At 57.0% G+C, this 56,511-nt stretch carries 58 protein-coding genes and 1 pseudogene (2 of these 59 running past the window's edge); 31 read left to right on the top strand and 28 right to left on the bottom strand.

The window, feature by feature from the left end:
• Positions 1 to 127, bottom strand: the 5' portion of a protein-coding gene (locus DHN10_RS16515) for a DUF1127 domain-containing protein (protein WP_199910703.1). 83 nt of this gene lie to the left of the window's left edge; the window shows 127 of its 210 coding nt (coding positions 1-127); its start codon is at positions 125 to 127; its stop codon lies beyond the left edge, outside the window.
• A complete protein-coding gene (locus tag DHN10_RS20110) occupies positions 114 to 245 on the bottom strand; it encodes a hypothetical protein (protein ID WP_267895723.1) in 132 nt (43 codons plus the stop codon). Before DHN10_RS20110 ends, DHN10_RS16515 begins: the two co-directional genes overlap by 14 nt.
• Before the next feature lie 193 nt (positions 246 to 438).
• On the opposite strand from DHN10_RS20110, the gene ruvC reads away from it, so the two are divergent.
• From ruvC to folD, 16 genes are all read left to right on the top strand, one after another.
• Positions 439 to 945 (top strand): crossover junction endodeoxyribonuclease RuvC, encoded by a 507-nt coding sequence (gene ruvC / locus DHN10_RS16510; protein WP_108816453.1) that lies wholly within the window; start codon positions 439 to 441, stop codon positions 943 to 945.
• Positions 942 to 1,601 carry a Holliday junction branch migration protein RuvA gene (gene ruvA, locus DHN10_RS16505; protein WP_108816452.1) on the top strand — a complete coding sequence of 220 codons (660 nt, stop codon included), beginning with the start codon at positions 942 to 944 and terminating at the stop codon, positions 1,599 to 1,601. Before ruvC ends, ruvA begins: the two co-directional genes overlap by 4 nt.
• Before the next feature lie 9 nt (positions 1,602 to 1,610).
• Entirely contained in the window at positions 1,611 to 2,630 is a 1,020-nt protein-coding gene (gene ruvB / locus DHN10_RS16500; protein WP_108816451.1) for a Holliday junction branch migration DNA helicase RuvB, read from the top strand.
• A gap of 29 nt (positions 2,631 to 2,659) precedes the next feature.
• On the top strand, positions 2,660 to 3,289 hold the full coding sequence (locus tag DHN10_RS16495; protein WP_108816537.1) for a hypothetical protein: 630 nt from the start codon (positions 2,660 to 2,662) through the stop codon (positions 3,287 to 3,289).
• Positions 3,286 to 3,672, top strand: coding sequence for a tol-pal system-associated acyl-CoA thioesterase (gene ybgC, locus DHN10_RS16490; RefSeq protein WP_108816450.1), 387 nt, complete (start codon positions 3,286 to 3,288; stop codon positions 3,670 to 3,672). The genes DHN10_RS16495 and ybgC overlap by 4 nt, the downstream gene beginning before the upstream one ends.
• Positions 3,673 to 3,785: 113 nt before the next feature.
• The gene (gene tolQ, locus DHN10_RS16485) at positions 3,786 to 4,460 is read left to right on the top strand and encodes a protein TolQ (RefSeq protein WP_199910702.1); all 675 of its coding nucleotides are present in this window, start codon (positions 3,786 to 3,788) and stop codon (positions 4,458 to 4,460) included.
• 2 nt (positions 4,461 to 4,462) lie between these two features.
• Positions 4,463 to 4,939 (top strand): ExbD/TolR family protein, encoded by a 477-nt coding sequence (locus tag DHN10_RS16480; protein WP_108816449.1) that lies wholly within the window; start codon positions 4,463 to 4,465, stop codon positions 4,937 to 4,939.
• A gap of 3 nt (positions 4,940 to 4,942) precedes the next feature.
• Positions 4,943 to 6,055, top strand: coding sequence for an energy transducer TonB (locus DHN10_RS16475; RefSeq protein WP_108816448.1), 1,113 nt, complete (start codon positions 4,943 to 4,945; stop codon positions 6,053 to 6,055).
• 103 nt (positions 6,056 to 6,158) lie between these two features.
• Positions 6,159 to 7,475 carry a Tol-Pal system beta propeller repeat protein TolB gene (gene tolB / locus DHN10_RS16470; RefSeq protein WP_108816447.1) on the top strand — a complete coding sequence of 439 codons (1,317 nt, stop codon included), beginning with the start codon at positions 6,159 to 6,161 and terminating at the stop codon, positions 7,473 to 7,475.
• A gap of 82 nt (positions 7,476 to 7,557) precedes the next feature.
• Positions 7,558 to 8,082 (top strand): peptidoglycan-associated lipoprotein Pal, encoded by a 525-nt coding sequence (gene pal, locus DHN10_RS16465; RefSeq protein WP_108816446.1) that lies wholly within the window; start codon positions 7,558 to 7,560, stop codon positions 8,080 to 8,082.
• 20 nt (positions 8,083 to 8,102) lie between these two features.
• Positions 8,103 to 8,915, top strand: coding sequence for a tol-pal system protein YbgF (gene ybgF, locus DHN10_RS16460; RefSeq protein WP_108816445.1), 813 nt, complete (start codon positions 8,103 to 8,105; stop codon positions 8,913 to 8,915).
• Complete coding sequence (gene tilS / locus DHN10_RS16455) at positions 8,906 to 10,186, top strand: tRNA lysidine(34) synthetase TilS (protein WP_108816444.1); 1,281 nt, start codon at positions 8,906 to 8,908, stop codon at positions 10,184 to 10,186. Before ybgF ends, tilS begins: the two co-directional genes overlap by 10 nt.
• Positions 10,187 to 10,264: 78 nt before the next feature.
• The gene (gene ftsH, locus DHN10_RS16450; RefSeq protein WP_108816443.1) at positions 10,265 to 12,184 is read left to right on the top strand and encodes an ATP-dependent zinc metalloprotease FtsH; all 1,920 of its coding nucleotides are present in this window, start codon (positions 10,265 to 10,267) and stop codon (positions 12,182 to 12,184) included.
• A 126-nt stretch (positions 12,185 to 12,310) separates the two neighbouring features.
• Complete coding sequence (locus DHN10_RS16445; protein ID WP_108816442.1) at positions 12,311 to 12,889, top strand: MOSC domain-containing protein; 579 nt, start codon at positions 12,311 to 12,313, stop codon at positions 12,887 to 12,889.
• Positions 12,890 to 13,031: 142 nt separating this feature from the next.
• Positions 13,032 to 14,708 (top strand): formate--tetrahydrofolate ligase, encoded by a 1,677-nt coding sequence (locus DHN10_RS16440; protein ID WP_108816441.1) that lies wholly within the window; start codon positions 13,032 to 13,034, stop codon positions 14,706 to 14,708.
• A gap of 97 nt (positions 14,709 to 14,805) precedes the next feature.
• A complete protein-coding gene (folD, locus tag DHN10_RS16435; RefSeq protein ID WP_108816440.1) occupies positions 14,806 to 15,699 on the top strand; it encodes a bifunctional methylenetetrahydrofolate dehydrogenase/methenyltetrahydrofolate cyclohydrolase FolD in 894 nt (297 codons plus the stop codon).
• Here the strand turns inward: folD and pdeM are convergent, their stop codons facing one another.
• From pdeM to DHN10_RS16360, 16 genes are all read right to left on the bottom strand, one after another.
• Positions 15,700 to 16,344 carry a ligase-associated DNA damage response endonuclease PdeM gene (pdeM, locus tag DHN10_RS16430; RefSeq protein WP_108816535.1) on the bottom strand — a complete coding sequence of 215 codons (645 nt, stop codon included), beginning with the start codon at positions 16,342 to 16,344 and terminating at the stop codon, positions 15,700 to 15,702.
• A gap of 38 nt (positions 16,345 to 16,382) precedes the next feature.
• Positions 16,383 to 18,788: a ligase-associated DNA damage response DEXH box helicase gene (locus tag DHN10_RS16425; protein WP_108816439.1), complete on the bottom strand. Its 2,406-nt coding sequence runs from the start codon at positions 18,786 to 18,788 to the stop codon at positions 16,383 to 16,385.
• Positions 18,789 to 18,830: 42 nt separating this feature from the next.
• A complete protein-coding gene (locus tag DHN10_RS16420; RefSeq protein WP_108816438.1) occupies positions 18,831 to 19,616 on the bottom strand; it encodes an NAD(P)-dependent oxidoreductase in 786 nt (261 codons plus the stop codon).
• 75 nt (positions 19,617 to 19,691) lie between these two features.
• Positions 19,692 to 21,002 (bottom strand): ATPase, encoded by a 1,311-nt coding sequence (locus DHN10_RS16415; protein ID WP_108816437.1) that lies wholly within the window; start codon positions 21,000 to 21,002, stop codon positions 19,692 to 19,694.
• A gap of 123 nt (positions 21,003 to 21,125) precedes the next feature.
• Positions 21,126 to 21,611: a prepilin peptidase gene (locus DHN10_RS16410; RefSeq protein WP_234417162.1), complete on the bottom strand. Its 486-nt coding sequence runs from the start codon at positions 21,609 to 21,611 to the stop codon at positions 21,126 to 21,128.
• Between the two features lie 11 nt (positions 21,612 to 21,622).
• Positions 21,623 to 22,477, bottom strand: a complete 855-nt coding sequence (locus tag DHN10_RS16405) for a tetratricopeptide repeat protein (RefSeq protein ID WP_108816435.1) — start codon at positions 22,475 to 22,477, stop codon at positions 21,623 to 21,625.
• 27 nt (positions 22,478 to 22,504) lie between these two features.
• Positions 22,505 to 23,065, bottom strand: a complete 561-nt coding sequence (locus tag DHN10_RS16400) for a tetratricopeptide repeat protein (protein WP_108816434.1) — start codon at positions 23,063 to 23,065, stop codon at positions 22,505 to 22,507.
• Between the two features lie 6 nt (positions 23,066 to 23,071).
• The gene (locus DHN10_RS16395) at positions 23,072 to 24,040 is read right to left on the bottom strand and encodes a type II secretion system F family protein (RefSeq protein ID WP_108816433.1); all 969 of its coding nucleotides are present in this window, start codon (positions 24,038 to 24,040) and stop codon (positions 23,072 to 23,074) included.
• A gap of 17 nt (positions 24,041 to 24,057) precedes the next feature.
• On the bottom strand, positions 24,058 to 25,023 hold the full coding sequence (locus DHN10_RS16390) for a type II secretion system F family protein (RefSeq protein ID WP_108816432.1): 966 nt from the start codon (positions 25,021 to 25,023) through the stop codon (positions 24,058 to 24,060).
• A 5-nt stretch (positions 25,024 to 25,028) separates the two neighbouring features.
• Positions 25,029 to 26,492 (bottom strand): CpaF family protein, encoded by a 1,464-nt coding sequence (locus DHN10_RS16385; RefSeq protein ID WP_108816431.1) that lies wholly within the window; start codon positions 26,490 to 26,492, stop codon positions 25,029 to 25,031.
• Between the two features lie 11 nt (positions 26,493 to 26,503).
• Positions 26,504 to 27,751, bottom strand: coding sequence for an AAA family ATPase (locus tag DHN10_RS16380; RefSeq protein ID WP_108816430.1), 1,248 nt, complete (start codon positions 27,749 to 27,751; stop codon positions 26,504 to 26,506).
• 244 nt (positions 27,752 to 27,995) lie between these two features.
• Positions 27,996 to 28,652, bottom strand: coding sequence for an OmpA family protein (locus DHN10_RS16375; RefSeq protein WP_108816429.1), 657 nt, complete (start codon positions 28,650 to 28,652; stop codon positions 27,996 to 27,998).
• Positions 28,653 to 28,667: 15 nt separating this feature from the next.
• Complete coding sequence (locus tag DHN10_RS16370) at positions 28,668 to 30,101, bottom strand: type II and III secretion system protein family protein (RefSeq protein ID WP_108816428.1); 1,434 nt, start codon at positions 30,099 to 30,101, stop codon at positions 28,668 to 28,670.
• 221 nt (positions 30,102 to 30,322) lie between these two features.
• A complete protein-coding gene (cpaB, locus tag DHN10_RS16365; protein WP_108816427.1) occupies positions 30,323 to 31,165 on the bottom strand; it encodes a Flp pilus assembly protein CpaB in 843 nt (280 codons plus the stop codon).
• A 324-nt stretch (positions 31,166 to 31,489) separates the two neighbouring features.
• Positions 31,490 to 31,666, bottom strand: a complete 177-nt coding sequence (locus DHN10_RS19915; protein WP_199910701.1) for a hypothetical protein — start codon at positions 31,664 to 31,666, stop codon at positions 31,490 to 31,492.
• 204 nt (positions 31,667 to 31,870) lie between these two features.
• Positions 31,871 to 32,050 carry a Flp family type IVb pilin gene (locus DHN10_RS16360; protein WP_108816426.1) on the bottom strand — a complete coding sequence of 60 codons (180 nt, stop codon included), beginning with the start codon at positions 32,048 to 32,050 and terminating at the stop codon, positions 31,871 to 31,873.
• A gap of 353 nt (positions 32,051 to 32,403) precedes the next feature.
• On the opposite strand from DHN10_RS16360, the gene DHN10_RS16355 reads away from it, so the two are divergent.
• The gene (locus DHN10_RS16355) at positions 32,404 to 33,240 is read left to right on the top strand and encodes a lytic transglycosylase domain-containing protein (protein ID WP_108816425.1); all 837 of its coding nucleotides are present in this window, start codon (positions 32,404 to 32,406) and stop codon (positions 33,238 to 33,240) included.
• Here the strand turns inward: DHN10_RS16355 and DHN10_RS16350 are convergent.
• The 6 genes and pseudogenes from DHN10_RS16350 to tldD form a co-directional block, all read right to left on the bottom strand.
• Positions 33,237 to 33,527: a GNAT family N-acetyltransferase gene (locus DHN10_RS16350; RefSeq protein WP_108816424.1), complete on the bottom strand. Its 291-nt coding sequence runs from the start codon at positions 33,525 to 33,527 to the stop codon at positions 33,237 to 33,239. The genes DHN10_RS16355 and DHN10_RS16350 overlap by 4 nt on opposite strands.
• Complete coding sequence (locus DHN10_RS16345) at positions 33,520 to 34,143, bottom strand: 3-oxoacid CoA-transferase subunit B (protein ID WP_108816534.1); 624 nt, start codon at positions 34,141 to 34,143, stop codon at positions 33,520 to 33,522. The genes DHN10_RS16350 and DHN10_RS16345 overlap by 8 nt, the downstream gene beginning before the upstream one ends.
• Entirely contained in the window at positions 34,143 to 34,847 is a 705-nt protein-coding gene (locus tag DHN10_RS16340; protein WP_108816423.1) for a CoA transferase subunit A, read from the bottom strand. Before DHN10_RS16340 ends, DHN10_RS16345 begins: the two co-directional genes overlap by 1 nt.
• A gap of 107 nt (positions 34,848 to 34,954) precedes the next feature.
• Positions 34,955 to 37,549, bottom strand: a complete 2,595-nt coding sequence (topA, locus tag DHN10_RS16335; RefSeq protein ID WP_108816422.1) for a type I DNA topoisomerase — start codon at positions 37,547 to 37,549, stop codon at positions 34,955 to 34,957.
• 105 nt (positions 37,550 to 37,654) lie between these two features.
• Positions 37,655 to 38,786: pseudogene (gene dprA / locus DHN10_RS16330) on the bottom strand (DNA-processing protein DprA).
• A 106-nt stretch (positions 38,787 to 38,892) separates the two neighbouring features.
• Complete coding sequence (gene tldD, locus DHN10_RS16325; protein WP_108816421.1) at positions 38,893 to 40,314, bottom strand: metalloprotease TldD; 1,422 nt, start codon at positions 40,312 to 40,314, stop codon at positions 38,893 to 38,895.
• A gap of 181 nt (positions 40,315 to 40,495) precedes the next feature.
• Between tldD and coxB the strand changes: the two genes are divergently transcribed.
• From coxB to DHN10_RS16270, 11 genes are all read left to right on the top strand, one after another.
• Positions 40,496 to 41,320, top strand: a complete 825-nt coding sequence (coxB, locus tag DHN10_RS16320) for a cytochrome c oxidase subunit II (RefSeq protein ID WP_108816420.1) — start codon at positions 40,496 to 40,498, stop codon at positions 41,318 to 41,320.
• 84 nt (positions 41,321 to 41,404) lie between these two features.
• On the top strand, positions 41,405 to 42,337 hold the full coding sequence (gene cyoE / locus DHN10_RS16315; RefSeq protein ID WP_108816419.1) for a heme o synthase: 933 nt from the start codon (positions 41,405 to 41,407) through the stop codon (positions 42,335 to 42,337).
• Positions 42,337 to 42,540, top strand: a complete 204-nt coding sequence (locus DHN10_RS16310) for a hypothetical protein (RefSeq protein WP_108816418.1) — start codon at positions 42,337 to 42,339, stop codon at positions 42,538 to 42,540. Before cyoE ends, DHN10_RS16310 begins: the two co-directional genes overlap by 1 nt.
• Positions 42,537 to 43,151, top strand: coding sequence for a cytochrome c oxidase assembly protein (locus tag DHN10_RS16305; protein ID WP_108816417.1), 615 nt, complete (start codon positions 42,537 to 42,539; stop codon positions 43,149 to 43,151). The genes DHN10_RS16310 and DHN10_RS16305 overlap by 4 nt, the downstream gene beginning before the upstream one ends.
• A gap of 26 nt (positions 43,152 to 43,177) precedes the next feature.
• The gene (locus DHN10_RS16300; RefSeq protein WP_108816416.1) at positions 43,178 to 43,981 is read left to right on the top strand and encodes a cytochrome c oxidase subunit 3; all 804 of its coding nucleotides are present in this window, start codon (positions 43,178 to 43,180) and stop codon (positions 43,979 to 43,981) included.
• A 92-nt stretch (positions 43,982 to 44,073) separates the two neighbouring features.
• Positions 44,074 to 44,751 (top strand): SURF1 family protein, encoded by a 678-nt coding sequence (locus DHN10_RS16295; RefSeq protein ID WP_108816415.1) that lies wholly within the window; start codon positions 44,074 to 44,076, stop codon positions 44,749 to 44,751.
• A gap of 3 nt (positions 44,752 to 44,754) precedes the next feature.
• Entirely contained in the window at positions 44,755 to 46,140 is a 1,386-nt protein-coding gene (thrC, locus tag DHN10_RS16290; RefSeq protein ID WP_108816414.1) for a threonine synthase, read from the top strand.
• Positions 46,137 to 47,405: a M16 family metallopeptidase gene (locus tag DHN10_RS16285; protein WP_108816413.1), complete on the top strand. Its 1,269-nt coding sequence runs from the start codon at positions 46,137 to 46,139 to the stop codon at positions 47,403 to 47,405. Before thrC ends, DHN10_RS16285 begins: the two co-directional genes overlap by 4 nt.
• Positions 47,405 to 47,989: a GNAT family N-acetyltransferase gene (locus DHN10_RS16280; RefSeq protein WP_108816412.1), complete on the top strand. Its 585-nt coding sequence runs from the start codon at positions 47,405 to 47,407 to the stop codon at positions 47,987 to 47,989. The genes DHN10_RS16285 and DHN10_RS16280 overlap by 1 nt, the downstream gene beginning before the upstream one ends.
• 95 nt (positions 47,990 to 48,084) lie before the next feature.
• The gene (locus tag DHN10_RS16275) at positions 48,085 to 49,500 is read left to right on the top strand and encodes an FAD-binding oxidoreductase (RefSeq protein ID WP_108816411.1); all 1,416 of its coding nucleotides are present in this window, start codon (positions 48,085 to 48,087) and stop codon (positions 49,498 to 49,500) included.
• A gap of 64 nt (positions 49,501 to 49,564) precedes the next feature.
• A complete protein-coding gene (locus DHN10_RS16270; protein ID WP_108816410.1) occupies positions 49,565 to 50,578 on the top strand; it encodes a hypothetical protein in 1,014 nt (337 codons plus the stop codon).
• Here the strand turns inward: DHN10_RS16270 and DHN10_RS16265 are convergent, their stop codons facing one another.
• A complete protein-coding gene (locus tag DHN10_RS16265; RefSeq protein WP_108816533.1) occupies positions 50,579 to 51,109 on the bottom strand; it encodes an adenine phosphoribosyltransferase in 531 nt (176 codons plus the stop codon).
• A 19-nt stretch (positions 51,110 to 51,128) separates the two neighbouring features.
• On the bottom strand, positions 51,129 to 51,995 hold the full coding sequence (locus tag DHN10_RS16260; RefSeq protein ID WP_108816409.1) for an S-methyl-5'-thioadenosine phosphorylase: 867 nt from the start codon (positions 51,993 to 51,995) through the stop codon (positions 51,129 to 51,131).
• 175 nt (positions 51,996 to 52,170) lie between these two features.
• On the opposite strand from DHN10_RS16260, the gene DHN10_RS16255 reads away from it, so the two are divergent.
• Positions 52,171 to 53,793, top strand: a complete 1,623-nt coding sequence (locus DHN10_RS16255) for a SulP family inorganic anion transporter (protein ID WP_108816408.1) — start codon at positions 52,171 to 52,173, stop codon at positions 53,791 to 53,793.
• 54 nt (positions 53,794 to 53,847) lie between these two features.
• Here DHN10_RS16255 and DHN10_RS16250 read toward each other — a convergent pair whose 3' ends face one another.
• Complete coding sequence (locus DHN10_RS16250) at positions 53,848 to 54,453, bottom strand: flavin reductase family protein (RefSeq protein ID WP_108816532.1); 606 nt, start codon at positions 54,451 to 54,453, stop codon at positions 53,848 to 53,850.
• Between the two features lie 69 nt (positions 54,454 to 54,522).
• Here DHN10_RS16250 and DHN10_RS16245 point away from each other — a divergent pair, with 69 nt between their 5' ends.
• Positions 54,523 to 55,023, top strand: a complete 501-nt coding sequence (locus tag DHN10_RS16245) for a GNAT family N-acetyltransferase (protein ID WP_108816407.1) — start codon at positions 54,523 to 54,525, stop codon at positions 55,021 to 55,023.
• A 31-nt stretch (positions 55,024 to 55,054) separates the two neighbouring features.
• Positions 55,055 to 55,858 carry an EcsC family protein gene (locus DHN10_RS16240; protein ID WP_108816406.1) on the top strand — a complete coding sequence of 268 codons (804 nt, stop codon included), beginning with the start codon at positions 55,055 to 55,057 and terminating at the stop codon, positions 55,856 to 55,858.
• On the opposite strand, the gene ptsP is transcribed toward DHN10_RS16240, so the two are convergent.
• Positions 55,849 to 56,511, bottom strand: the 3' portion of a protein-coding gene (gene ptsP / locus DHN10_RS16235; RefSeq protein WP_108816531.1) for a phosphoenolpyruvate--protein phosphotransferase. The gene runs 1,581 nt beyond the window's last position; 663 of the gene's 2,244 nt are visible here — the last part of the coding sequence; its start codon lies beyond the right edge, outside the window — the gene reads right to left on this strand; its stop codon occupies positions 55,849 to 55,851. The genes DHN10_RS16240 and ptsP overlap by 10 nt on opposite strands.

Genomic DNA, 56,511 nt, shown 5'->3' with positions numbered 1-56,511 from the left:
ACAGAGAGTTGCGTGTGATGCGTGCATCGTTCCATGCGGCAACGGTGCCAAACATGTTGATGAAGAAGCCAGAGATGCGACCTGCGGAGAGGCCGAGGGAGGGGCGGGATGTGTCAAAAGCGGCCATTGCCATGTTCCTTAGGTTGGGGCTGCATCGCAGCCGTTTGTTCGATAATCTGCACGTAGTGCGGAAGATCACCGTGTACCAGTGCCATTTTGGCATGGGTCGTATGCGTTTTCAGCATGCCTCATTTTTGAGCAGAAAATGCCATAAGGTTATATTTTACAATGGGTTACCGGTGTCGTTTTTGAGCAGGAAAGAGGCGAATTTGGCCCACGTGGGGCAAGCCCTCCAAATTGCACCTGTTCTGAACACTCTTGGTCTTTGTTCGCCTTTTGTGCTAGTGCCATTGCAGAGAATAAGAAAAGAGGCGAGCAATGCGCGTTTTGGGGATTGATCCGGGCCTGCGCAACATGGGTTGGGGTGTGATTGAGGTCGCAGGACCGCGCATTGCGCATGTTGCGAATGGTGTGTGTTGCTCGGTTGGGGATGACCTCGGCAGCCGCCTTTTGTCGCTTCACATTCAACTTTCTGATGTGTTGAAACAGCATGCCCCTGATGCGGCAGCCGTTGAACAGACTTTTGTCAACAAAGACGGGGCCGGCACGCTGAAGCTGGGTCAGGCACGGGGTATAGCGATGCTGGTGCCTGCGCAGGCCGGATTGGTCGTAGGCGAATACGCCCCCAACGCTATCAAAAAGACGGTTGTGGGTGTCGGCCATGCCGACAAGGCGCAAGTTGCCCATATGGTCAAGGTTCAGCTGCCCGGTGTGCAACTCTCTGGGCCTGATGCCACTGATGCTTTGGCCATTGCGATTTGCCACGCCTTTCATCTGCAGTCCGCAGGCAGCCTGACTCAGGCCTTGGCGAGGGTGGGCGTATGATTGGCAAGATTGCAGGCAGGCTTGAATACCGCGCCACGGATCACGTGCTGATCGATGTGCGTGGCGTGGGATATATTGTCTATGTGTCGGACAGGGTTATGGCCGGATTGCCCGGCAATGGCGAGGCTGTGGCGCTGTTTACCGATCTGCTGGTGCGTGAAGATAATCTGCAACTTTTTGGGTTCACCACGCTGGTGGAAAAGGAATGGCACCGTCTGTTGATGTCCGTGCAGGGGATCGGCGCCAAGGCGTCGATGGCGATCCTTGGCACCATCGGCGCTGATGGTGTTAGTCGTGCCATTGCCTTGGGGGACTGGAATGCTGTGGCAAAGGCCAAGGGCGTCGGCCCTAAGACTGCCCAACGCGTCACGATTGAACTTAAGGACAAAGCACCGGCTGTTATGGCGATGGGTGGCACATTGGCCGAGGCGCAGGGTGAAGATGTGATAGAGCCTGACGCCCCCAGGCCGCCCCGCCAGGCATCCGTGCGCAAAGCCAATCCGGCACAAGCCGAGGCGCTCTCTGCCCTTGGCAATCTGGGCTATGCACCCGGTGAGGCAGCAAGTGCTGTGGCCGAAGCTGCGGGCGCGGCCCCTGACGCCGACACATCGGCGCTGATCCGTGCCGCCTTGAAGCTGCTTGCACCAAAGGGGTAGGGGTAAGCCATGGATCAACCTGACCCAACCCTGCGCCCCGAGCCGCAACCCGAAGATGCCGACCGCGCGCTGCGCCCGCAGACGCTGGATGCATTCATCGGGCAACAGGCTGCGCGGGCGAACCTCTCGGTCTTTATCGAAAGTGCCCGCAGGCGCGGTGAAGCGATGGATCATACATTGTTTCACGGCCCGCCCGGTTTGGGTAAAACCACGTTGGCGCAGATCATGGCGCGCGAATTGGGTGTCAATTTTCGGATGACTTCGGGCCCTGTCTTGGCCAAGGCGGGTGATCTGGCTGCAATCCTGACCAATCTCGAAGCCCGAGATGTGCTGTTCATCGACGAAATTCACCGGCTGAACCCCGCAGTGGAAGAGGTGCTTTATCCTGCTTTGGAGGATTTTGAGCTTGATCTGGTGATCGGCGAAGGTCCCGCCGCGCGCACCGTGCGCATCGAGTTGCAGCCCTTCACGCTTGTCGGGGCCACCACACGCATGGGGTTGCTGACGACGCCGCTGCGCGACCGCTTTGGCATTCCGACACGGCTGGAGTTCTATTCTGAAGACGAGTTGCATGAGATTGTCACACGTGGTGCGCGTCTGTTAGGCGCGCCAGCCTCTGACACAGGTGCACGCGAAATTGCGCGCCGTGCCCGTGGCACGCCGCGCATCGCCGGGCGCCTGCTGCGCCGCGTCGTGGACTTTGCGATTGTTGAGGGGGATGGCACTGTCACGCAAGCGATCGCAGATCGTGCGCTGACCCGTTTGGGTGTGGACCATCTGGGTCTGGATAATGCCGACCGGCGCTATCTGCGTTTGATCGCGGAAAGCTATGGCGGGGGGCCGGTGGGCGTTGAAACGCTCTCGGCCGCCTTGTCGGAAAGCCGCGACAGTCTGGAAGACGTGATAGAGCCCTATCTGCTGCAAAAGGGGCTGATCCAGCGCACGCCGCGAGGGCGCATGCTCGCGCGGGCGGCCTGGGCGCATTTGGGGCTGGATGCGCCCAAGTCGCAAACGGATTTATTTGGGTGACGGGACGGATGCCACCGGTGGAAGTTGGAATGGACATAGAAAATCGCGATATCGCAAAGCTCTTTACCCGTGCGGATGGTGCTTATGTCTTTGCCCGTTGGGGCCGCCCGATGGTGCCTGTTGTGTTTGGTGTCGATGATGCCACGCTAGGCGTGTTCAAAGGCGCGATCGAGGCGGTCGTTACACTGGCCAATCACAAGATAGCCGAAACTGACCCGGAGCTGGGCGCCAACCTGATGATCTTTTTCTGCCGGGACTGGGCGGAATTGCCTCAGGTCCCGCATCTGGATCAACTGGTTCCTGATCTGGGCCCTTTGGTTGCCAAATTGCAAAAGGCAGATGCCAATCAGTATCGGATTTTCCGTTTTGATGAGGCGGGCGCAATTCGGGCGGCCTTTGTGTTTTTGCGATTGGACGCGCATATGGCGCAGGTTGCCGCCGATACGCTGGCACTAAGCCAGGCTGTGCAGACGATCCTGTTGTGGTCCGACACGGCCTTTGATGAAACACCCCCTCTGGCCATGATCGACGGCAACACCGTGTTGCGCCCCGAGATCGCCGATGTTGTACGTGCCGCCTATGATCCGGTGATGCCTGCGGCCACACAGGATGCCAGCCACGCCTTGCGATTGGCGGCGCGGGTCACAGCACACTTATGACCCACAGCTTTCCCTTGCGCGTCTACTACGAAGACACTGATCTGGCGGGCATTGTTTATTATGCCAATTACCTGAAATTCATCGAACGGGCGCGCAGTGAATGGGTCCGCGACCTTGGCGTTGATCAAAAGCAGATGAAGGCCGACGGGCTGGTCTTTGCTGTCCGCCGGGTCGAGGCCGACTATCTGGCCCCGGCCCACTATGATGATGAATTGGTGGTCGAGACGGTGATGCAGCCCGGTTCTGGTGCCCGCATGGTTGTCAGGCAGGATGTGAAGCGGGATGATGTGCTGCTGTTTTCGACCCTTGTCACCATCATTTGCATGACCGCAACGGGCACACCGGCGCGCTTGCCAGCGGCAATCCGCCGTCTAGCCCCATAAAAACCTGACGTTTTCGCAGATGTGATGCCGGATTGGTTGGATTTCTGCGCGCAGGTGCGGTAACGTCTGACTTAATCAGAGCCCAAAACCGGGCCAACAGGCAGAGCAGGCATATGGAAGCAGCACAGGAATTCACCATGTGGGCGCTATTCGCGCGCGCCACAATTACCGTAAAAATCGTCATGATCATGCTGATTGCAGCCTCAATTTGGTGCTGGGCCGTGATCATCGACAAGACCATCCAATATCGCAAAGCCCGCGCTGAGGCGGACATCTTTGATCGGTCCTTCTGGTCGGGAGAGCCGCTGGACGCGCTTTTTGATCAGATTGGCGCCGACCCCGATGGGCAATCCGAAAAGATATTTGCGTCCGGCATGACCGAATGGCGCAGGTCGCACAGGCAGGACGGAGGGTTGATCGCCGGGGCTACGGCCCGGATTGATCGATCCATGGATGTGGCCATCGCCAAAGAGGCCTCGCGTCTGCAAAAGGGCCTGCCCGTTTTGGCGACCGTCGGTTCAACGGCACCCTTTGTTGGTCTATTCGGCACCGTCTGGGGCATCATGAATGCCTTTATCGAAATCGCAGAGGCGCAAACCACCAACCTTGCCGTGGTCGCTCCTGGCATCGCCGAGGCTTTGCTGGCGACCGGTTTGGGCCTGCTGGCCGCTATTCCGGCTGTTATCTATTACAACAAATTTTCGGCCGACAGCGATCGGATCGTTGGGGGGTATGAGGCTTTTGCCGATGAGTTTGCCACCATCCTCAGCCGCCAGTTGGATAGCTGATCATGGGTGCCGGAGTGATGAAATCAGGCGATGACGGGGGCAGACGCCGCCGTCGCCGGTCCCGCCGCGGACAGCCGATGTCAGAGATCAACGTCACGCCTTTTGTTGACGTTATGCTGGTGCTGCTGATCATCTTCATGGTGGCCGCTCCTTTGTCTGTGGTTGGTGTTCCCGTCCAATTGCCAGAAACCTCTGCCACCGCATTGCCGGGCGATGAGGAAGAGCCGCTGACCGTCACCATTACAGATGATGGCCGTGTGATGATCCAGGAAACGGACACCCCCGAAGACACGCTTGTGGCCCGCTTGCAAGCGATCGCCGCCGAGCGCACCAGCGACAAGATTTTCCTGCGCGCCGATGGCCGCAACGATTGGAACCGTGTGGCCCAGATCATGGGGTTGCTGAATGCCGGTGGTTTTTCTGACATCGGTTTGGTTACTGATATTGCTGGCCCCGCGCCGGACGCTGCTGACGGGTAGATCATGGCGACGCCGGGCACCTTCATCTCTGCTGTTGGCCATTCGGGGCTGATTGTCTGGCTGATCCTCGGCTGGGGCTTTGATGCTGAGCCGTTGCAGATTGAGACAATGGATGTGTCTGTGATCTCTGGTGAAGAGTTTGAGCAATTGCGCGCGCGGACCACCCCTGATCCAGGTGCAGCCGATCCCGAGGCCCCAGTGCCGCCCGAGATTGACGAGACGCCACCCCCGCCGCCAGCCGACGAAGAACCTACCGAAACAGCACCACCCCCCGAACCGGTCGAGCAACCGGTTGAGGAAACGCCCCCGCCACCCCCGCCAGAGCCTTTGGTGACTGAAGCGGATGATCAGCCGCCGCCAGAACCAGCGGCACCCGCTGATCCGCCGCCAACGCCTGACGTTGAAGTGAGTGAGGAAGCGACACCGCCGCAAGCGCCGACGGTGACGTCGCAGATTACCGCGCCCCCCCCGCCAGACGCAAATGTCGATGACATCGTGCGCGAAGAAGTTGTGCCGGACGACAGCGCCGAGCCAGAGGTGGTCGCAGAGGAGCAGGACGCAACTGCGCCAGAGGAGACGACCACAGCGATTGTGATTGAGGATTTGGCACCCAGTACGTCAGTCCGCCCTTCCCCGCGGCCTAGTCGCCCTACGCCGCAACCAGAACCGGAGGTAGAGGTTACAGAGACTGCGACAGAGCAGCCAGCGCCGCCCGAACCTGCGCAGAGTGAGGACGATGTTGCAGCCGCACTTGAGGCGGCGCTTGGTGCAACGGAGGCGCCGGCCGCTGCCGCAGGCCCGCCTATGACAGGTTCCGAGCGTGATAGTTTCAGGGTGTCGGTGAACCGTTGCTGGAATGTCGATCCCGGTTCTGTTGCCGCCCGCGTCACCGTGGAAGTCGGGTTTAGTCTGGATCGTGAAGGCAAGGTTCAAGGCAACGACGTGCGTTTGATATCGTCTGACGGTGACCAATCTGCGACAAATACAGCGTTCGAGGCGGCGCGGCGCGCGATCTTGCGCTGTCAGTCGGGGGGGTATGAACTGCCTGCTGACAAATACGATCAATGGAAGGACGTTGTGATTACATTTGATCCTAGCGGCATGCGCCTGAGGTAGGCAAAGACACGCGCAGGTGAGGAGACTTGGATTTTTCCCCCTGCTAGAACGAAGACAGAAAGAGCAAGTTGGGGGCGCACCCCCACAAGGCGGAGTAGGTAAGATGATGAAACGAATTCTGACACTATTGATGGCGCTGCTGCTGGCAGGGCCGGTTTTGGCGCAGAGCGGACCGTTGCGCCTGACCATCACCGATGGCGTGATTGAGCCGATCACCTTTGCCGTTCCCAGTTTCGAGGCTGAAACGCCTGCTGCCCAGCAAGCGGCTTCGGACATCTCGCGCCTTGTCGTGCAGGATCTGGCTGGAACAGGATTGTTCCGCGAGGTGCCCGCCGCGGCCTTCATCTCGCAAGTCAGCTCTTTCGCCCAACCTGTCGCCTTTCCCGATTGGCGCGCGATCAATGCGCAGGCCTTGATTGTTGGTGCCGTCACGGTGAATGGTGATCAACTGGTGGTGAAGTTCCGCCTTTATGATGTGTTCTCGGGCCAAGAACTGGGTCAGGGCCTTCAGTTTGCAGGTACCGTCGCAGGCTGGCGCCGTATGGGCCACAAAGTGGCTGATGCCGTTTATGGCCGGATCACGGGCGAGGGCGGCTACTTTGACAGCCGTGTTGTCTATGTTTCGGAAAGCGGACCAAAGGATAACCGCCAAAAGCGCCTTGCGATCATGGATTTTGACGGGGCGAACGTGCAATTCCTGACCGATAGCAGCAATATCGTGCTCGCTCCGCGCTTTTCGCCCAATGGCGACCGGGTGCTTTATACCAGCTTTGAAAGCGGGTTCCCCCGCATCAATGTGCTGAATGTGTCCAACGTAGGCCGTCAGCAATTGCAGACTGCGGCTGGCGAGATGGCTTTCAGCCCCCGCTTTTCGCGTGATGGCCGGCAGGTGATTTACAGCCTGTCCAATGGTGGCAACACCGATATCTATCGCACCGACCTTGGCACCGGCCAGCATCTGCGCCTGACGCAGACACCATCGATTGAAACAGCGCCGAGCCTGTCGCCAGATGGCAGCCAGATCGTATTTGAAAGCGACCGCTCTGGTACGCAGCAGCTTTATGTGATGTCTGCTAATGGCGGCGAGGCGCGCCGGATTTCCTTTGGCGAGGGGCGTTATGGTTCGCCCGTTTGGTCGCCGCGCGGTGATCTGGTGGCCTTTACCAAGCAAAATGCAGGCCGCTTCCACATTGGTGTGATGCGGGTGGATGGATCAGAGGAACGTCTGCTCACATCGTCATTCCTGGATGAGGGGCCGTCATGGTCGCCCAATGGCCGCGTGATCATGTTCTCCCGCGAAACCCAAGGGGCCGGTGGTACGTCGTCGCTTTATTCCGTTGATATCTCGGGTCGCAATCTCAAGGCGGTGCCTTTGCAAGGCGGTGCCTCTGACCCGTCATGGGGTCCATTGCAACCGTAATGAACCGTGATTCCCTTGCGTGCAAAGTCGTGCTAGGGTGCAAAGAAAAATAGAGCAGTCAAAATAGACAGGATGAAATCCAATGACATTTTTTAGCAAAACGGCGGTGATGCTTCTGGTGCTGGCAACGGCGGCCTGTACAAACCCTGATCGCTTTGGTGGTGGGGCCGGTGGTGCGGGCAGCGCAGATGGCGCTGGCCTGAATGGCGGCGGGGCGGGATCAGCCAGTGACCCAAGCAGCCCACTTTTCTTTAACCAGACCATCGGTGACCGCGTCCTTTTTGCCGTCGATACATCGACGATCACGCCTGAAGGCCGCACCATTCTGGATGGTCAAGCGCAGTGGCTGTTGACCAATGCTGATTATCGCGCGGTGGTCGAGGGCCACGCCGATGAACAAGGTACGCGGGAATATAACCTTGCCCTTGGTCAGCGCCGTGCCAATGCTGTGCGCGAATACCTTGTGTCCCGTGGCGTGCCAGCCGCGCGCTTGCAGGTGACCAGCTACGGCAAAGAGCGTCCTATTCAGGTATGCTCGAATGAATCCTGCTACGCGCAGAACCGCCGTGCCGTTACGGTGTTGTCGTTCTCGGCGATCACCAGCTGATCAGACCAAAGGAAAAATCCATGTTGCACCGTCTTGCTGTTGTCTGCGCACTGTTGCTTTCGCCGTTACCTGCTGTCGCGCAGGAAGAGACCCTTGCAGATATCCGACAACAGCTGACCGCCCTTTTTGTCGACGTTCAACGCTTGCGCCGCGAGCTGTCGACCACGGGTGGTCTGAATAGTGGTGCAGCAGGCAATACCCCTTTGGAACGGCTGGACGCGATGGAGGCAGAGCTGCAACGCCTGACATCCAACGCCGAACAGCTTGAGTTTCGGGTGAACCGCATCACCACAGATGCGGACAATCGCATCGGTGATCTGAACTTCCGTCTGTGTGAACTTGAGCCGGGCTGCGATATTGGCCAACTGGATGATACGCCCCTTGGTGGTATCGAAATTGATGCTGTGCCTGACGCCCCACCGACCGATGCAACCGGTGGTCCGGCCCTTGCCATTGGCGAGCAAGGCGATATCGAGCGGGCGCAGGAGGCGCTCGCTGCAGGTGACTTTCGCAGCGCCGCTGACCAGCTTACGGCCTTTAGCGCGACCTACCCAGGTAGCCCGTTAACCTCTGACGCCAACTACCTGCGCGGAGAGGCCTTGGAGGGTTTGGGCGAAATGACCGATGCCGCCCGCGCGTACCTTGAGGCGTTCTCTGGTGATCCAACGGGGCAAAAGGCACCAGATGCACTTTTCAAGCTGGGATCGGCCTTGGGCCGCATTGGCCAGACGCAGGATGCCTGCCTGACATTGGCTGAAGTTGACGTGCGTTTCCCCGGTGATCCTGCTGTTGCGGACGCTCGGTTGGAAATGCAAGCGCTGGGATGCCAGTAACTGACAAAGCCGCCACCGTTTGGCCGCGCTTTCAGGACGCCGCTGGGCGTCTTTTACAGGACACATCACAGACCTCCATCGGGCTGGCCGTTTCAGGCGGCGGGGATTCCATGGCGATGCTGCATTTGGCTGCGCGTCAGTTAGGCCCCGAACGCATCAGAGTTATCACCATTGATCATGGGTTCCGCGAAGCTGCGGCAGATGAGGTTGCGCACGTCTCGGCCCAAGCAGCCGCATTGGGCATCCAACATATCGCGGCCAAATGGCATTGGGACGGCACTGGCAATCTACAGGCGGCTGCCCGCGCCGGGCGTTGGGCTGCGATCCGTGACTGGGCCACGGCGAGCGGCGTTTCGAAAATCTGGTTGGGCCACACTGAGGACGATCAGGTCGAAACCCTGTTGATGCGTTTGGCACGAGGGTCAGGCATCGATGGGCTGGCGGCAATGGCGCAAAGTACGCGCCGGGATGGGATTGCCATCCAACGCCCATTGCTTGGGCTGTCGCGCGATGATCTGCGGGACTGGCTGAAGGCGGAACAGATCGCATGGTGCGATGATCCCAGCAACGATGATCCGCGTTTTGATCGGGTTCGCGCCCGGCAGATGTATCCGCAGTTGCAAACACTTGGGCTGACACGCAAGCGGCTATTGCAGACCGTGGCGCATATGCAGGCGGGGCAGGCGTCACTGCAGCACGCAGCACAGTTGTTTGCAAAAGCGCACGTGCGGCAGGATGCCGGTGATTTAATCTTTGATGAAGCCGCCCTTGATCTTGGGGGCGGCGATACCGCTCGGCGCGTCATGGCGGCCGCCTTTGGATGGGTTGGAAACCGCGGCTATCGGCCGCGATTTGAACAGCTGTGTGATGCCGTTGGGCGCGCGGCACAGGGTGTAACATCGACATTGGGCGGTTGCATTCTGTCGCGTGGCGCAGACGGAATGGTGCGTATGACCCGCGAAGCTGCCGCAACGCAGCCGCTCAGCCGGTCCGGATGCGCCGAATTGGATGTAACCGGGGTCATCTGGGATGGCCGCTGGTTTCTGGAAGGGCCGTTGCAGGACGGCCAGATATTTCGCGCCTTGGGCGATGCGATTAAGGACTGCCCGCAGTGGCGTAACAGCGGTATGCCCCGCAAATCACTCTTGGCGTCGCCTTCGGTTTGGTTGGATGGTGCGTTGATTGCGGCCCCAATGGCCGGATTATCCAATGGTTGGGCGGCACGGATGGTGACGGATTTTCATTCCTCGGCGTTTGCCATTGAAGATTAAGGTTTAACCTCTATTTTAGAGGAAACGCTGTGCCGCGACTCTGTCGTTCCACTTTCCCCCTTTGAAGGAGTTTCCCCCTTGGGCAATGCGCGTAATATGGTCTTTTGGGTCGTCCTGTTCCTAATGGTTCTGGCCCTTTTCAACCTCTTCAGCAGCCCCCCCGGCGCGACAGGCGGAGAGGCGCGCAGCTACTCTGAGTTTGTCGAGGCGGTGGAAGGCAGCCGCGTGACCGACGTGGTCATCGACGGCGAGCAGGTGTTCTATGCCGAAGGCAGCCGCAGCTATACGACAATTAAGCCGCAAGATGCTGAATTGACTGATCTTTTGATCGAGGCGGGCGTGCCGGTAGAGGCGCGCAGTCAGGAAACATCGGCGTTCCAGTCGTTCCTAGTCAGCCTGCTGCCCTTCCTGCTGTTGATCGGCGTTTGGGTCTATTTCATGAACCGCATGCAGGGCGGCGGCAAAGGCGGTGCGATGGGCTTTGGCAAGTCGCGCGCCAAGCTGCTGACCGAAAAGCATGGTCGTGTCACATTTGATGATGTGGCTGGCATTGATGAGGCCAAAGAAGAGCTGGAAGAGATCGTGGAATTCCTGCGCAACCCGCAGAAATTCTCGCGTCTTGGCGGTAAAATTCCGAAAGGCGCGCTGTTGGTGGGCCCTCCAGGTACGGGTAAAACGTTGCTTGCACGTGCAATCGCCGGTGAGGCGGGTGTGCCATTCTTCACGATTTCGGGTTCTGATTTTGTTGAAATGTTCGTTGGCGTGGGTGCATCTCGTGTCCGTGACATGTTCGAACAGGCCAAGAAGAACGCGCCTTGTATCGTGTTTATCGATGAGATTGACGCGGTTGGGCGTTCGCGTGGTGCCGGTTACGGTGGCGGCAATGACGAGCGCGAGCAGACATTGAACCAATTGTTGGTCGAGATGGACGGCTTTGAAGCCAATGAAGGTGTCATCATCGTCGCAGCCACGAACCGCCGCGACGTGCTTGACCCGGCGTTGTTGCGTCCGGGCCGTTTTGACCGTCAGGTCACCGTACCCAACCCCGATATCAAAGGTCGCGAAAAGATCCTGGGCGTTCATTCGCGCAAGATACCGCTTGGTCCTGATGTGGATTTGCGGATAATTGCACGCGGTTCTCCGGGCTTTTCGGGGGCTGATCTGGCGAACCTTGTGAATGAGGCTGCTTTGATGGCTGCCCGTGTCGGACGCCGTTTTGTGACGATGATCGATTTTGAAAGCGCCAAGGATAAGGTCATGATGGGCGCCGAGCGCCGGTCGATGGTCATGACCGCTGAACAGAAAGAGATGACCGCCTATCACGAAGCGGGCCATGCGATTGTAGGTATCAGCCTGCCAAAATGTGACCCGGTCTATAAGGCCACGATCATTCCGCGTGGTGGTGCGCTGGGTATGGTGATGAGCCTGCCAGAGATGGACCGTCTGAACATGTTCAAGGACGAATGCCACCAGCGTTTGGCCATGACCATGGCGGGTAAGGCGGCTGAGATCATCAAATACGGTGAGGATCAGGTCAGCAACGGCCCTGCAGGTGACATTCAACAGGCCAGCCAATTGGCCCGTGCCATGGTGCTGCGCTGGGGTATGTCCGACAAGGTGGGCAACATCGACTATGCTGAGGCGCATGAAGGCTATCAGGGCAACACGGCTGGTCTGTCTGTTTCGGCCAGCACGAAGGAACTGATCGAGGAAGAGGTGCGCAGCTTTATCCAGAAGGGCTATGATCGCGCTTATAAGATCATCACAGAAAAGAACGAAGAGTTTGAGCGTCTTGCCCAAGGTCTGCTGGAATATGAAACCCTCACTGGGGATGAGATCAAGCGCGTGATGGCAGGCGAGCCGCCGCATGTGAATGACGACGCCGATGACACGCCACCGTCGGGCGGTACACCTTCGGTGACGGCCATTCCGAAGACCAAGCCAAAGAAGCCGCGCGCATCGGATGATGGTGGAATGGAACCCGAACCATCGACCTAAAGTTTCACAGAACGCCGCCCCTCGGGGCGGCGTTTTTTGTTGGGCAGGTCTGATGCGTGGCATCCGGAATTGATACCGGGGCCGTGCTGGCCTAAGCAGGGCGAGCGATCAAAAGGAGAATGGATCATGCCCGCGTTGAAGCCTACAGACATCACTGGAGAAATTGTCTGGATTGGGCATGTACCGGATCGTGACGCATCGCTTAAATCTGTGTCAGTGGATGCCGCACAGCTAACCTTTGCGGGCATTCCGGGCGAGGCGCATGGCGGATTGACGCGCCCGTCTTGTGTGCGGGTGCGCAGCCAGTACCCCGAAGGCACGGAAATCCGCAATGTGCGCCAGCTCTCGGTTCTTTCAGCAGAAGAACTGGCCGAGATTGCAGCTGGTTGTGGGTTGGATCAGTTTGACCCTGCGCATGTCGGTGCGTCTTTGGTGATCGCAGGAATTCCCGATTTCACACATGTGCCGCCCTCGTCGCGGTTGCAGTTTCCTGATGGGTCAAGCATCGTGGTTGATATGGAAAACCGCCCTTGCCACCTGCCGGCCAAGCCGATCAACGGCGATTTTCCGGGGGCCGGAGATAAATTCAAGCTGGCCGCCAAGGGCAGGCGTGGGGTCACCGCTTGGGTCGAGCGCGAAGGGCTGATCCGGGTCGGCGATGCCGTGCGCCTGCATGTGCCTGATCAGCGTGGCTGGCAGGTTTAGGTTTCCAATCCGAAACCAAAGCTGGCGCTCCCGACGATTTCGACGGTGGAAATGTCGCAATCACGGTGCATGCGACAGTATCCACCCGCTAGAACGGATGGTGGAATAATTTGGCAAATGCCAAGGATCAGGGAAGTTTTTCATGGAATATAAGTCTGATATTGAGATTGCGCGCGGCGCGAGCAAGCGTCCTATTCAGGAAATTGGCGCAAAACTGGGCATCGATAGCGATGACCTGCTGCCCTACGGCCACGACAAGGCCAAGGTCAGCCAGCGCTTGATCGACAGCGTGCAGGACCGTGAAGACGGCAAGTTGATCCTTGTTACAGCGATCAACCCGACACCTGCGGGCGAAGGCAAGACCACGACAACCGTTGGTCTGGGTGACGGTCTGAATGCAATCGGCAAGAAGGCCGCGATCTGTATTCGCGAAGCCTCGCTTGGTCCGTGTTTTGGCATGAAGGGTGGTGCTGCTGGTGGCGGTTACGCGCAAGTTGTGCCGATGGAAGATATGAACCTGCACTTCACAGGTGACTTTCATGCAATCACTTCCGCCCACAACCTGCTGTCGGCGATGATCGACAACCACATCTATTGGGGCAACGCGCTTGAGATCGACATCCGCCGCGTCGCTTGGCGCCGTGTGCTGGATATGAACGACCGCGCGCTGCGCCAAATCACGGCGTCTTTGGGCGGTGTTGCCAATGGCTTCCCGCGTGAGGCTGGCTTTGACATCACCGTTGCGTCCGAGGTCATGGCAATTCTTTGCCTTGCCCGCAATCTAGAGGATCTGCAAAAGCGTCTGGGCGACATCATCGTGGCCTACCGCCGCGACCGCAGCCCTGTCTATTGCCGTGACATCAAGGCTGATGGCGCGATGACAGTGTTGCTGAAAGATGCGATGCAACCAAACCTCGTGCAGACGCTTGAGAACAACCCGGCCTTCGTTCACGGTGGTCCGTTTGCGAATATCGCCCACGGTTGTAACTCTGTCACCGCCACCACAACGGCGCTGAAACTGGCGGATTATGTTGTGACAGAAGCAGGCTTTGGTGCTGATTTGGGGGCCGAAAAGTTCCTGAACATCAAATGCCGCAAGGCAGGCCTTGCGCCATCCTGTGTCGTCGTTGTTGCGACCGTGCGTGCGATGAAGATGAACGGTGGCGTGGCCAAGGCCGATCTTGGCAACGAGAACGTGGATGCGGTTAACGCAGGGTGTCCAAACCTTGGCCGTCACATCGAAAACGTCAAAAGTTTCGGCGTGCCTGTGGTTGTCGCGATCAACCACTTTGTCACTGACACCCATGCAGAGGTTGAGGCGGTTAAAGCCTATGTGACCACCCAAGGTGCAGAAGCGATCTTGTGCAAGCACTGGGCGCTGGGGTCAGAGGGCACCAAAGAGCTTGCTACGCGTGTCTCCGAGATTGCCGATAAAGATGAGGCGAACTTTGCGCCGATCTATCCTGATGACATGAGCCTTTTTGACAAGATCGACACAATTGCCAAGCGCATCTACCGCGCTGATGAGGTCATTGCCGATAGTAAAATTCGTGATCAGCTGAAGCAGTGGGAAGATCAGGGCTATGGCAACCTGCCGGTCTGTATGGCCAAGACGCAATACAGCTTTACCACTGATCCCAACCGTCGCGGTGCGCCGACTGGTCACTCTGTTCCGGTGCGCGAAGTGCGCCTCAGTGCAGGTGCCGGGTTTATTGTTGCGATCTGCGGTGAGATTATGACCATGCCGGGCCTGCCACGTGTGCCGTCCGCCGAGCAGATCATGCTCAACGACGCGGGCGAGATCGAAGGCCTGTTTTAAGTATATCGGGCGGGGCGACGCTTGACTGCGTCGTCGCCCCGCCCACCCTCCCGTCTGCGCGCCGCGCGGAGATATTTTTGAACAAAAGAAGATAGATATGACAGCGACAGTGATTGATGGAAAAGCCTTTGCTGCGAAAGTGCGCGGGCTTGTGGCCGAGGGCGTAACCAAGCTGAAAGAAGAGCAGGGGATCACGCCGGGCCTGGCTGTTGTGTTGGTTGGCGAAGATCCTGCCAGTCAGGTTTATGTCCGGTCCAAAGGCAAGATGACTGTTGAAGTTGGCATGACCTCGATCGAGCATAAGCTGGAGGTTGATACCTCTGAGGCTGATTTGCTGGCGCTCATCGATCAGTTGAACAACGACCCTAAGGTGCATGGCATTCTGGTGCAGTTGCCGTTGCCGGATCATCTCGATAGCGATTTGGTGATCAATAGTATTGATCCAGCCAAAGATGTGGACGGCTTTCATATCTCAAACGTGGGTCTGTTGGGTACGGGCCAGAAAAGCATGGTCCCCTGCACACCTCTGGGTAGCTTGATGATGCTGCGTGATCATCATGGATCTTTGTCTGGCATGAATGCCGTTGTGATTGGTCGGTCGAATATTGTGGGCAAGCCGATGGCACAGTTGTTGCTGGGCGATAGTTGCACCGTGACCATCGCGCATAGCCGTACCAAGGATTTGGCCGCCGTTGTCCGTCAGGCTGATATTGTTGTGGCCGCTGTTGGCCGCCCGCAGATGGTGCCGGGTGACTGGATCAAACCGGGGGCTACAGTCATTGATGTGGGCATCAACCGCATAGACAAGCCCGAAGGCGGCACCCGTCTGGTCGGTGATGTCGATTTTGACAGCTGTGCCGAAGTGGCAGGCGCGATCACCCCCGTTCCCGGTGGCGTGGGTCCTATGACAATTGCCTGTCTTCTGGCCAATACGCTGACTGCATGTTGCCGTGCCAACGGATTACCTGAACCTGAAGGCCTGACGGCCTGATTAGCGCACGGGCACAGGAATTGCCTTATGCCCGGTCATGATCGCGATGAGCGGCTCTGAGAAAAGCCGCCTCAGGTCTGCCGATTGGCTGGAAAGACCGCCGGTGTAGGCCCCGTAGGCAGGCATGATCAGCCGTTCTTGATCATACAGGAATGCCGGGCGGCTGCGCCCGGTCACCCGATGTTTGGGATGATAATGCCCCGATATTTCATCCCGCGCACCAGTTGCGATATGCCGAAGGGTGAGCTTGGCAACCTGCACTTCGTTCAGGTGGGTGCCGCCCAGATCAACAGGCCCCGGATCATGGTTGCCCTCGATCCAGACCCATCGCTTACCCGCCTGCAAGCGCGTCAACCAAAGCCGCATGTCTTCCGCAAGGCTTGCCGCGGCGTCGAGATCATCAAAGCTGTCGCCAAGGCAAATGACGCAATCCGGTGCTGTTGCGCCGATATCACTTTCCAGTTTTTGCAGCGTTTCCTGCACCTCGTAAGGGGGGAGCATGATGCCACTGCGCCGGGCGATCCGATCTGATTTGCCAAGGTGAAGGTCAGAGACACACAGCACGCTGTGCTCTGGCAAATAGAGCGCGCCCGAGGGCAAGGCGTGGCAGATCGTACCGCAAAAGGTGAAGTGATAGGCGTTCATGAATTGTTCTTTGCGCATGGGGGCATTGAACGCAAGGGTCAAACTTGGGTCACACCTGCTGCATCCATCAGACGGGCGGCTTCCTCTTCCAGCATCCTGTCCTGTGCGGCACCAGTGACGGAAATGCGCCCCATCTCAAGGAACATTGGTAAGGAAAGTGGCGTCACCCGGTCCAGCACCAGATGGTCAATGCGGCCAGCGGTCCGGGCCAGCATTTCTTCGATCCTGCCGAAATCGACAAGCCCGCGCATGGCTTCCTCGCGGGTGATTTGCAGCATCAGGTGGTCGGGGTCGTATTTGGACAACGTGTCATAAAGGATATCGGAGGAAAACGTGGCCTGCCGTCCGCTTTTGCGCGCTTGCGGCAAGTTGCGTTCGATGAGCCCCGCAATTGTGGCCGCTCCGCGAAAGGTCTTCTTCATCACGGCATTTCCTGAAAGCCAGGTTGCGAAATCGGCCCTGAGGTTGTCGGCCTGAAACAGTGGGGCGGGGTCGGTGACCGGATCCAGCCCCCAGATCAGCGTTGCATAGTCGGTGGCGACAAATCCCATGGGGTGCAGGCTTAGCTCTTCCATCCTTTGGGTCAGCAGCATGCCAAGGGTTTGCATCGCATTGCGCCCGGCAAAACCGTAGACGCAAATATGATGGCGGCCCTCGTGGGGGAAACTTTCGACCAGAATACGGTTGGCCTCGGGCATCTTTGAATGCAGTCGTTGCAGGCCCAGCCATTCAGCGGTGTGATCTGGCAGGTTCGGCCAATCGGGCTGATCAAACATGCGCAGGATGCGTTGCGACAGCTGTGTAGAGTTGGCGAATTTCGTACCCATAAAGGTTGCGATCTTTGGCTTCTTGTCAGCCCGGCGCGAGACCTGAACGGTCATTTCCTTGAGGCTTTCATAGCGCACGACCTGCCCGCCGATCAGGAAGGTATCACCGGGGGTGAGGGTTGCTGCAAATGCCTCTTCCACCTCGCCCAGTGGTTTGAAATTGCCCTTGAGCCGCACCTTGAGCGTATCTGTGTCTTGAATGGTTCCGATATTCATCCGAATGCGCTGTGCCGCGCGTGGGTCGCGCAACTGCCATTGCCCATCGGGGCGCTGGAGCAGGCGCTTCCACTTGTCATAGGCGCGCAGCGCATAGCCGCCCGTCGCGCAGAAATCCAGGCAATCGTCAAAGTCAGGCCGTGATAGGCTGGCATAGGCACCAACACTTGTGACTTCGCGGTAGAGCACATCTGCATCAAAGGGCCCTGCGCAGGCCGTGATCAGGATGTGTTGGCAAAGCACATCACGCGGTCCTGGCCCTTTGGGATCACCATCCAAATCATGGGCTTTGACCGCTTCAAGAGCGGCGACGCATTCAACAACCTCAAAGCGGTTGGCGGGTACCAGCAGCGCCTTGGAGGGCGCATTGTAGCGGTGATTGGCTCTGCCGATCCGCTGCACCAGCCGTTTGACGTTCTTGGGGGCACCCACCTGCACAACTAGATCAACATCGCCCCAGTCGATCCCCAGATCAAGCGAACCGGTGCAAACAATGGCACGCAGATCACCGGCGACCATGGCACCTTCGACCTTTTCGCGTTGTTCGCGGGCCAATGACCCATGATGAATGCCGATGGGCAGATCGTCGGTATTGGCGAGCCAGAGGTTATGAAAGAAGATTTCGGCCTGCGCACGTGTGTTGTGAAAAATCAGGGTCGTATTGTGTTTTTTGACCTCGTCCAGCACGGCTGGGATGGCGTATTTTGCGCCGCCTCCGGCCCAAGGTGGTTTCTCGTCTGTGACGAGCATGGCGATATCGGGATCAGGGCCGGGGTCGGCATTGATGATTGCGCAGGATGCGGGATGGGGTGCCAGTTCGCGGGCAATTGCGGCGGGGTCTTCCACTGTGGCGGATAGACCGACCCGGCGCAGATCGGGTGCAAGGCTTTGCAGGCGGCTCAACGCCAGCACGAGCTGGTCGCCACGTTTGCTTTCGGCCAAGGCGTGGATTTCATCGACGATGATCCGTTGCAGCCCTTTGAAGATGTGCGGGGCATCTTCGTAGCTTGTGAGCAGGGCCAGCGATTCAGGTGTGGTCAGCAAGATATGCGGTGGGTCGGCGCGCTGGCGGCGCTTTTGGGTGTAGGATGTGTCGCCGGTTCGGTCTTCGATACGGATTGGCAGGTCCATTTCTGCAACGGGTGTGCGCAGGTTGCGCTTAATGTCAGCCGCGAGTGCCTTGAGGGGTGAGACATAGAGGGTGTGCAGGCCTTGATGGTTTCCGTCTTGCAGGGCGATGAGCGAGGGTAGAAAACCGGCGAGCGTCTTGCCGCCGCCGGTGGGGGCTATCAGCATCAACGCTGGGTCTTGCGCCTGATCCAGCATCGCTTGCTGATGTGGGTGGATGTCCCAGCCGCGCGATGCAAACCAGTTCTGGAACTTGGAGGGCAGGGTGATCATGTGCCTAAACTGCCGTTCATGTAAGGTGGGTCAAGACCCACCTTACGCTTTGGGCCGTGGTTGCAGGCCACGTAAGGCCGATTGCACCGCGCGCGGCAGCGCCGCACCCGCATCAGGAGCGATATCCAACGCTGCGGCCACATCCTTGACCAAAATCCCAATGGTGTTGTCTGTGTCATAGCCGTCGCGGGCGAACTCGATCACATCAAAGCCTGATGCCAGCCAGTTCTGTCCTGAAGCAGTGTTGATCAGCGCCAGCAACCTGTCTTCATCGACGCCAGCGACATCCGCCCAATCCAGCACCAGCCGTGTCATCGCCGTATTGGAAGCTGCCAAAAGATTGTTCAACACTTTGCCCGTCATCCCCGCGCCAAAATCCCCCATATGATGCACCTCTTGCCCCATAGTTGCGAGGAGCGGGGCGATGTCGGCCGCCGGGCCACCCGTCATGAATGTCAGCGTGCCAGCGTCCGCTTTGATCTGCGCGCCGGACATTGGCGCGTCGATCAAGGTGATATGGTCAGGCACGCGGGCCCGCAGCGCCTTCACATAGCGGGGCGATAGGGTCGAGCTGATGACAATCCGTTCGAGTTCAGTTGCGCGGGCCACAAGCGCCTGATCGTCAAACAGAACCGCATCGGTTTCATCTGTATCGCGGACCACCGTGATCAGCGTTTGCAGCCCATTGGCGAACGCATCAATGTCCCGACCCACGCCCGGTATTGAACGCACATCAAAGCCGTGCGCATCAAACCCTGCCTTTTGCAGGTTGCGCAACATGCCAAGCCCCATACGGCCACATCCGGCGATGCCAATGCGATGTTCCACTCCTGTCCTCCAACGAAAAAGGCTTCCCTCAGCGTAGAGGGAAGCCAGTTGCTTGGGAATGTCGAAAGGACAGAACTAGTGAATGATCTCTTCTTCGCGGACAAACATGTTCGCCCATGCGCGATCAACGAGGTCTGGTGACATCTGATAAGGAATGCCTTCGAACTCGCAGATCGAAATCATCTGGTCGATCAAAAAGATCGGCTGGTAGTTCGCATAGACATTCTCGATTTCTGGGTAGCGGACGTTGAGCAGGTGAACGAGCGTGTCTTCGTCAAGCGGCATCTTCCGCTTGCGGGCCACCATTGCAAAGATCTTGAGGAAGTCTTCCTGATTGGGGCCGTCGATCTTGATCTTGTAGAAGATACGACGCAGGGCCGCTTTGTCGAAGATCGCGTTGGGGTGGAAGTTGGTCGAGAAGACAACAAGCGTGTCAAACGGCACTTCGAATTTCTCACCTGATTGCAGGGCGAGGATGTCCTTGTTTTCTTCCAGTGGCACAATCCAACGGTTTACAAGTGTCTGCGGCGGTTCGGCCTGGCGGCCAAGGTCATCCACGATAAAGATGCCGCCGGTGGATTTCAGCTGCAAAGGCGCCTGATAGGTCCGCGCGGTCGGGTTGTAGACGAGATCAAGCATCGATAGCGACAATTCACCACCGGTGATCACTGTGGGGCGTTCGCAGCGCACATAACGCGTGTCGAAACGGCCAGAGGTCCGGCGCAGGCTGTTTGGGTCGTCCACATCATCTTCCGCAGCGCTGTGCACGATGGGGTCATAGACCGTGATCACCTGACCGGAATATTCAATCGCGCGTGGCACGTAAATCTTGTCACCCAACGCGTCACGAATACCGTTCGAGATCGAGGATTTACCGTTACCCGGCGGGCCATACATCAGGATCGACCGGCCTGCGCTGACCGCGGGACCGAGGTTTGACAAAAGATCATCGGGCAGCACCAGATGCCCCATGGCCGTTTGCAACTGATCGCGAGTGATCTGAATGTTGCGGATCGACTGACGTTCGATCTGCTGGCGGTAGATATCCAGCGGCACGGGCATTGCCCCGTAGTATTCAGACTGCGAAGCAGCATCGAGTGCGCGTGCGCGACCGGCATCGGTGAGCTGATAGCCCATTTCATTGCCGCTGTTGGCGTTCAGGGTCCCTGTCGCTTCCAGCAAAAGCTGGCTCCGCGCCATATCAACCAGTTCCTGCGTGACGGGGACTGGCAGACAAACAGCGCGGCTGATGTCGGATACCAGATCAAGGTTCATGCGAAACATCGTCTTGATCAAGATGTCGCGCATCATCGCCATCGGCAATTGCATGGCTTCAAGGCTCCGCGGCGCCGGGGGCGCCATCACACTAGAGGCTTGCACATTCATAATTCGGTCCGCCCATCACAAAAGACTATTATTGCCGCCCACCTTGCGGCCATTGCTGCAGTTTACAGGCCATTATGGCGAAATAGTGAACAAACATGTTCCTGTCCAAGGCATTGCCCACATTTAGCGGTAAACCGCTGCAGCAAGAAGGTAGAACAAAAGGGTCATGCTGAGTGGAAAACCCTTTGGAAAATAACGGCCTGCATGCCAGCTTTGCCAATCTGGCGCGAAGTTTTTAAGTGGCGTAAAGCGAAACAGGCTGTGGATCGCGAGCGCACCCAAAAGACACGCCGCAAAGAGCTGCATGATGAGAATCACATCATCAATCACAAAAAACGGGGCCATCACTGCGATCATCTTGGCGTCGCCACCACCCATGGCCCGCAGCGCCCAAAGTGCCATGCAGATAACAAGCACGACGGGAAAGTTGAGCCATTGCCACAGATACATCTCAAGCCCAAAGGCGAATGGACCAATCACGGCGTAGGCGGCCAACAGAACAATCAAAGAGTTGTTGGTGATCCTCATGGAACGCATGTCGTTCCATGAGATGTAAATGGCGATGGGGATCACAGCCGGGAGGAACCAATAGGCGGCCTGCGCTGTCATCCCCATCGGATTTAGTTCACCGCGTTGTTTTCGAGCGCCTCAAGGGCGCGTGCGGCTTCCTCAAAGTACTGAGGATGTGTTTCGATGGCGTCAGCCAGAAGCGACTTACCGATGGAGACATCGTTTTGCTTGATCGCAGCCAGCGCCATTGTGTGCATCAGTTGCGCACGCTCTGTCTGGTTCATCGGCACCACTGGGATGGCATAGTTTCGCTGTGCGCCACGAGCCAGAACAAGGTTGTTCTTGGCCGTGAACATGTCATCGTTGAAGCGCAGCGCATCAACAAAAAGCCGCTCTGCCTCGGCATAGTCGCCGCGGGTCAGTTTAGAGTAACCCCAATTGTTGTAGACTGAAGCGGGTCGCGTGGTCAGGCCAACGGCTGTTTCATAAAAACTGTCTGCCTTGTCCCACTGCTGGCGGCTGTCTGCGACCATGGCCTCAAGTCGGTAACGCTTGAATGTCTCGAACGTTGGGGGGATCGTGTTGAGTGTTGCTGCAGCATCGTCCCACCGGTTGTTGCGGATGAACGCATCAGCCAGTTCAACCCGATCACCGTTGCCGCTTTCCTCGTGGGCAACGACCTGTTGCCAGGCTGGGATCGCCTCGGCGTTGCGGCTCGCACGGACAAGGGACTTGGCCAGACCGCGTTGCAAGTCGATCCGGCCGGGATCATTTGCATTTGCACCGGCAAAATAGTTCACCGCCTCGTTGGGGTCACCAACGGTCAGCATCACATCGTTAAGGTTGGATTCATCGACAACATTGAGATCAGCCAAGGCGCGTTCGACCTCGGCTTCCTCGGATTTTTCACATGCCGACAGGCCAATGGCCGCCGCACAAAGCGTCAGAAAGATTGGGTGGCGCATGTTTCTGCGTCCTTTTGCTGCTCTTGCCTATAGGTCCGACATGAGTACGAAGTCGCCTGCACCCCGCCGGATCAGATTAAAGTTCTGATTTTGTTGTATCGCACTATTGCCCGGATTTTCCAAATTTGCGAGCGCTAAGCGTAAATTCTCGCGAATTTCGTCGGAATTACCGTTATCTGCGGCAAATGCGCGTCGGAAAACCTCGCTTGCTTCGGCCGTTTCGCCTGTTTCCATCAAAATGACGCCAAGATTGTTCCATGCGGGCGGGAATGTTGGATCCTCCTCAACCGCGCGCCGCATCCATCGTTCGGCCTGACCAAGCCGCCCCAGGCTGAGATTGGCAGAACCAATGGCCGACATTGTATCAACGTTGAGCCCCTGTTGGGCCGCGGCCCGATTGTAGGCTTTGAGCGCCAGTTCATATTCACCTGCCGCCAAAAGGCGGTGCCCGACAATCAACCCATCAACGTCACTAGGCCCGGACGGGCCGGGTGCAAAGACGCCATCGGACGAACGACTAAGGCCGCCTGTGTCGCAGGCGGCCAAACTTGTCAGTGCAATGGTCAGTAGGACTAACCTGGAAGTCATATGTCTTCAGCCCGGAGCGAGGTTCACAGCAATTGCGTAGATGGATGGTCCGATCAACATCGCCATCAGAGGCGGGACCGTCAACATCATTGTCGCCAACGTCATCTTGGTCGGCAGTTTGTTGGCAGCTTCTTCAGCGCGCATAACGCGCTTGTCCCGCATTTCCGATGCGTAAACGCGCAAGGCGTCAGAGATGGACGTACCGAACTGCGATGATTGCACCAACACGGTCACAAAGCTGGAGATATCCGGCACACCACAGCGTTCTGCCATGTCTTTGAGAACAGTGTTCTTGTCCTTACCGGCCTTGGATTCCTGACCGACGATCTCAAACTCTTCGGCCAGTTCGGGGAAACCGGATTTCAGCTCGGTCGAGACACGCATGATGGACTGATCAAGTGATTGGCCCGCTTCAACACATACCAACATCATATCAAGGCTGTCGGGGAAGGCGTTCACAATCGCTTCTTGACGCATTTGTTGACGGCGTGTGACCCAATATTTGGGCAGGAAGTAACCCACACCGCCGGGCCCCATGATCCAGATGACCAAATCCTGTGTCGAAGGTTCAACCAATGTCATCTGGTACAGCGCATAACCACCGCCCAGCAACAGGCCGAAAATACCCAAGGCAAATTGTATAAAGTAAAAGATACGCACCGAATTTTTGCTGCGATAGCCAGCCTGCATCAGCTTGAGCTTGACGGCAGAGTATTCTTCGGCGTTTTGCGGCTCTAGGAAGTTGGAGTATTTCTCCAGCTTGTCCTTGCTGGCAGGCGCGCGCAGCTGAGCACCTTTGTCGGACGACTTTGCTGTGCTGTGATTTGATTGCTTGAGCTTGTCGAGCGGATCAACTTCTTTCTTGAGCAACACAGGCAGAGTGATCAGGATCAAGAATACCCCAAGCAACCCCACAATCATCAGCGGGCCGAAGGGGCCCAGCATGTCGGTGATCATGGTTTGAATTTGTTCCATATCCATGTCGAGGGTCCTTACACCTTAATGTTCACAAGTGCGCGCATCACGATCAGGTTGACCACAAGGAATGCGGCAACGACCAGACAGGCAGGAATGAAAAGCGGGCTAAGCATGACTTCGTCATAGTAGTCGGGCTTCACCATGTTGATGCCAAGCAAGGCCAAGATAGGGAACGCCGATAGCAGGTTGCCGGACCACTTCGCTTCGGCCGTGATTGCAGCCACACGTCGGAACAGGCGGAACCGCGCACGGATCACCTTAGCCAAACCGTCAAGGATTTCAGCCAGATTACCACCCGACGTCTGCTGGATCGTTACTGCCACCGCCAGAAAGCGCAAATCCTGATTATCCAGCCGCTCTGCCATTGCTTTGAGCGTCTCACCCATATCGCGGCCATAGGCGGCCTCGTCCGAGATCATACCCATCTCTGTGCCAAGCGGATCGGGAACCTCGCGGGATACAATCCCAACGGCGGATGAAAACGGATGGCCGACGCGCAAGGAACGCACCATCAGTTCGACTGCTTCGGGCAATTGTTCTGCAAGCATATTCATACGCTTCTTGGCTTTGCCGTTGATCCAGACATAGACACCGCCAACGCCCATTAGTACGGCAACGCCACATTGAATTGGCAGGCTGACAGCCGTCAGAACTGACAACATCGCGAAGGCAGCACCGCTGACGACAACCATCAACAGCATGATCTGCGTGGGTGTGAATGCGATGTTGGCCTTTTGCGCCTTATCCGCCAGCAAAGAGTAAATCGGGATACTCTGCGACTTCATGTGCTGGGTCATCTCCTTGCGGAGTTGATCAAGCACCTGTTCGCGGTTGCCGCCTTTGTCGAGCATTTCAAGACGGCGGTTCACCTTGCCGTCCATGCTGATCGATTTGCCAAAGATGACCAGATAGGCACCCTGAACAAGCGCCAAGACGGCGACGAAAATGAGGATATAGATAACCGGTGCTGCAGAAATCATGCTGGTTACTCCGCGACCATAGGTTCAAAGATTGCCGGTGGCAGATCGTAACCCCAAAGCTTGAACCGCTCTGAAAAGTGGCTACGCACACCGGTCGCTGTAAAGTGGCCGATAATTTTGTTGTCTGGTGTCAGACCAACACGTTGATAGCGGAAAATCTCCTGCATGGAAATCACATCGCCTTCCATGCCCGTGATCTCGGTGATCGAAGTCATCCGGCGCGAACCATCCTGCAGACGTGATGCCTGTACAATCAGGTTCACAGCCGAGGAAATCTGGCTCCGCATCGCTTTAATCGGCATCTCGATACCTGCCATCGCGATCATGTTCTCCAAACGCGACACGCCGTCACGGGCACTGTTGGCGTGGATCGTGGTCATTGACCCGTCGTGGCCTGTGTTCATGGCCTGCAACATGTCGATGACTTCTTCGCCACGCGTCTCACCCACGATAATGCGGTCAGGACGCATACGCAGGGCGTTCTTCAGACAGTCGCGCTGGGACACGCCACCTTTGCCTTCGACGTTGGGTGGGCGGCTTTCCATCCGGCCAACATGGGTCTGTTGCAGCTGAAGTTCCGCCGTATCCTCGATCGTCAGGATGCGTTCAGCATCATCGATGAAACCGGAAAGCGCATTGAGCGTTGTTGTCTTACCCGAACCTGTACCGCCGGACACGATGACGTTCAGGCGAGTTGACACGGCGGCTTGCAGATAAGCGGCCATTTCCTCGGTGAATGCACCGAATTTGACCAGCTCTTCGATGCCGAGTTTGTCTTTTTTGAACTTACGAATAGAGACCAGCGAGCCGTCAACCGCAATCGGTGGCACCATCGCGTTAAAACGCGAACCATCAGCAAGACGGGCGTCAACGTAAGGGTTGCTTTCGTCAACGCGGCGCCCCACCGCGGAGACGATCTTGTCGATGATCCGCAAAAGGTGGCGTTCGTCTTTGAAGGTAATATCGGTCAGTTGCAGTTTGCCGTCACGTTCGACAAAGATCTGCTGTGGACCGTTCACCAGAATATCGTTGACGCTTTCGTCTTTTAGCAGTGTCTCAAGCGGGCCAAGGCCGGTCACCTCAAAGAACAAGTCCTGGCTGAGGGTCTGGCGTTCGTCCCGGTTAAGGACAACGCCCATGTCTTCAAGTGTTTCGTTGGCAATCGCGTTGATTTCGGTGCGCAGTTCCTGCTCTGACGCCGTGTCGAGGGCAGCAAGGTTGAGATTGTCGAGCAGTGCCTTGTGCAGCTCCAGCTTAATCTCACCCAGACGCTCTTTGCGCCGTTTGTCTTTGTCCACAGGGCCCGCATCTGCCGGGCGCTTGTTGGGCATCGTCTTCATCAACGATTGTTTTGCGTCTTCCTGGGGTGCCACAGCAACGGGTGTGACGTTGACTTTCGGGCCACTTGCTGCGGCTGCGGCTGGCGCATTGCCTTTTGCCGGCGTTGGCTTTTTATATTTTGAAAACATGGCGTTACCTCTTAAGCTCTCGCTTCGGATGCGTCATCTAGATTGACTTCATGGATCGACTTGGCAAGTTTCAGGATTTCCTTGCGCAATGGATTTTTGGCGATGGATTCGGCCATGGGTGCGCCGTGATCGGCACTCTGCATGACAGGCTTGCCGCCATCAGGTAGCAGCACTTCAATCGCGATGCCGAGGCTTTCTGACAGGCGTTTTACCCGGCTTTTGCCGTTCAGATCCGTAAATCCGGGGGCGCGGTTCAACACAAAGCGGATCTTTTCAAAAGGGAGATCCTCGGTTTGCAGTGCGCGCTTGAGGCGGAGCGTGTTTTGTGCCGATCGCATGTCAAGCTCGATTGTTGCAAAGTAGACATGTGCCATTTCCAGAGCGGTTTGCGACCACTCAACCATGGTGGAGGGCATGTCGATGACGACGTAGTCGAAGTTCACGCTCGCAAGTTCGATCACACGTCGGATATCCTCGGGCGTGATCATATCCAGCGGGATCATGTCCATCGGCGAGGTCAGAACCTGGAGTTTGTCCCCATATGTCAGAAGCGCTTGGGTGAACGTTTCGACATCCATAGATTCGGTATCGGTCAGCATCTCAAGAACAGCTTCCCGGCGGGGTAGGTCAAGGTATGTGGAGGCGGTGCCGAATTGGAAGTCAAAGTCGAGCAGGCACACTTTCGCGGGCTCGTCTCCGGCATCCATATTCGCGAGTTCCCAAGCCAGATTCACGGCAAGCATCGTCGCACCGGTGCCGCCTGCAAGACCATGTACCGGAATGATCACGCCAGACCGGTCGCCCGTCGCATGGAATTTTGTCTCGCCCTCGGCGGGGGCAGGCGTATCTTTGATGGTCAATACGCGCTCGATTGCGCGGGCCAATTCGTTTTCGGGAAGCGGGTAGGGGACAAATTCGTCGCCACCCTCACGCAAGAGCTGATGCAAAGCGCCAGGGCTGACATCTTCTGCAATCAAAATAACTTTGATTTTTGAGGCTTTGGCCGCTCCGATAACTTCCTTAATGCTAGGAAGATTGTCTTCGTCCTCGGCATCCATCGCAACAGTCACGAATTGCAAACCCGAGGCCTCGGGCTGGCTCAGAAAAGTTGCGGCGTCATCAAAGCTCAAATCGCCCCAGGCATCACCCAGAGCGGCTTCCATATCTTCGATCAAAAGGTCAAAGTTCTGGACATCACGACTAATGGTACATGCGACGATAGGTGGTGTATCGCTTTGCACGGCCGAGGTAGTATTCATTGCTTAGATTTCCCCATCAATCTCTTCACATCCAACCTTCGTAAGACGGCTCTACAATCCTAGCACAACAGATATGCTTGCCCACTGCCTGACGACAACAAACTCGTTAGATCATGACTATCGGCGGAAAACGTGTCGAGATTTGGACCAAAAGATCGTAATTGTGCGGTTTATTTGAACGATCTTGGCAAATCTATAGAAATGTTGACGCCGGAGGGTAAATCCGGCGTCAAACAAGGCGGGCTTAGCCACCAGCACCTGTGGAGAGCTGAGTTTCAGTCGCAGTATTTGTCGGCCTACCACTGCGGATATACTCGCGGAAGATGACCTCCGCGTATTTGCCGTTCAGCAGCGCTGGGTTTGATTCTACAAACCCTGACACTTCCGTCACCGTCCGGCGGTTCCGGCGTTCGCGACCTTCAGTAACCACCAGCGGCTGCGTTTCACCGAAGGATACGACGGCTTCCAGACGGTCGCGGTCGATCCCTTGGGAGCTTAGGAAGGATACAACAGTCTGTGCCCGACGCAGGCCGAGTGAACGGTTATAACCTTGGCTGCCGACGAGGTCGGTATGGCCATAAACCTTGAAGCGCACTTCGGGGAACTGCTTGATCCAGTCGGCCTGGCGCATCAGCGTACTGCGTGCATCAGCGTCAAGAACGGTCGAGTTGAACGCAAAGTTCACCGTTGAGTTTACATCCGACGCAAAGCGCCGCGCGAGGTTGATTGTGTAATCCCGCTGCCCGGTTTGAACCAACTTGTTGTTCATCGTGGCTTCGCCGAAATCACCCGAGTCAATCTGCGAACCGGCTTCTGAGTAGAAAGAAGACAGTGCGCTATCACTTGGTGAGCAAGCTGCGAGGGTGGCGGCCGCAATAGCCGTTGTCATAAGATATTTCATCGACTTGCGCTCCAATCATTCATCCAGGACATAGCCGTAGGACCCGCTAAAGTCCTGACGCGCTACTTCGCCCGCGCCACCAGAGGATGGTGCGCCGGTGCGTGCGACACGGCCAAACAAGAACAGGTCTTGCTCGGTTGGCGGGCGAACCCGATCCGTTGGCAATGCCAATGCTTCGCCACGTGTTGGTGTGACAAGGTGAGGTGTGACGATGATCACCAGTTCGGTCTGCGAACGCTGATATTCAGCGCTGCGGAACAATGCGCCCAAGATTGGCACATCGCCGATCCAAGGCACCTGGCCTTTGAGGTCAGTGAAGTCATCAGACAACAGACCCGCAATCGCAAAGCTCTCACCATCGCGCATTTCAACAGTCGTTGATGTTTCGCGGCGTGTGAAGGCATCGATTTGGAAGCCATCAATGGAAATACCATTGGATGGATCAATTGCGGATACAGCTGCAACCAATTCTAGGTTGATGATGTCTTCGTCAACAACGCGTGGAATGAAGTTCAATTCGATACCGAATGGTTTATATTCAATCGTAATCGTATCTTCTTCACTGCTAACTGGCACCGGATATTCACCGCCAGCAAGGAATGTTGCTTCCTGACCGCTAAGGGCTGTCAGGTTTGGCTCGGCGAGAGAGCGGACAACGCCGCGAGATTCAAGCGCTTCGAGCAAGATATCAACTTCCAGGGCGCCGGAACCGAAGCCAAAGACCACTGCACCATTGGCTTCAGCGTCAGAGCCAACGGTGCCCAACAGTGGAACACCACCAGCGCCGATTGCTGCACCAACGCCGTTCGTGCCGCCGTCGACGCCAAGATCCCCGCCAAATGCAGTTCCGCTAAAGCGCAGTGAACTGGATAGTTGCTTGCTAACGGTGCGTTGCATCTCTGCGAAACGTACCTTTAGCATCACCTGCTGCGTACCACCAACCATCATCAGGTTGGAAACACGGTCCGGCGCGTAACGTTCAGCCAGATCAAGCGCCCGGTCCAATCGTGCAATCGAACTTACCGTACCAGAAAGCACGATTCCGTCGTTTGCTGTGCGCACTTCAATGTTTTCGCCCGGCAATATCTGCGTCAGACGTTCTTTGAACTCTGCCATATCGGGTGAAACATGGACTTCCACGTTCGTAATCAGACGGCCATCTGCGCCCAGAAGGGTCAGTGTGGTGCGCCCCGGCTCTTTGCCCAGAACGTAGATTGTCCGGTCAGACAAAGATGAAATGTCCGCGATACCGGGGTTTGCAATCGATAACTCAGTGAAGGGCACGTCGCTCTCCACAACAACGGCCCGGTTCATCGGAACGCTGAGAGCACTGGACGCGGCGCCGCGCAACACGCGCAACGTTTCGGCCGGTGCCATAGTAGGTGCTGCCGCTGTTAGCGACAACGTCAAGCCAGCAATAGCTGCCTTTAGAAATCTGTCATACTTCATAAGTGACCTGCCTCTCCGATCACGCCTCGTTTATGGGTCTTAGGTGCCCTTGATGCTGTGACCATGCGGCAGAAGGACATTTATTGCAAGAATCAGGGTGTTGGAGGTCAAAGCGTATGTGGACAACTGGCAACACTCTCGTGCATGGAAAAAGCAAAACGCGCGCCGTGGTCACCCCGGGCGCGCGTCAAAATCCTTAGAAACAACCGGACGTGTGCTGTTTAGTCCGGGCAGTCAAACTCAACTTCAATACGTTCGGTTCCGTTGCGCTGGGTCACAAAACAACGTTCCGGCTCGACCTCTTCAGGGGCTTGCTCAACAACTACTTCTTCAATGCCTAGAATATCCTGAATATTGGTTTCAATATTTGTGTCGCCACCGTCTTCGTCGTTTCGCGCGACAGGCGTTAGTGAAAGGGTCCCTGCGGATTGCAAGACTTGCAGGTCGGCAAAGTCTTCCTGGCTCACCTGAACAACAACGCCTCGTCCGCCGCCACGCCCTTCCTCGTCGGGCTCTTCAATCGCAATAATTTCAAGTCCGCTCTTTACGAGCCGGGAAATGTTTCCTGCCCCGCTGACGCTGCCAACCCAGTAAAGATCGATCCGGTCGGAGTTCCGCAATTCCCCGGCAAATGCGCGAGTCATCAAGTCGGGTAGAGGGAATGCGCGCATGCCGGGGTCCAAAAGCGCCGTTAGGCCTCTTGGGGCGCCGGCTTCGGTCACTTTGACAGCTAGAATGGGCTCGTTCACCTGCATCGGTATTTTCACGACGCGGGGCACGGTAACGCCCTCCGGGAACATCTCTTCTTCAGTAGAGAAAACGCCCTCCGGCAAATGGTCACGGGCATATTTGATGATTTGCACATCTTCAGGAAGCAGCAAATCACCGTATGTCAAGTTGCGGCTGGGCGCATAGATGTCGACTGTCTGGATCGCTGAACGCGCACGTTCCCGCTCCTGATTTGCACGGGCCTCCAGCGATTGCATCTGCTCGTTGACCAAATAGACGGCAAAACCTGCCAACCCCATACCGATCAAAAGCACTAATCCGAAAACTGCGCGCATCTTTTCACCTCTGTTTCAGCACTTGGCGCTTTCGAAGCGCCAGAACAACGTCATAATCCATACAAAGATTGAGCGCTATAAAACTAGTCACACAGCGCTCACTTTCTAAAGTATTGCGACAATTCTACACAAGAATTCTTAAGTGACTATGCGCAAGTCGCGGCGTTTCCGTGGCGGAAACCAGCTTTTCTGTCGCGTCAGCGTGTTTGGACAATTCAAACACCTTGTTGGCCATCCGTAAGAGAATCACATTGCGTGTGGTCGTTGCAGCCAGTGCACCACTGGTGCGGTGAAATACACCAGACGCGCCACCATCACAGCGTTTCAGACGTCGATGTTATCCAATGCCAGTTCGATTTCGTTTGCCAGATCGGTGGCGCCGCCGCTGAAGGCCAAAACAATGATCAGGCCAAGCGTACAGATTGCAGCGGTCAAAACAACAAAATCAACTGTGATGGCTCCGTCTTCGTCTTGGAGAAATGTGGAAAGAAAGTGCTTCATCCTATTGTCGCTTTCATGGTCACTGACATCTCAAGGTGAAATGATCAGGGTATCAGTTGTGTCCCATGGTTGTGTCTCAACATTCTTGCGATGCGGTTGGGTCATGATCCCGCTGTTACAAAACTCTGAAAATCGCACAAGAAAAGCCGCGCCACATACGGGGCGCGGCTTTTTGAATTTACGCTAAAGAACCTTAAGAAGGTCTTATTCGGCGTCCATGTTATCGAGGGAGTCTTCGATTTCGTTTGCGAGACCTTCAGCACCACGGCTCACTGCGCCACCAACGGCCAGGCCGAGAACAACGATTGCAGCTGTCAGAACTACGAAGTCAACAGTTACAGCACCGTCTTCGTCGTTGCGGAAGTTTTTGATAAAGTTAAGCATTTAGTTCCCTCCTCAGGGCGATTTTAGTGTTCATGTCGTTCCTCGCCGGTGTCTTGGACTGACTTGATTTGTGCAATCACCGTCTTGGATGGCCCTATATAGCCTAGTGAATGGGGCGGGAGTTTGGCAAATAAACCGTTTTTTGAAGGGATCGCAATTTTTCGCGCGAAATATGCGTAAGTAACTGTTTTATAAAGAAAGATTTGTTCATATATTTTTAACATTGCACGTCGTTCGTTGCGGAATCCTCTCCCAATGTCTTGGATTCTGCGCCCATTGTTCCCTTAGAACTGGCGTTTTGACGGGATTCTGCCATGTTTACATTAACAACGCAGAGTCGAGCAGGACCGAAAATGAATCGCTTTTACACGGGCATAGCGGCTTTGGCCGCTTCTGTCGCATTAACGCCGCTCTGGGCTGATGTCGAACGGCTGCAACCGGACTTTACCTTCAAGCGCGTTCCTGTGCCCTCCACTTCCAGTACGAGCCGCATCACCGTCCAGATCGATCCAAACGCACCGCGTCTGGGTCCGGTCTATGCAGATCCAGAGCCTGAAGTGGTTGTCACTCCGGACGCTGTCGCACTGCCGAGCCCTTCTGGGATGGAATGGTTCTGGGCCAACGTGCCTGCGTCAGTCGCGGAGTCCGGCCCGGCTAGCTTCCAGCTTGCGATCAGCCAATTGAATAATCCGCCCTCTGGCAAAGCAATCTATGCACCACGTTTGCAAAGTCTGCAGGACATCGCCAGCACGCATGGTTTGCATATCTTAAGGGAAACGGTGGGCACGCGTGTGTCTCCTGCATTGGTCCTGGCCGTGATTTCGGTTGAAAGTGCCGGTCGGACAGATGCGGTCAGCACCGCTGGTGCGGAAGGGTTGATGCAGTTGATGCCGGCCACCGCCGCCCGCTTTGGTGTTGAGGATCGCACGAACCCTGCACAGAACATCAAAGGCGGTGTCGCTTATCTGGCATGGCTCTTGAACCATTTCGACAATGACCCATTGCTGGCACTGGCTGGATATAATGCGGGCGAAGGCAACGTAGCCCGCCATGCAGGCGTGCCACCTTTTGCGGAAACGCGTGCCTATGTGCCCAAAGTGCTGGCGGCGTGGCAGGTGGCCAAAGGGCTATGCCAGACGCCGCCAGAACTGATCACGGATGCCTGCGTCTTTAACGTCAACGGGATCTAGACGGAAAATGCATCTGCCCATTCGGGATGCTTGCGGCACTGCGCGTTCACATAAGGGCAAAGCGGTACGATCTTGAAACCTTCGCGCCGCGCGTCCGCAATAAATTCCCGCAGCAGTATCAGCCCGATGCCTTCACCTTCGTGCCCTTCGGCAACCTCTGTGTGATCGGCAATCACCTGCTTGGATGACATAATAGAGTATGTCAGCGCGCTTTCCCCGGACGGGTGCGCTAAGAAATAGCGCCCCTTTGATCCGTCTTTGAAGTGCTGGACGGCCGGATTAGACAAGCTTTGCGTCCGTCGCTGCGCGCAGCTCTTCCTCGGTCACGCCCTCGGCTGTCTCGACAATCCGCAGACCACCCTCGACAACATCCAGCACACCAAGGTTTGTGATGATGCGATCAACAACGCCTTTGCCAGTGAGCGGCAGAGTGCATTCTTTGAGCAACTTGCTGTCACCATGCTTGTTGGTGTGGTCCATCACGACAATGACGCGGCCAACGCCTGCCACCAGGTCCATCGCGCCGCCCATGCCTTTGACCAGCTTGCCGGGAATCATCCAGTTGGCCAGATCGCCGTTCTGGGCCACTTCCATCGCACCAAGGATCGCCGCGGCAATCTTACCGCCCCGGATCATGCCAAAGGATGTGGCGCTGTCAAAATAGGCCGTACGGTTAAGTTCAGTGATCGTTTGCTTACCTGCATTAATAAGGTCCGCATCTTCCTCACCCTCAATAGGGAAGGGGCCCATGCCCAGCATCCCGTTCTCGGATTGCAGCGTGATATCCTTTTCGCCGACATAGTTGGCCACCAGCGTCGGTATCCCGATGCCGAGGTTCACATACATGCCGTCTTCAAGTTCTTTCGCCGCCCGTGCGGCCATTTGATTGCGATCCCAAGGCATCATGCATCCTCCCGCTTGCGCGTCGTGCGCTGTTCGATCCGTTTTTCATGTGCGCCTTGAATGATGCGGTGCACATAAATCCCCGGCAGGTGGATTTTGTCGGGGTCAAGGCTACCTGTCGGCACGATCTCTTCCACTTCAACCACACAGGTTTTGCCGCACATGGCGGCGGGTGGGTTAAAGTTGCGGGCGGTTTTGCGGAAGATCAGATTGCCTGTCTCGTCCGCCTTCCAGGCCTTCACGATGGCAAGATCGGCAAAGATACCTTCTTCCATGATATAGGTTTCACCGTTAAAATCTTTGTGCTCTTTGCCGTCGGCAATCACAGTGCCCACACCGGTTTTGGTATAGAAACCGGGGATGCCGCAGCCACCGGCGCGCATGCGTTCGGCCAATGTGCCTTGCGGATTGAACTCTAGCTCAAGCTCACCTGACAGATATTGGCGCATGAACTCAGCGTTTTCGCCCACGTAAGAGCTGATCATTTTCTTGACCTGCCGGGTTTGCAGCAAGATGCCGATGCCAAAGTCATCGACGCCCGCGTTGTTGGAGGCAAATGTCAGATCCTTGGTGCCCGCATCCTTGATTGCATCAAGCAAGAGTTCAGGAATGCCGCAAAGGCCAAACCCGCCTGCCGCAATAAACATGCCATCGTGCAGCAGGCCATCAAGTGCGGCAGCTGCGTTGGGATAAATCTTCTTCATTGGGGCCCTCCCGGTGCTTTGGCCAAGTTGTGCCGTCCGCATCAGGAAGAGTCAATAAAATGCCGCGCTGCAGCGCAAATTTTGCAACCGGTTGCAGTAATGCAGCGCTATTTCTTCGCAGCGACCTTCTTTTTGGCGGCGGGTTTCTTCTTGGCCGGGGCCTTTTTGCGGGCGGATTTTTTCTTGCCGGCCTTTTCGGCGCGTTCATCAATCAAATGAACGGCCTGCGCCATGGTTAGTTCACCCGGTTCAATTGTGTCTGGGATCGTCGCGTTGATCTTTTCCCATTTCACATAAGGGCCGTATTTGCCGTCATAGACATTGACCGGCCCGCCCGCTTCAGGGTGTTCGCCCAATTCGTGGATCGGCACAGCCGCCTTGCCGCGTTGCCCGCGCGAGGCGACTTTTTCTGCCAGCAATTGCACGGCACGGTTCATGCCAACGGTCCAGACCTCGTCGATGCCTTCAAGGTTGGCATTAGTGCCGCCGCGATGCGACGTGCTTTCGGCGTGTTTCAGATAGGGGCCGTAGCGGCCCAGATTTGCCCAGACAGTGACACCATCTTCGGGATGGGGGCCAATCTCGCGGGGCAAGGACAACAACATGATCGCCTGATCAAGCGTGACTTCTTCAGGTTCCCAACCGTCTGGGACGCCTTGGCGCTTGGGTTTCTTGTTCTCTTCGGTCACTTCACCACGCTGGGCATAAGGACCAAAGCGTCCTTTAAAGATACGAATCTCATCGCCCTCATCCGTGCCCAGCAATTTACCCTCGGGTGGGATGGCTGATGCTTCGGCCTCTGGGTTCGGCGGACCGAAGGGACGTGTGTAGCGACATTCAGGATAGTTAGAGCAGCCTATGAAAGCCCCGCCGGAGCGGGCAGTGCGCATTGATAAACGGCCCGCACCGCAGTTGGGGCAAAGCCGTGGGTCGCTGCCATCCTCGGTAGGGGGGAACAGATGCGGTTCTAAGACCTCGTTGATTTTTTCGAGCACCTCGGTAATGCGCAGATCAGCAGTTTCGGCGATAGCCGCCGAGAAATCGCGCCAGAATTGCCCCAACACTTTCTTATAGTCGGCGTCGCCTGCGCTCACCTCATCCAGTTGGTTTTCCAGATCGGCGGTGAAATCATACCCGATATATTTGCGGAAATAGTTGGTCAGGAACGCTGTAACGAGCCGTCCCTTGTCCTGCGGGATCAAACGGTTCTTGTCTTTCTCGACATAGCCGCGGTCCTGAATCGTTGTCACGATTGAGGCATAAGTCGATGGGCGGCCGATCCCAAGCTCTTCCATGCGTTTGACCAGCGTCGCCTCTGTGTAGCGGGGCGGTGGTTGGGTGAAATGCTGTTCCGGGGTAACGGTCTTTTTCTCGGCCACCTCGCCCTGACTTAGCTGCGGCAGGCGTTTGTCATCGTCATCAACGACACTGTCGTCTTTGCCTTCTTCATAGATGGCAATGAAACCATCAAAGACCATAACCTGCCCGTTGGCGCGCAGCACGACCTGTTCGTCAGCGCTGGAGATATCTACAACGGTGCGTTCCAGTTTGGCGGCGGCCATCTGGCTGGCCATTGTGCGCTTGTAGATCAGATCATAGAGCTTGCGCTGATCGCTATCGGCGATCTTGGCGTCATTGGTGCTGACCGACATTTCGGTCGGGCGAATGCACTCGTGGGCTTCCTGTGCGTTCTTTGCCTTGTTTTTATATATGCGCGGTTGGTCGGGCAGATAGTCTGCGCCGAACTTTGCCTTGATCGCATCGCGCGCGCCGACCACGGCTTCGGGTGCCATGTCGATGCCGTCGGTCCGCATATAGGTGATCAGGCCCGCCTCATAAAGGCGCTGGGCCACGGACATGGTTTGCTTGGCACCCATGCCGAATTTGCGGCTGGCCTCTTGCTGTAGGGTGGAGGTCATAAAGGGCGGAGACGGGTTGCGCGTTGCCGGTTTCGCCTCAACCGATTTGATCACCAGATCGCGCGATTTGATCGCCTGCACGGCCAGTTCGGCCTGCGTTTCATTGCCCAGATCAAATTTATCAAGCTTCTTGCCTGCCAGCGTGGTCAGCCGCGCCTCAAACGTCTGGCCGCGCACAGATTGCAGCAATGCTTTGACGGTCCAGTATTCCTGATTGCGGAAGGCTTCGATTTCCATCTCGCGCTCGACGATGATGCGCAATGTTACGGATTGAACGCGGCCTGCCGATTTGGCACCGGGCAGTTTGCGCCACAGGACCGGCGACAGGTTGAAACCGACCAGATAATCCAATGCGCGGCGGGCCAGATAGGCCTCGACCAATGGGGCATCGACCTGGCGTGGGTTTTTCATCGCCTCGGTCACTGCTGATTTGGTAATGGCGTTGAATACGACCCGGCTGACGGGCGTGTCTTTCTTGATCACCTTGCGTGCGGTCAGCGCCTCTGTGAGGTGCCAGGAAATCGCCTCACCCTCGCGGTCGGGGTCGGTTGCGAGGATCAATTCGTTGTCGTCTTTGAGCGCGTCAACAATCGCCTTGATGTGCTTTTTGCTGTCTGACGCGACTTCCCATTTCATCAAAAAATCGTCGTCAGGCAGCACAGAGCCGTCCTTGGGCGGCAGATCACGGACGTGCCCATAGGACGCCAGAACGGTGTAATCATTGCCGAGATAGCCATTGATTTTCTTGGCCTTGGCCGGGGATTCGACAACTACAACTGGCATGAGAATCCTTTTCAGAAAATGCGAACGCTTTGGTCGCGCAAGATGTGGCGTCTGTCTGTGAAATGTCAATGCGGGGAATTTATGGTGCCAAGTTCCCCGCAGTTTTCAGGACACTCTGGCCAGAAGCCCGCCCGCCTGCCGGGCGATCTTTCCGTCAAGTTCAAGGTCGATCAATGCGGGTGCGGCATCGGTGGCGCTGGCCCTCAGATCACGCAAGAGCTGGTCTTCCGCAATCGGTGCTGGTCCAAGGCGCGAAAGGATTTCATCGTGCAGAGCGGCGGTGTCGCGCAGGCTGCGCGGTGGTTTGGCTGGCGGCACGAGGGGCAGTTCTGGTGCGGGTTCCGCAACAGGCTGCAGCGTATCTATAACGTCCTGGGCGTTCCGGACCAATGTCGCACCGTCCCGGATCAGCATGTTGCACCCTGCCGCACGCGCATCAAAGGGATGTCCGGGCACCGCGAGCACATCACGTCCCTGATCAAGCGCGTTGCGGGCGGTGATCAGGCTACCGGACTTGCCCGCCGCTTCGACCACAACAACGGCCATGGCAAGGCCAGAGATAATCCTGTTGCGCGCAGGGAAGTGGCGCGCCTGTGGTTGGACGCCCATCGCCATTTCGGACAGCCGAAGTCCGGATCGGGCAATGTCATGGGCCAGCTCCGCGTTCTCGGCCGGGTAGATCACATCGACGCCACCGGCTTGCACCGCGATGGTGCCGCCATTCAGCGCCCCCAGATGTGCGGCAGCATCAACGCCGCGCGCCAGACCGGACACCACGACATAGCCCTCTGTCGAAAGATCTTCGGCCATGCGTTTGGCCATGCGCGTGCCCAAAGAGGACGCATGGCGCGCCGACAAGGGCGATCATCGGCTTTTGCAGCAAGGCCATGTTGCCCAGCGTCCAAAGCAGAGGAGGCGCGTCAGGAATATCAAATAGTGCAGTCGGATAATCGGCTGAAGCCTCGGTCAGCAGACGCGCGCCTGCCGCCTTGCCTGCCTTAAGTTCGGCATGCACAACGCCTTCGGGGCACACAGCATAGTCGGCAACACCTGCCGCCTTTGCTACCTGCGGCAACGCAGCCAATGCCGCCGCCGCAGAGCCATGTTCTGCCAATAGACGCCGATAGGTCGCAATGCCAACCCGACGAGAGCGCAATAGGCGAAGCCGGTCAACTGTATCATCTTCCCCCGTCCGGTAAAGGAGGGGGGGGTGGGAAGAATCATCTTGTTCAGTCATCCCGAAAGCTCCGCCATATTGCCTCATTACGGCTAATGGCTCTGAGTTAACGAGGTATGAATCAAACCCTATTTAATGCAGGTCAATTTGTTTGGCTGGCGCCCGTTCAAATCCCGGCACCGCCCACTGTCAGACCGCCGATCATCAGGCTGGGCTGGCCCACGCCAACGGGTACCCATTGGCCTGCCTTGCCGCAATTGCCGATGCCGGGATCAAGAGCCAGATCATTGCCGATCCCACGGATCTGTTTCAGCGCGGTTGCGCCGTCGCCAATCAAAGTGGCCCCTTTGACAGGTGCTCCGATGACGCCGTCTTTGACGCGGTAAGCCTCGGTGCAGCTAAAGACGAACTTGCCGTTGGTGATATCGACCTGGCCGCCGCCAAATCCCACAGCATAAACCCCGTCTTTAAGGTCCGCGACCAGCGATTCGGGGGCGGCATCGCCAGCCAGCATATAGGTGTTGGTCATGCGCGGCATCGGCGCATGGGCAAAGCTCTCGCGGCGACCATTGCCTGTCGGGGACACACCCATCAACCGTGCGTTCTGGCGATCCTGCATATAACCGACAAGCACACCGTCTTCGATCAGTGTGTTCTTGGCGCTAGGGGTGCCTTCGTCATCAACGGTGATTGATCCGCGCCGGTCAGGGATTGTGCCATCGTCCAGAACAGTGACACCCTTTGCGGCAATCTGCTGCCCCATCAACCCGGCAAAGGCGCTAGAGCCCTTGCGGTTGAAATCACCCTCAAGGCCATGCCCGATTGCTTCGTGCAGCAGAATGCCAGGCCAGCCGGGTCCAAGGACGACGTCCATCACACCGGCGGGGGCGGGTTCTGCATCAAGGTTCACAAGGGCAATGCGCAGTGCTTCGCGGGCGACAGGTTCCCAATGATCACGGCCAATCAAGCCGATCAGGCCCGCACGACCGCCACCGCCCATGCCGCCGCTTTCGCGTTTGCCGTTATCTTCGACAATGACGCTGATGTTGAGGCGCGACATCGGGCGGGTGTCGGTGACCAATGTGCCCTCGGGACGCAGGATCAACACCTCCTGATGGGATGCAGCCACTGTGGCCGACACCTGCACAACACGCGAATCAAGGGAGCGGGCGAAAGCGTCAATTTCTTTGAGCAGGTCGATTTTGGCGGGGAAGGTGGCCTGCTCCATCGGGTCTTCGTCGGAATAGAGCCTCTGATTGGTGCCAGCGGGTGCATCAGCCATCGTTCCACCACCATCACCGACAGCAAGACGTGCGGTCGCAACGGCGCGTTTCAGGGCATGTTCATCGATTGTGGTGGAATGCGCATAACCGGCTGTCTCTCCGCGGACGGCACGCAGGCCAAACCCTTCGGAGGCATCGAAACTCGCGGTCTTGATGCGGCCATCGTCAAAAGAGATCACCTCGGATTTGCGGCGCTCAAGAAACAGCTCACCATCGTCGGCGCCTGCCGTGGCCTCTTGTAGGAGTGTCAGGGCGCGGTCTTGATCCAGATTTGTCTCAAACGGGCGGAAGGGATCGGCGGACATGCATTTTTCCTCTGATAACGATGATTTAATGCAGAAAGCGTCTGATTGCCGCAACCGCAGTTCTTGAGTTGTCCGTCAGGATATGGGACATGATCGTTCAAACTCAATAGGATTCCTTCCCGCGCATCGGGAGGAATGTCAGGGATCTACGCCACACGGCGCAAGCATGATAGGTTAGAATATGCGTTTGAAGAACTTCGCACCCTCACTTTGGACAACAGCCGGCCTGCTGATGGCAGGCACAGCGGCGAGCGCGCAGGATATTGATCAAGAGCTTGAAATCATTGGGCGCCCGGTTGACGGGGCGACTGGTTTTCAGCCTGCAGTGACCGAACTTGCCCGTGACGTGCATTGGCTGGACAACATGCTGTTGGTGATCATCACGATCATCACGCTGTTCGTGACAGGTCTGATGGCCTGGGTTGTGATCCGCTACAACGAAAAAAAGCAGCCGACGCCTGCGACATTCACCCATAACTCACCGCTTGAGGTGGCATGGACCATCGTGCCGGTGGTTATTTTGGTGTTTATCGGTGCGTTCTCTTTGCCCGTTCTGTTCAAACAGCAGGAAATCCCCGAGGCTGATATCACTATCAAAGTGACCGGATACCAGTGGTTCTGGGGTTATGAGTATGTGGACGAAGGCGTTGAATTCGAAAGCTACATGCTGGCCCGTGAAGAGCTGGAAGATTTCGGTTACAGTCAGGATGAATATTTGCTGGCGACGGACACGGCAGTGATCGTGCCGGTCGATACGACCATCGTGATGCAGGTGACTGGTGCGGATGTGATCCACGCCTGGACCATTCCGGCCTTTGGTGTGAAGCAGGATGCGGTGCCAGGCCGTCTGGCGGAGCTGTGGTTCTCGGCAGAACAGGAAGGCATCTACTTTGGCCAGTGTTCAGAGCTTTGCGGTAAGGATCACGCCTATATGCCGATCACGGTGAAGGTTGTCAGCCAAGAGACATATGACGCATGGCTGGCAGTGGCCAAAGGCACGTCCTAAGAGGGAGGGTGGATCAAGATCCACCTTACTAACTGATGTTACACGTAAGGTGGGTTTGAACCCACCCTGATCCAAAGGTCCCGCATGAGCGATCTGAGCGTTTCTGAAAATACATATGAGGCCAGCATGGGCGATTACTTTGCCCTGCTGAAGCCACGTGTGATGTCGCTTGTGGTCTTCACAGCGCTGGTTGGGCTGCTTGTTGCACCAGTGCCTGTGCATCCTTTCATCGGTTTCGTTGCGATCTTGTGCATCGCCGTGGGTGCCGGTGCATCTGGCGCACTCAATATGTGGTGGGACGCGGACATCGACGCAAAGATGAAGCGCACAATCGGGCGGCCAATCCCGTCGGGGCGGGTACAACCCGGTGAGGCGCTGGGCATTGGGTTGGCGCTGTCTGGTTTTGCCGTTGTGCTGCTTGCACTTGCCACGAACTTTGTTGCGGCATTCCTGCTGGCCTTCACCATTGTATTCTACGCCGTTGTCTATTCGATGTGGCTTAAGCGGGCGACGCCGCAGAACATCGTGATTGGCGGGGCGGCCGGTGCTTTTCCTCCAATGATCGGCTGGGCGGTTGCGACGGGCGGGGTGAGCATCGAAAGCATGCTGATGTTCGCGCTGATCTTCATGTGGACACCGCCGCATTTTTGGGCGCTGGCGCTGTTTGTGAAATCTGACTATGGCAATGCCGGTATCCCCATGCTGACGGAAACGCATGGGCGGGACACAACGCGCAATCATATCCTTATCTATACATTGCTGTTGGTACCGGTAGCCGTGGGGCTTGGGTTCACGTCGATTGGCGGGCCGTTCTATACGGCCGCGGCAGTGCTGATGAATGCGTGGTTCCTTAAGGGCGCCTATGACATCTGGCGGCGTACCGACGCGGATTGTGACGCAGACAAACACCGGGTTGAGATCAACGTCTTCAAGATCTCGCTCTACTATCTCTTTGCGCATTTCGGCGCATTGCTGATCGAGGCAGTCTTGCGCCTTTATGGCGTCGGGGGCTGGTGATGGCACTGCAGGTTGAACATGAGCTGCACACACGGCGCAAAGGGCGCAATGTCGGCGTTGGCCTGCTGTTGATCAGCTTTATCGCAATTGTCTTTGGTCTGACCGTTGTGAAGGTGCTGCAACTGGGCGACGCCGACAAGTTCGAGAAATTTGATCACGTGGCCCGTCCGCAGATCGCGCCGGAAGAGGGGGCAAGCGAATGAAGCTGTTTCCGAACCTGCAAGGCCCGCAGCGCACTTTGGCGCAGACAGTTTCCGTGGTGATCCTGATGGGTGGCCTCGCTTGGGCGTCGGTGCCGTTTTACGATTGGTTCTGCCGGGTGACAGGCTTTGGCGGCGCGACCAATGTGGCCGAAACGGGCAGCGATGTGATTCTGGATGAAACGATCAAGGTGCGGTTTGACGCCTCGCTTGAGCGCGACATGCCCTGGACCTTCAAACCCGAAGTCCGCGAGATGGAAATCCGCATTGGTGAAACCGGGTTGGCCTTTTATGAGGCGCACAACCCGTTGAATGTGCCAATTGCCGGGCAGGCGGCCTATAACGTCACCCCTTATGAGGCCGGCGCTTTCTTCGACAAAATCGAATGCTTTTGTTTTACAGAGCAAGTGCTGATGCCTGGCGAAACCGTCATGATGCCGGTGAGCTTTTTTGTGGACCCCGCCATCGTGGATGACCGCGAGGGGCAATATGTCCATACCATCACGCTGAGCTACACATTCTACCAGATTGATATGCCAGAGGACGAAATTCAGGCCTCTGTTGCACCTGAGGTTTTGACAATCGCCCCGCAGGTGGGCATAGAAACGAACTAACGACCAGCCGATAGGGAACGCACTACATGGCGCATGCAAAGAACCACGATTATCATATTCTGCCGCCATCCATCTGGCCTTTGTTTGGCGGATTGGGCGCATTTATTATGCTCTTTGGGGCGGTGCTCTGGATGCACGGCTCTGGTCCGTATATGTTCCTGGCCGGTTTTGCCGCTGTACTTTACGTGATGTACGCTTGGTGGGCAGACGTTGTGACCGAGAGCAACGTGGGCGATCACACGCCGGTTGTTCGCATCGGCCTGCGCTATGGCTTTATCATGTTCATCATGTCTGAGGTGATGTTCTTTGCCGCCTGGTTCTGGTCTTTCTTCAAGCACACCATCTATCCGATGGAGGAATACGTAGGCACCACCTATGTGCCGGCTGAGTTCTATCAGGTTGACGCCTTCCACCTGCCGCTGATCAACACGCTGATCCTGCTGTGTTCCGGTATGGCCGTGACCTGGGCGCACCATGCGCTGGTGCATGAGAACAACCGCAAGGACGTGGCCAACGGTCTGCTGCTGGCTGTTGTGCTTGGCGTCGCCTTTACCGCGCTGCAGGCCTATGAGTACTGGTATCTGCTGGTGCAGCAGGACTGGACGTTCGGCGGTGACAAGTTCTTCTCGAATTTCTTTATGGCGACAGGTTTCCACGGCTTTCATGTGGTGATCGGGACGATCTTCCTGTTTGTCTGTTACCTGCGGGTACGTGCGGGGCACTTCACACCTGAGAAACATATCGGGTTTGAAGCTGCTGCATGGTACTGGCACTTCGTTGATGTTGTCTGGCTGTTCCTGTTCTTTGCCGTGTATATCTGGGGCATCTGATGATGAGACATGTAAGGTGGATCAAGATCCACCTTACGAGGCTGCAAACGCGCGAGTGCAACCTCGCGCGTTTTGATCGTTAAGGGCGCAAAATGCTGCGTAGAATACTCTTCCCTGTGATCCTTGGTCTGGCCGGGTGTGGCACCTTGATTGGTCTCGGCCTCTGGCAGGTCGAGCGGTTGGCCTGGAAGAACGAGATTCTTGCCGAGATCGAGGATCGCTTGACGTCACCGCCGACCGGCCTCTCGCTTTTTGTTAATGAAAACCAAGATGAATATCGGCCCATCTCTTTGATTGGTGCGCCAACTGGGGAAGAGCTGCACGTTCTGGTGTCCGGCACCGAGGCAGGCACCGGCTATCGCGTCATTTCGAAATTCGAGACGGAAATTGGACCGATCTTGCTTGATCAGGGCCTTCTGGCCATCAACAACAAAGACGCCGCCCCGCTTGTGGCGCGCATGAACGTCACAGGCACATTACTGTGGCCTGATGATCAAAACAGCAGCACGCCAGACCCTGATCTCGCTGCCAACATCTGGTTTGCGCGCAACATCGACACCATGTCAGATGCGCTGGACACGCGACCATTGATGGTTGTCGCCAGCCGCGCAAGCCCCGCTGATCCGCGCCTGACCCCGTTGCCGGTGAATACAGCCGCCATCAAGAACGACCATTTTGAATATGCTGTGACGTGGTTCCTGCTGGCCATCGTCTGGGCTGTCATGAGCTTCTATCTGATACTGCGCGTTTTGCGCCAAAAGGACACATAACCGATGCGTTACGTTTCGACACGCGGCACTGCACCTGCGTTGAGCTTTGAAGAGGCAATGTTGACCGGGCTGGCCCGTGATGGAGGGCTTTATGTGCCCGAAGAGGTGCCAACCCTGAGCCCTGCGCAGATTGCGGCGATGGCCGGCAAATCCTACGAAGACGTGGCATTTGACGTCATGCGCCCGTTCATCGGTGATACTTTTACCGATGCTGAGTTCAAAGGTTTGATCGCTAAGGCCTATGCCGGGTTTGGCCATGCCGCGCGCGCGCCACTGGTGCAACTCGACAGCAACCACTTCCTATTGGAATTGTTCCACGGTCCGACACTGGCCTTCAAAGATTTCGCCATGCAGTTGATCGGCCAGATGTTCCAAGCGGCCCTGACACGCTCGGCCGACCGGGTGACCATCGTGGGGGCGACATCTGGTGATACCGGCTCTGCTGCAATTGAGGCATTCCGTGGTCTCAAGGCTGTCGATGTTTTTATCATGTATCCGCATGGCCGTGTCTCCGAAGTGCAGCGCCGTCAGATGACCACGCCAACCGAAAGCAACGTGCATGCACTGGCCGTGGATGGTGATTTTGATGATTGTCAGGCCGCGGTCAAAGATATGTTCAACGATTTTGCCTTCCGCGAGGACGTCAAACTGGCGGGGGTGAATTCGATCAACTGGGGCCGGGTCCTGGCGCAGGTGGTCTATTACTTTACGGCTGCCGTGTCGCTGGGCGCGCCACATCGCGAGGTTAGCTTTACCGTGCCCACGGGCAACTTTGGCGATATCTTTGCAGGATACATCGCCAAGAAAATGGGCCTGCCCATTGCTGACCTTGTCGTTGCGACCAATCGCAATGACATCCTGCACCGGACTTTGGAAACCGGGGCCTACACGAAAGAGGGCGTGGAGCCGACGATCAGCCCGTCGATGGATATTCAGGTCAGTTCCAACTTTGAACGCGCGCTTTTTGATGCCTACGGGCGTGATGGTGCCGCCGTGACGGCACAGATGTCTGACCTCAAAGGCGGTGGTTTCCAGATCAGTCAGGGCGCTTATCAGATGCTCAAGGACAGTTTCAAATCCGGGCGTGCCTCTGAGGAACAGACGCAGGCCGCAATCAAGGCCTATCTGGCGCAGCATGGCGAACTCCTTTGCCCGCACACGGCTGTTGGCGTCCATGTGGCCGAGCCGCATTTGGGAACAATACCGATGGTCACGCTGGCCACAGCGCATCCGGCAAAATTCCCCGACGCAGTGAAAGCGGCATCAGGTGTCGCCGCACCTCTTCCCCCGCGCATGGCGGACCTGTATGACCGACCCGAACGCGTCACACGCGTCGGCAACGATCTGGCTGCGATCAAGGCCGTCATCAGAGAACGGATTAAGAATTGAGCATCCAACTGCACACGCTATCCAACGGTTTTCGCATCGTCACTGAGGATATGCCGGGGCTGAAGTCGGCCAGCATCGGTATCTGGGTTCAGGCGGGCGGGCGGCACGAGCGGCTGGAACAGAATGGCATCGCCCATTTCCTTGAACACATGGCGTTCAAAGGGACGACGACCCGCAGCGCCTTGCAGATTGCCGAAAGCATCGAAGATGTGGGCGGTTATATCAACGCCTATACAAGCCGCGAAATGACCGCCTATTACGCGCGAGTGCTAGAGGATGACGTGGCCCTTGGGCTTGATGTGATCTCGGATATTCTGTTGAACCCGGTCTTTGACGTTTCAGAGATTGAGGTGGAGCGCGGTGTCATCCTGCAAGAGATCGGGCAGGCGCTTGATACCCCTGACGATATCATTTTCGATTGGCTGCAAGAGGTAGCCTATCCTGATCAGGCCCTTGGCCGCACGATCCTTGGCCCGGCAGAGCGGGTGAGCGCGTTCAGTCGTGACGATTTGCAGGGCTTTGTTGCCGAACATTATGGCCCGAACCAGATGATCCTGTCTGCGGCAGGGGCCATTGATCATGATGCAATCATTGCACAAGCCGAAGCGCTTTTTGGTCATCTGCCAAGTGTCGCGCGTGCGCCTGAACTTTTGCAACCGGCCCGGTTTGGTGGGGGAGAGCGGCGCGAGACCAAGGCGTTGGAGCAGGTTCATTTTGCGCTAGCCCTTGAAGGGCCGACCTATCTGGACCCGCAGATTTATACCGCGCAGGTCTATGCCAACGTGATGGGCGGGGGCATGTCGTCACGCCTGTTTCAGGAAGTCCGCGAAAACCGCGGTCTTTGCTATACGATCTTTGCGCAGGCTGGTGCCTATGAGGATACTGGCCTGACAACGATCTATGCGGGCACCAGTGCCGAACAGATTTCAGAACTTGCCAACATTACGATTGATGAGATGAAGCGCGCCGCAGGAGACATGACCGCAGCCGAGGTGGCCCGCGCAAGGGCCCAAATGAAGGCTGGTCTGTTGATGGGGCTGGAAAGTCCGTCCAACCGGGCCGAACGTCTGGCGCGTCTGCTGTCGATCTGGGGTCGCATTCCGGGCATCGAAGAAACAATCGGTCGTATTGATGATGTGACAACGGGCGACGTCAAGGATTTTGCCGGGCAGATGGCAGGGCAAGCGGGTACCGCGATGGCGCTTTATGGCCCAGCAGAGGCTGCACCGACGCTTGATGCCTTGAAAGCACGGCTTGCCGCCTGATGCTTGGATCGCGGCGCAAGGTTCGAATTGATACCGAGCAGTTGACTCTGCGCCCGCCAATCCACGGTGACTTTCGCGCGTGGTCGGCATTGCGGCGCGACAGCGAAGACTTCCTCAAACCTTGGGAACCAACTTGGGCCAGCGATCACCTGACGCGCAAGGCCTTTACCAACCGGGTCTATTGGGCGCAGCGGGCGATTTCTAACGGCACTGCGATGCCTTTGTTCCTGATCCGCCGTGAGGATGATGCGCTTTTGGGTGCGATCACGCTGGATCATATCAAACGCGGCCCCTCACAATCGGGGATCACCGGCTATTGGATGGGCGCGCCCTTCGTGCGGCAAGGTTATATGCGCGAGGCTATTCAGGCGGTTGTGCATCACGCCTTCACCGTGCTGGACCTTAGCCGGATTGAGGCGGGCTGCTTGCCCGAGAATACTGCATCGCGTCGTTTGCTGGAACAATGCGGCTACAAATACGAAGGCGTGGCCCAAAGCTATTTGCAGATCAACGGACGTTGGCGCAATCATGTGCTTTATGCCAACTTGCGCAATGATCGGCGCGGCAAAACGGATGTCGGCTAGTCAAATTTTGTGGAAAAAATTTGGACCAAGTCCAATCAACGGATTTGCCGTGCGTTTGATCAGGGCCATGTCTGCGCAGGACAAAAGGATGTGTGATGCTGAACCCGGTGACCCCTGAATTCGAGACCGCATTGCGCGCTGCTTTGCCTTCGGTTGCGTTCAAGGATGACAAAACGCCCTACTTGTCTGAACCCCGTGGTCGCTGGCAAGGGCAGGGCTTTGTTGTGGCTCCTGCCAACACGCAGGAAGTTTCTCTGGTTGTGAAGGCCTGCGCGCAGGCCAAGGTTGGTATTGTGCCCTATAGTGGCGGCACTGGCCTTGTCGGCGGGCAAATCATGTCCGACGGCCCAATGCCTGTTGTACTGTCACTGGAACGGATGAACGCGATCCGCGACATCTATCCATCCGAGAACGTGCTTGTTTGCGATGCGGGCGCCATTCTGGCGGATGTGCAAAAGGCGGCGGTGGATGTGGATCGGCTGTTTCCGCTGTCGCTGGCCTCGGAAGGGTCGGCGCGGATTGGTGGGGTGCTCTCGACCAATGCGGGTGGCGTGAATGTTCTGCGCTATGGCAATGCGCGCGCGCAATGTCTGGGACTAGAAGTCGTGCGCCCAGATGGTTCCATCTGGCATGGGCTGACACGGCTGCACAAAGACAACACCGGCTATGATCTACGCAATCTGATGATCGGGGCTGAAGGTACACTGGGGATTGTCACCGCAGCCGCGCTTAAACTTGCCACACCCCCGGCTGAAGTTGGGGCGGCGTTGATGGCGGTGTCATCGCCAGAGGCAGCCTTGGCATTGCTGGCGCTGGCAAGAGCGAAGGTGGGTGAGGGGATTTCAGCCTTTGAGTTGATGCACCGTCAAGGCTTTGATTTCCTTGATGAGGTTGGACCGTCTTACAAACACCCGTTTGATCAACAGCCAGAGTGGTGTGTGCTGATCGATGTTGGATTGCCCGCCGGGCTGGGGGCGGCTGATGCGCTGGAAACCATCTTTGCCTCAGCTTTTGAGGCGGATCTGGTCACTGACGGGGTCATCGCGCAATCGCATGCCCAACGTGACGCCTTCTGGCACATCCGCGAGAGTATCCCAGAGGCGAACCGGCGGATCGGATCGGTCAGTTCGCATGATATCTCTGTCCCGCTCGGTGCCATTCCGGCCTTTATTGAACGCGGCAAAGCGGTGCTGGCCGAGGTTGGCACTTTCCGGATTAACTGCTTTGGCCATCTGGGTGACGGAAACCTGCATTACAACGTATTTCCCTTACCGGGGCGCAGCCGTGATGATCATGAGGCCGACCGTGCCCAAGTCAAACAGGCGGTGCATGATCTGGTACATGAAATGCAGGGATCGGTTAGCGCGGAACACGGGATCGGGCGGTTGAAAACCGATGATTTGGAGCGGTACGGTGATCCGGCAAATCTGGCCATGATGCGCGCGATCAAATCAGCACTGGACCCAGACGGGATCATGAACCCCGGCGCGGTATTGGCCGCTAAAAGCTAGGCGGGTATTCAACTTGGGCCAAAACTGCTAACGTCGTCCTTATTCAGAAGGGGACGGTCGTATTATGACCCGCAATGTTCCACCACGCTATTTTCTGATTGGGCTTGTGCCCGCCGCAATGGCCATCATTGAGTCTATCATCACCAAACAGTTCCTGACTGCGAATTTGCCGATTTCGACAGAGCTTCTTAGCCCGGACAATGGTTTTCAGGAAACGACCGGGCGGTTCCGGTTCTTAGGCGCTACTTGGTTCTTTGCCGCCCTTGCGTTGCTGGTGTTTGTGATGGCCATACGCGACCTTGCACAACCGATCGCAAGACAGACCCGCTTTGCCGCAATTCTGGTGTTGGTCGGTGTCTTTGCGCTCGCGGTGTATCCGACCGTTGATTATGCCTTGAACCCCGACAAATTGCGCAACTATCACCGGTTGGGTGGCGACCTGTTTGAGGCAGCCCTAGCGCGTGGCGGTCTGCCCGGTTGTGCCAGCCCCGAGGATCGCTGGCTTTTGGGGCTTTGCGGCGAGGTTCCGGTGATCTCATTGCTGAACCGGATGATGGATGTGACCAACGTTTTTGCGGGGTTGGGTGTCGGTGGTCTAGTTGTTGGCATGGTGCTGTGTCTGGAAGAGCAGCCCGACACCGACCTTGACGCGCAGGCCGCACAGTTAGAACGGAACATGCAGCGGATGCGCCGCCAACTTTACATGTCAGGGTTGGTGCTGACATTTGGGATGTTCTTTGCGATCAGTTGGATGCGTTGGCTTGTACCGATGGTTGATGGCGCGGATGCGGCGGCTTACGGGGCGCTGGTGTCTTCGGCGCTTTTGTTCGTGGGCATCTATTTTTCACTGCTGATCCTCAGCTTCTACCTGCCTGTGGCGCTGATCCTTGAAGGGCGCAAACAGCGATTGTCCGATGCCGCAGCGCAAGAAGAAAGCCTCGCTGACTACAAAGCGCATGCCGCATGGCTAAAGATGCGCGGGTTGCAGACCAATCCGATTGAGTTTCTCAAGTCGGGCTTTGCATTGGCAGCGCCGATATTGGCTGCATTTGCGGGCAGTTTTCCGTCGCTGCTCTGATCATGCGCCGTCAAAAGCGCAAAGCGCATGCACATCCATGCCCATGGCTTCCAGCCGTTTGCGCCCACCCAATTCGGGTAGGTCGATGACGAAGGCACAGCCAATCACTTCGGCGCCCATACGCTCGATCAATTTGATCCCGGCCTCAGCGGTGCCGCCGGTGGCCAGAAGATCATCAACCAGCAGAATTTTCTCGCCCGGCTGAAGCGCGTCGTCATGCACTTCCATCGTCGCTTGACCGTATTCCAGCGTGTAGTCCTGTTCGATGGTCTTGCCTGGCAGTTTACCTTTCTTACGGATCGGGACAAAGCCAAGCGACAACTGATGTGCAATCGCCCCGCCTAGGATGAAGCCGCGCGCCTCCAATCCCACAACCTTGTCGATGGGTTGCCCGGCATAAGGATGTAGCAGTTGATCAATGGCCATCCGAAACCCGCGCGGATCATTGAACAGCGTGGTCACATCACGAAACATGATCCCTTCATGGGGAAAGTCAGGGATCGTGCGGATATAGTCTTGGACGGTTTTCATCAATTCGCTTTCATATGGATTAGAGGACACGGCCTGCGACGGCATCCAGTTTGGCAACACGTGCCGGGTCGCGTTTTTCGGGGGCGGTCATCACAGCGTAGTCTAGGGCGCGGTCACAGCCATGCGGACAGGGCGTGCGTTCCGAGCCCAACAAGGCGGGCAGGCGGCTGACCAAATCCTGCGCCTTGGTGCCATTGCCCTGCAAGGTCTTGATCACTTCGGCCACGTCAACCGCCCCGTGATCGGGGTGCCAGCTGTCATAGTCGGTGACCATGGCGATGGAGGCGTAGCAAATCTCGGCTTCGCGGGCGAGCTTGGCTTCGGGCATGTTGGTCATGCCGATCACATCGCAGCCCCAGTCGCGGTAAAGTTTGCTTTCGGCCTGCGAGGAAAATTGCGGGCCTTCCATCGCCAAATAGGTGCCGCCCCGATGCGTTGTGATCCCGGCGTCGCGCGCGGCGGTTTCACAGGCGTCCGAGAGCCGTGCGCAAGTGGGGTGCGCCACGCTGACATGGGCCACACAGCCGGTGCCAAAGAATGATTTTTCGCGGGCGAAGGTCCGGTCGATGAACTGATCCACGATCACGAAATCACCCGGTGCCATCTCTTCACGGAATGATCCACAGGCGCTGACACTGATAATGTCAGTAACGCCAAGCCGCTTCATTGCATCGATATTGGCCCTGTAAGGCACTGTCGTCGGCGAATGCATGTGCCCGCGTCCGTGCCGGGGGAGGAAGGCCATGGCGACGCCATTCAACGCGCCAGTGAGGATGTCATCAGAAGGGGTGCCCCATGGGCTTGCCACAGATATCCAACTGGGGTCTTGCAGCCCATCCATATTATAGATGCCTGACCCGCCGATAATCCCGATTTTGGTTTGCATGTGGTGCCCCTAACCCCGGTTCGGCGCTGACATTGAAACGGATCACCCCAAATGTGAACCCTTTGCGCAGTGCCAATGCTGCAACAGCCGAAATTGCCCCGATGAAGTGGGGTGACATTCAGTTCAGGCTTGGGTATCCGCAGCCCAACCTTTGCCCCCTTTGACAGGATTCTTTATGGCCCGCGCACTCTTGGCGAGTTTCGCTGAAAACCTTTCCCGTCGCGACCCTGACGGCCCGTTGAACCCTAGCACTCTGCGGATCGAGATCCTTTCGGGTCTTACCGTTGCCTTGGCCCTCGTGCCAGAGGCCGTGGCCTTTGCCTTTGTTGCGGGGGTGGAACCGCTGGTTGGGCTTTATGCGGCTTTTATCGTGGGCTTGATCACTGCGCTCTTTGGCGGCCGTCCGGGTATGATTTCGGGAGCTACCGGTGCGCTTGCCGTCGTCATGGTCAGCCTCGTTGCGCTGCACGGGGTTGAGTATCTGTTTGCCACTGTTGTCCTCATGGGGCTGATCCAGATTTTTGTGGGCGTCATGCGTTGGGGTAAATTCATCCGCCTCGTGCCACACCCGGTTATGTTGGGTTTCGTGAACGGTCTGGCGATTGTGATTTTCCTGGCGCAATTGGGTCAGTTTCAGGTGCCGGGATCGGCAGAAAGCGCGGGCCACGGCATGGCCAACGGTGAATGGCTGCATGGAATGCAGCTTTATCTGATGCTGGGCCTTGTAGCGTTGACGATGGTGATCATCTGGCTGATGCCAAAGGTGACAAATATCGTACCAGCCCCTCTTGCTGGGATTGGTATTGTTGCGGCCATCGTGATTGGTTTTGGCCTTGATGTGCCACTGGTTGGCGATCTGGCCAGCATCGAAGGTGGGCTGCCGCCATTCCATGTGCCCATGGTGCCGCTGAACTGGGAAACCGTTGAGATCATCCTGCCCTACGCGCTGATCCTTGCCGCGATTGGCTTGATCGAAAGCCTGCTGACCTTGAACCTTGTGGGTGAAATGACGGGCAAGCGTGGCGGTGCCAGTCAGGAGTGCCTGGCCCAGGGCGCCGCCAATACTGTGACCGGTTTCTTTGGTGGCATGGGCGGTTGCGCGATGATTGGTCAGTCGATGATCAACGTCAAATCCGGTGGGCGCACTCGCGTTGCCGGTGTGGCCGCGTCCTTGTTCCTGCTTGCCTTCATCCTGTTTGCTAGTGGTCTGATCGAACAGATCCCGCTTGCCGCTTTGGTTGGTGTGATGTTCATGGTGGTAATAGGCACTTTCGCCTGGAACTCACTGCGTATCCTGCGCAAGGTTCCCAAGACGGATGCCTTTGTGACGATCCTCGTCACCATCGTCACCGTGGCCACAGACCTTGCTACGGCCGTTGTTGTTGGTGTGATTGTCTCTGCCCTTGCATACGCGTGGAGCAATGCAACACGCATTCATGCGATCAAGCGCGAAAGCCGCACCGAAGCAGGTGCGCAGGTTTATGAAATCCAAGGGCCGTTGTTCTTTGGTTCAGCTGACGGATTCACGGAAATCTTTGACGTCGAGGCCGATCCTGATGTTGTCATCGTTGATTTCGCCGCGAGCCGCGTCGCAGATCAATCCGCCTTGCAGGCGATTGAGGCGCTGGCGCAGAAGTATGTCGATGCCGGGAAAGTCATTCAACTTCGTCACCTCAGCCGCGATTGTCACAAGCTTTTGTCAAAAGCTGGCCACCTGATGGTCGATAGTGATGACGATCCTGATTATGAGCTCGCAGTGGATTACAGCGTTAAGACCGGGATTATCGGTGGGCACTAAGCCCAAATCCTCCAAGAGGATTTGGGGCCAGACTTTCTTGGAAAGTCTGGGTGCTTAGTCGTCAGGGCGCTGCAAGGTAAAAACCTCGCGGATCACTGAATAGTCGCGGTACCCTAGACGTGTGAGCGGGTTGAACTTGGTCACGTCGAACTTGCCATCCACAAGGCAATCATCACGCAGATGCACGCCTGTGACCTCGCCAAAGACGGCAAAGTTCGCTTCACCGGGCAGCTGCACGATTTGCGTCAGTTTGCATTCCAGCGTCGCAGGCGTATTTGCCACGCGTGGGCAGTTGATGGTCGCACACTCGGCCTTTTCGACCCCTGCAAGAGCAAATTCGTCGGTACCCTTGTCCCATGGCCCAGAGGTTTTGTTCATGATGTCTCGGGCCACGTATTCCACAATGTTTACGGCAAAAACGCCGGTTTCGCGGATATTGCTGACAGAATCCTTGGTGTCGCCCCGGTCCGGTTTGGCACTGGTTGAGGCGAACATGACCTGCGGCGGCACATAGGCCACAGCATTAAAGAAGGAATATGGGGCGAGGTTGTCCTGCCCATCAGCGCCGCGCGTGGCGATCCAGCCAATGGGACGCGGCGAAACAACCGCATTGAAAGGATTATGCGGCAGGCCATGGCCATTTTTGGGTTCGTAGAACATCGCGGTGTCTTTCGTTTCGATTTCCCATTGGGTAGCGTGGCCTAGCGCCAATGGCCAGATGAAAGACACATGCAACAAACGGCAATGACATTGGCCTCAGAGACAGGCGATGATTGGTGGGAAGTCGAGGCGCTTTATGATCTTTGCTTTGCGCCGGGACGTTCTGCACTCTCGTCGTACCGGTTGCGCGATGGTGTCGATCCGATTGCGTCCCTTTGCCTGACCGCACGCGATGCAGATGGCATTCTGGGTGGCGCTGTGCGCAATTGGCCGGTGCGCGTTGGGCCGGTCGATGCCGTGCTTTTGGGCCCCATTGCCGTCCACCCGACCCGGCAGGGTGAAGGTGTTGCAGCCCTGTTGATGCAGGCCTGCCTGACAAAGGCGGTCGAAGATGGGCATGAAAGGATCATGCTAGTGGGTGACGCGCCCTATTATGCGCGTTTCGGGTTTCAGCGATTGGATAATGTCATCATGCCAACGCCCACAAACCCCGCACGCGTGCTGGGTGCGGCCCTTGGTGCAGACGCCTGGAAAGGTGTATCAGGGCCAGTCACATCCATGCGCGATTGAATTTGGACCTGCACTGCCCCATCTAAGACAGATGGATGACCAAGATATCGCGATGGAAGAGATCAACCCTTCCAACCCACCCGTACCGTTGACCGACGCCGCGCACGCCGAAATCACCACCCTTGCCGTGCGGCAACGTAAGGCAAATGGTGTGCTGATGACGGCAATCAACTTTGTCGGCGGGCAGGTCGAAGACGGGCTCAAACTGCTTCCGGCCTCAGCGCGTGATCAGATTGATGATCTTGCACGCGCGGCATTGCGCCAGAGCTTTGACGTGGCCCAGAAATCGCGCGGCGGCTTGGGGCAGAACATTGGGTCTGACAGAGTGCATAAGTTATTGGGCACCTTGTCGGGCGCGCTGGGCGGATTGGGCGGCTTGCCCACGGCACTGGCCGAACTGCCTGTTGCGACAACCGTGATTTTTCGGGCGGTGCATCACGTCGCTGTGGAACACGGCGAAGACCCTGATGCAGCGGAAACACGGATGGAATGTCTGGCCGTCTTTGGTGCTGGCGGACCGGGCGCAGAGGATGACGGCGTCGATACGGCCTTTATCGGCGCGCGGCTAAGCATTTCGGGTGCCGCCGTCAACGGGTTGATCAGCAAGGTCGCGCCCCGCTTTGCCGCTGTTCTGTCGCAGAAATTGGCTGCTCAGGCCGTGCCGGTTCTGGGTGCGGCGGCGGGGGCAGGGACAAATTACGCCTTCGTGGATTACTATGTCGCGATGGCGCATGTGCATTTCGGGTTGCGCAAGCTGGCCCGCACCCATGGCGAAAAAGCAGTAACCGATCACTTCCACAAGGTCTTGGCCGCAGGCAACCTGCCTCAGACCTGATAGACAAGCCAGTCAGACACCGCACGCCGCACCGATTGATCGCCGCGCGCGATGGCGTCGTCCATGATCCCTTTAACCTCGTTCAGATCGACCCGGCGCAGCAGATGCTTGACTGGCCCGACAGAGGCCGGGCGCATCGAGAGCGTGCGCAACCCAAGTGCGGCAAAGCAAAGCGCCTCGACCGGGCGGCCTGCATCTTCTCCACAAAATGACAGCGGCGTATTGGCGGCAGCGCAGCGCTTGATCACCTGTTCGATGAAGCTCAGGAAACTGACGTCAAGCGTGTCATATCGTTTGCGCACCCGCTCATTTTCCCGGTCCGCAGCAAAGAAGAACTGTTTGAGGTCGTTGCCCCCGATTGAGATGAAATCAACCTCTTCAAAGAACGCATCTGGTGCATAGGCCAGCGATGGGGTTTCCAGCATCGCGCCCACGTCAAGTTTGGAGGGCAAGGGATGCCCCAGTTTCTTCTCGCGCGCGATGGCTTTGTCCATCTCGGCCTTGGCATCGCGAAATTCACTGATCTGCGTGATAAAGGGGAACATCGCGGTCAGCGGTTGCCCGTTGGCCGCGCGCAGCAGAGCCTGCAATTGCATCCGCAACACACCGGGTTTGTCGAGACCGACGCGGATAGCGCGCCACCCCATGGCAGG

Source organism: Loktanella sp. Alg231-35, assembly GCF_900143545.1.
Lineage (GTDB): Bacteria > Pseudomonadota > Alphaproteobacteria > Rhodobacterales > Rhodobacteraceae > Yoonia.
This window is presented reverse-complemented; position numbering and strand designations above follow the sequence as displayed.

Excerpts from the sequence above, each read along its gene's own strand:
- DHN10_RS16390 (WP_108816432.1), bottom strand. The coding sequence starts at position 25,023 with ATGATTTCTGCAGCACCGGTTATCTATATCCTCATTTTCGTCGCCGTC.
- tldD (WP_108816421.1), bottom strand. The coding sequence starts at position 40,314 with ATGTCCGCCGATCCCTTCCGCCCGTTTGAGACAAATCTGGATCAAGAC.
- DHN10_RS16495 (WP_108816537.1), top strand. The coding sequence starts at position 2,660 with ATGGACATAGAAAATCGCGATATCGCAAAGCTCTTTACCCGTGCGGAT.
- ybgF (WP_108816445.1), top strand. The coding sequence starts at position 8,103 with ATGTTGCACCGTCTTGCTGTTGTCTGCGCACTGTTGCTTTCGCCGTTA.
- DHN10_RS16250 (WP_108816532.1), bottom strand. The coding sequence starts at position 54,453 with ATGTTCTACGAACCCAAAAATGGCCATGGCCTGCCGCATAATCCTTTC.
- cpaB (WP_108816427.1), bottom strand. The coding sequence starts at position 31,165 with ATGCGCGCAGTTTTCGGATTAGTGCTTTTGATCGGTATGGGGTTGGCA.
- DHN10_RS16265 (WP_108816533.1), bottom strand. The coding sequence starts at position 51,109 with ATGAAAACCGTCCAAGACTATATCCGCACGATCCCTGACTTTCCCCAT.
- ruvB (WP_108816451.1), top strand. The coding sequence starts at position 1,611 with ATGGATCAACCTGACCCAACCCTGCGCCCCGAGCCGCAACCCGAAGAT.
- DHN10_RS16280 (WP_108816412.1), top strand. The coding sequence starts at position 47,405 with ATGCTTGGATCGCGGCGCAAGGTTCGAATTGATACCGAGCAGTTGACT.
- DHN10_RS16475 (WP_108816448.1), top strand. The coding sequence starts at position 4,943 with ATGGCGACGCCGGGCACCTTCATCTCTGCTGTTGGCCATTCGGGGCTG.
- DHN10_RS16255 (WP_108816408.1), top strand. The coding sequence starts at position 52,171 with ATGGCCCGCGCACTCTTGGCGAGTTTCGCTGAAAACCTTTCCCGTCGC.
- tilS (WP_108816444.1), top strand. The coding sequence starts at position 8,906 with ATGCCAGTAACTGACAAAGCCGCCACCGTTTGGCCGCGCTTTCAGGAC.
- DHN10_RS16445 (WP_108816442.1), top strand. The coding sequence starts at position 12,311 with ATGCCCGCGTTGAAGCCTACAGACATCACTGGAGAAATTGTCTGGATT.
- DHN10_RS16440 (WP_108816441.1), top strand. The coding sequence starts at position 13,032 with ATGGAATATAAGTCTGATATTGAGATTGCGCGCGGCGCGAGCAAGCGT.
- pdeM (WP_108816535.1), bottom strand. The coding sequence starts at position 16,344 with ATGAACGCCTATCACTTCACCTTTTGCGGTACGATCTGCCACGCCTTG.
- DHN10_RS16400 (WP_108816434.1), bottom strand. The coding sequence starts at position 23,065 with ATGACTTCCAGGTTAGTCCTACTGACCATTGCACTGACAAGTTTGGCC.
- cyoE (WP_108816419.1), top strand. The coding sequence starts at position 41,405 with ATGAGCGATCTGAGCGTTTCTGAAAATACATATGAGGCCAGCATGGGC.
- tolQ (WP_199910702.1), top strand. The coding sequence starts at position 3,786 with ATGGAAGCAGCACAGGAATTCACCATGTGGGCGCTATTCGCGCGCGCC.
- DHN10_RS16260 (WP_108816409.1), bottom strand. The coding sequence starts at position 51,995 with ATGCAAACCAAAATCGGGATTATCGGCGGGTCAGGCATCTATAATATG.
- DHN10_RS16370 (WP_108816428.1), bottom strand. The coding sequence starts at position 30,101 with ATGAAGTATGACAGATTTCTAAAGGCAGCTATTGCTGGCTTGACGTTG.
- DHN10_RS16405 (WP_108816435.1), bottom strand. The coding sequence starts at position 22,477 with ATGCGCCACCCAATCTTTCTGACGCTTTGTGCGGCGGCCATTGGCCTG.
- DHN10_RS16305 (WP_108816417.1), top strand. The coding sequence starts at position 42,537 with ATGAAGCTGTTTCCGAACCTGCAAGGCCCGCAGCGCACTTTGGCGCAG.
- DHN10_RS16340 (WP_108816423.1), bottom strand. The coding sequence starts at position 34,847 with ATGAAGAAGATTTATCCCAACGCAGCTGCCGCACTTGATGGCCTGCTG.
- DHN10_RS16480 (WP_108816449.1), top strand. The coding sequence starts at position 4,463 with ATGGGTGCCGGAGTGATGAAATCAGGCGATGACGGGGGCAGACGCCGC.
- DHN10_RS16410 (WP_234417162.1), bottom strand. The coding sequence starts at position 21,611 with ATGACAGCGCAGGCCGCCTATTGGTTCCTCCCGGCTGTGATCCCCATC.
- topA (WP_108816422.1), bottom strand. The coding sequence starts at position 37,549 with ATGCCAGTTGTAGTTGTCGAATCCCCGGCCAAGGCCAAGAAAATCAAT.
- DHN10_RS16310 (WP_108816418.1), top strand. The coding sequence starts at position 42,337 with ATGGCACTGCAGGTTGAACATGAGCTGCACACACGGCGCAAAGGGCGC.
- DHN10_RS16360 (WP_108816426.1), bottom strand. The coding sequence starts at position 32,050 with ATGCTTAACTTTATCAAAAACTTCCGCAACGACGAAGACGGTGCTGTA.
- DHN10_RS16385 (WP_108816431.1), bottom strand. The coding sequence starts at position 26,492 with ATGTTTTCAAAATATAAAAAGCCAACGCCGGCAAAAGGCAATGCGCCA.
- DHN10_RS16295 (WP_108816415.1), top strand. The coding sequence starts at position 44,074 with ATGCTGCGTAGAATACTCTTCCCTGTGATCCTTGGTCTGGCCGGGTGT.
- coxB (WP_108816420.1), top strand. The coding sequence starts at position 40,496 with ATGCGTTTGAAGAACTTCGCACCCTCACTTTGGACAACAGCCGGCCTG.
- DHN10_RS16245 (WP_108816407.1), top strand. The coding sequence starts at position 54,523 with ATGCAACAAACGGCAATGACATTGGCCTCAGAGACAGGCGATGATTGG.
- DHN10_RS16300 (WP_108816416.1), top strand. The coding sequence starts at position 43,178 with ATGGCGCATGCAAAGAACCACGATTATCATATTCTGCCGCCATCCATC.
- ybgC (WP_108816450.1), top strand. The coding sequence starts at position 3,286 with ATGACCCACAGCTTTCCCTTGCGCGTCTACTACGAAGACACTGATCTG.
- DHN10_RS16415 (WP_108816437.1), bottom strand. The coding sequence starts at position 21,002 with ATGAATGTGCAAGCCTCTAGTGTGATGGCGCCCCCGGCGCCGCGGAGC.
- DHN10_RS16395 (WP_108816433.1), bottom strand. The coding sequence starts at position 24,040 with ATGGAACAAATTCAAACCATGATCACCGACATGCTGGGCCCCTTCGGC.
- DHN10_RS16425 (WP_108816439.1), bottom strand. The coding sequence starts at position 18,788 with ATGATCACCCTGCCCTCCAAGTTCCAGAACTGGTTTGCATCGCGCGGC.
- DHN10_RS16380 (WP_108816430.1), bottom strand. The coding sequence starts at position 27,751 with ATGAATACTACCTCGGCCGTGCAAAGCGATACACCACCTATCGTCGCA.
- DHN10_RS19915 (WP_199910701.1), bottom strand. The coding sequence starts at position 31,666 with ATGAAGCACTTTCTTTCCACATTTCTCCAAGACGAAGACGGAGCCATC.
- DHN10_RS16240 (WP_108816406.1), top strand. The coding sequence starts at position 55,055 with ATGGATGACCAAGATATCGCGATGGAAGAGATCAACCCTTCCAACCCA.
- DHN10_RS16275 (WP_108816411.1), top strand. The coding sequence starts at position 48,085 with ATGCTGAACCCGGTGACCCCTGAATTCGAGACCGCATTGCGCGCTGCT.
- thrC (WP_108816414.1), top strand. The coding sequence starts at position 44,755 with ATGCGTTACGTTTCGACACGCGGCACTGCACCTGCGTTGAGCTTTGAA.
- ruvA (WP_108816452.1), top strand. The coding sequence starts at position 942 with ATGATTGGCAAGATTGCAGGCAGGCTTGAATACCGCGCCACGGATCAC.
- DHN10_RS16355 (WP_108816425.1), top strand. The coding sequence starts at position 32,404 with ATGAATCGCTTTTACACGGGCATAGCGGCTTTGGCCGCTTCTGTCGCA.
- folD (WP_108816440.1), top strand. The coding sequence starts at position 14,806 with ATGACAGCGACAGTGATTGATGGAAAAGCCTTTGCTGCGAAAGTGCGC.
- DHN10_RS20110 (WP_267895723.1), bottom strand. The coding sequence starts at position 245 with ATGCTGAAAACGCATACGACCCATGCCAAAATGGCACTGGTACACGGT.
- tolB (WP_108816447.1), top strand. The coding sequence starts at position 6,159 with ATGATGAAACGAATTCTGACACTATTGATGGCGCTGCTGCTGGCAGGG.
- pal (WP_108816446.1), top strand. The coding sequence starts at position 7,558 with ATGACATTTTTTAGCAAAACGGCGGTGATGCTTCTGGTGCTGGCAACG.
- DHN10_RS16270 (WP_108816410.1), top strand. The coding sequence starts at position 49,565 with ATGACCCGCAATGTTCCACCACGCTATTTTCTGATTGGGCTTGTGCCC.
- DHN10_RS16375 (WP_108816429.1), bottom strand. The coding sequence starts at position 28,652 with ATGAAATATCTTATGACAACGGCTATTGCGGCCGCCACCCTCGCAGCT.
- ruvC (WP_108816453.1), top strand. The coding sequence starts at position 439 with ATGCGCGTTTTGGGGATTGATCCGGGCCTGCGCAACATGGGTTGGGGT.
- DHN10_RS16345 (WP_108816534.1), bottom strand. The coding sequence starts at position 34,143 with ATGCCTTGGGATCGCAATCAAATGGCCGCACGGGCGGCGAAAGAACTT.